Below are 57280 nucleotides of genomic sequence, written 5' to 3'. Positions count from 1 at the left end.
AGGCCGCCCATCTGGACCCTGTTCATGCCCTGGCCTCGGAGTAATGTTATGAGCCTTCGCCATATTGCACTGGTGTCGGTGTTGCTGACCGGGTGCGCGAGCTTTCAGCCACAACCCGTTGATCTGCCGTTGAATCCGCCAGCCCAGTGGCACATCGGGGCAGACGCCGGCGAAGCGGCTGGTGCTCGCTGGTGGCATGCCTTCGGTGACGAAGAGCTCAACCGTTTAATAGACCGGGCACTTTCGAATAATCCGGATCTGGCTGCCACCGCTCAGGCAGTGATTCAGGCAGACTTGCAGTTGCGCAACGCCGGAGCTGCCTTGCTGCCGACCCTTGGTGCGTCGGGAAGCACGGGTAAGCAGGCAAGCGAGGCCTCCGGTCAGGATCGTGTCACCAGTGGTTCGAGTAGCCTCGGGCTGTCGGTTGACTACGAGCTGGATCTCTGGGGTCGCCTGTCCGCCGCGGAAGCCGGGGCTCTCGCTGGTTTCCAGGGCTCGGAGTATGACTATGACGCCGCCCGAATGACGCTGGTGGCCTCGGTAGCCAGTACCTGGTTCGAATGGCAGGAGTTGCAGCAGCGCGTGGATATTGCGCGTCGGAATCTGGAACTGGGTGAAAAAACACTGGCCCTCGTCGAGGCCCGGTATCGTAACGGTGTGGCCGATCGCTCGGAATTGTCCCGCCAGCAAACCTCCGTACTGAACCTGAAGAATGAGGTGCCGCCACTGGAGTATCAGGCCCGGCAACGGTTAGCGGCTTTGCGGCTACTGACCGGGGATTATCCGTTTACGGAAGAGATTCCGGAGGCTGGGCTACTTGCGGTTCAAGTGCCGGAGATCAACCCGGAAACGCCGGCCAGCCTGGTTACCCGAAGACCGGACCTGGCGGCTGAGGAGGCTCGGCTGATGGCCGCCAGTGCGGACGTCGAGCAGGCCAGGGCGGCCTTGATGCCATCGGTGTCGCTCAGCGGCGCGGTTCGCTTCTCTACCAACAGCTTTTTAAGCCTGGCAGACCCACTGCAAACCGCCAATGGCCTGCTTGCCCTCAGCCAGACTCTGTTTGATGGAGGCCAGCGTCGCAACAATGTGGCCATTTCGGAATCCCGGCGGGTGGCTTTGTTGGAGAATTACCGTGCCAGCCTGCTCTCGGCATTCCAGGAAGTAGGGGATGCACTCGACAGAGAAGCGCTGTACCTGGATCAGGAGCAGCGGTTACAGAGTATTCTCGCCCAGGCGGAAGAGACCTTACGGTTGACCGAAGTGCGCTATCGGGAAGGGGCAGATGACCTGCTCACCTTGCTGGAAAGCCAGCGAACGGTGTTTGATGCCCGGCAGCAGCTCAGTCAGGTACGACTGAACCGACTGATTGCAGCGGTGGATCTTTACAAGGCGCTGGGAGGCGGCTGGCAGACAGAGCCTCAAGGGCGTGCTACGGCGCCGGCTGAGGTAGTTCGCCTTCGATCAGAAACTGGTCCAGGCTGAATTCGTAAACCTGTTTACTGCCATCCGGTTCCGACAGGCTCATGGACACCTGGCTGGGCGACGTCACGGCAATCAGTTTTTGATAACTTCTGGGTGCGGCGTCCCGGAACACGCTGGCATTAAACAAGGCCACATTGACGCCCTCAACGCCGTTGTCTGGATGGTACGGAAGAGCGTAAAGGCCGGCTTGCAGGGCGCGGGCTGAGAGAAACTGGAAGGCGCCCACTTGCAGGCTACGCATGTCGGTACCCACAGCCTGGCTTTCCCGGTAGCTGACTGGATCTGTCAGCGTATGATGAAGATCCTGCCAGTGTTCAGACTGCAGCCGAACACCTCGTTCCGTTCGGAATCGGGCGCTGAACACCGTGTGCAAGGTGGTTAACGGGCGCTTGAACGGGGTTTTCAGGTGGCTCATGAACACAAACCGGTAAAACGCGGTTTCCGCCAGGGCAGCGGGAATGGCCATGGCTCCGTAGAACAGGCTTGGCTCGAAATTGCGGCCAAAACGTGAGCCGTATTTCAGGGGTGGGTAGCGGAACGGGGTGGTCAGCAGGTAATGGTGTTTTCGTGCCGTGCCGGGTACCGGAGGCTTGTTGCTTTCCAGCAGTTCCTCCAGTCGATTCTGTTCCTGCATACTGTCGACAATGCGCGCCGTCGCGATGTCTTCCTGGCTTTCCACTACCCGGAACAGGCTGCCTTGCAGCGGTGCGATGGACTGGGCAATCCGTTCCCGATAATTCAAATCCGCCCCCGCATGGCGTCCAGGTAGTGAACCACCCGAACCAGGCCTTCCGTGCTCTGGATCATCTCTCTGGGTGTATCCTCAAAATAGTGGTTGGGCGTGTTCAGCCAATGGGTCATGGCCTCCCTTTCACCGCCGGTCAATGCATAGACGCTGCGGTAAAGCCGGATAAACAACAATGCCAGTTCACCGGACTTGCTGGCCGGATCGATGCCGTCGCGGGTCAGACCTGTGCGGTTTCGGCCAACCACGGATGCGATTTCCGCTTGTGGCAGACCAAAGGCTTTCGCCGCGTTCAGCAGAGCCTTGGACAGCAGAGCTTTATCGCTGGATTCCGGTGCTACGCGAACCGCTTCTGACATGCCCTGACCTCCCGTGATGAATTTTCATCAGTATAGGCTCTATTGAATAAAATGTCACCATCGGGGTTAGCGCGGGTAGCCAGTAATCTCCCGGATCTTTTTGTACAGTGGTTGCAGGCGGGGATACATATCCTGATAAACCTCCCGGTAGAGACGTTGATAAAGCGCAGATGCTTCCGGGTTGGGCTCGAATACCCGGCCGGTTCTGGTCATAGCCCGTACCGCCGTGTCGAAATCCGGGTGTAATCCCAGCCCCACGGCGGCATCAATAGCCGCTCCCAGTCCGGAGGTTTCATAGGTGTGCGGGCGTTCCGCCGGCAGGCCAAATATATCCGCCGTCAACTGCATGGCAGCATCACTCTGGGAGCCGCCGCCTGCTACTCGCAGCCGCTTGATAGCCTGGCCGCTGCGTTTCTCGATGCGTTCCTTGCCTTCCTTCAAGGCGTAGGCCAGCCCTTCCAGTATGGCCCGATAGACGTGAGCTCGTGTGTGCACGTCGCCAAAGCCGATAATGGAACCCTTGGCCTCCGGGCCTGGCTGTCGCACGCCGGGGCTCCAGTAGGGCTGCAGCATCAAACCCATGGAACCTGGCGGTACGGCGTTCACCAGTTCGTCAAACAGGGCTTCGGGTTCAATACCTTTCTGTTCTGCCAGCTTTTGCTCCCGCAGCCCGAATTCCCGCTTGAACCAGCTCACCATCCAGAAACCCCGATAGATCATGACTTCGGTGGAATAGTGGCCGGGCAGTGCAGACGGATACGGCGGCATGAACCGGGTGGGTTCCACATAGCGGGCGTTGGTGGTGTTGATGGTGGCCGTGGTGCCATAGCTCATGCAGCCGGTCTCCGGAGACAGACCGCCGGAGCCGAGAATTTCGCAGGCTTTGTCCGATGCCGCGGCGATGACGGGCAGTCCACCCGGCAGGCCAAGGTGCGCCGCCGCCTCAGGCAGCAGCGTTCCGATCTGCTCACCAGGTGGTATCAGTTCAGGCAGCATTCCCGGGGTCACCGGCATTACCTGCCATTTGAAATCCCGGTGGCCGGCCCAGCACTGGCGTTTATAGTCAAAGGGCAGGTAGCCCACCTGACTGCCAGTGGAATCCCGATATTCGCCGGTCAGTCGGTAATTCAGGTAGCCTGATAGCAGCAGGTACTTGTGGGTTTTCGCCCAGATGTCCGGCTGATTCTGCGCAATCCAGTTCGCCTGGGTTTTTTCCCGGAATCGGCTGATGGTGTCTTCCAGGCGGGCAAGCTTGAACAGCCAGCCCCAGGGGCCTTTCACTGGCCCATCCACCTGCGCATGGCGCTGATCCAGCCAAATGATGGCGGGCCGCAGGGGCTTGCCCTCACGATCGAGGTTGACCACCGTGCCGCGTTGCGTGGTAACGGTCACGCCCACCACCTGCTGCGGGCGGGCGCTGGTGGTTTGCCAGAGTTGCTGGCAAGCAATGCCAAGGTTGTCCCAGAAGTACTCCGGGTGCTGTTCTGCCCAGCCGGGTTGCTCGGAAAAGTAAGGCTCGATTTCCTGCTTGCCCTTGCCCAACAAGTTACCCTGGGTGTCAAACAGCAGGGCGCGGATGCTCTGGGTGCCGTTGTCGATCGCCAGTATCAGTGGGGTCTCACGCATCCAGGGCATCCTCGCCCATCGGCAATTGATAGGCCTTACGGTAGGTTGCCAGATATCGCTCTTGCTCCTGATGCCAGCGGGCATCATCCCAGCCAAGCAGGCTCTGGCATCGGTTACGGATTTCAGGAAGCAAACTGGCCGCCCCGTCAGGCAGGATCAGCCCCAGGCGGGTACGCCGCAGCATCAGATCATCCAGATGCTGAATCTGTTCATGGCGACAGGCCCATTCCAGTTCGGCCCAGAGTACACCGGTGTCCGGGATTTCGGTGGCGTCACCGTTGTTCAGGATAGACTGGCGGTGCGGGCCGTAATAGCCGCCCAGTCGATGCCAGGCCAGCGCCGGAATATCATCGGGTTTACGGTCGTTTGGCGTGGCCGTGAATACTCGTTGCTCGTCGCTACGAAGCCGATCTTCATGCTGATCACCCAGGGCCATGGCCAACGCCTGTCGTGCCATCTGGCGGAAGGTGGTGAGCTTCCCGCCGGCGATGCTGATCAGGCCCTTGTCGTGCCGGATGGCGTGTTCCCGATTCTCCCGGGACGGAGCTTTACCTCCGCCGTCGGTGACCACAGGTCGAACGCCCGCCCAGGTGGACAGCACGTCGGCCCGTTCAATGGTCGCACCGGGGAATAAACGGGTGGCAATTTGCAGCAGATAATTTACTTCCCCACCGGTGATGGCCGGCTCCTCGTTCAGATCTTTGGCGTGTTCGAGATCGGTAGTTCCCAGAACCGTGGCACCTGCCCAGGGGAAGGCAAATACAGGCCTTCGGTCATCCGGGTGCATCAGAGAAACCGCGCAGGTCACCGGCAGCTTGTGCCACGGAATGACCAGGTGACTGCCTCTGAGTGGTCGGATGGTGAGAGGGTGATCCGTTGCCGATTGTTTCTGTAACCGATCGGCCCAGGCGCCGGTAGCGTTAATAACGCATCGGGTATTGACCGTGATGGCGCTCTGCTCTGCATTCTCTTCGGCAGTCAGTCTTAATCCGCAGACAGCTCCGTTATCATCCCGGTCGACGGCGGTCGCGGCGACGTAGTTCAGGCACATGGCGCCGTCGTGGGAGGCTTCGGCAATCAGCCTTTGGACCAGGCGGGCATCATCTGTCACCGCATCGGTAAAACGACTGGTGGCGCGCAGGTTGGTAGTATCGAGCCCCGGGGCCCAGTTCAGGGTTTCCGCCGGCGTATATTTCTGATGGCTGCGGGTGCCGGCCAGGCGGTCGTACATGGCCAGCAGCATCTGGAACAGCCCGGGGCCCGGGAAACTGCCTTTGTAGTGGGGCATCAGGAAAGGCAGTGGATCGACCAGTCCGGGCGCTTCCTGCAACATGCGTTCGCGTTCCCGGACGGCATCGCGGGTTAACCCGATGTGTCCGCTGGCCAGATAGCGAAGTCCACCATGGACCATCTTGGAAGAGCGGCTGGAGGTGCCCCAGGCGAAATCTTTCTGCTCCACCAGCAACGTCTTCAAGCCGCTGCCCGCGGCTTCCCGGGCAACGCCGGCGCCGGTAATGCCGCCGCCGACCACTACCACATCGAAGGTCTGCGTTTCGCCCTTCAGGTTTTCCAGTATCTGTTGTCGATCCATGATCACTTCAATCCAGCAGAGTTTTGGGGTTCAGGCGCTGGTCCGGATCAAAGCTCTGGGTCAGCGAACGAATTGCACGCATACCCAGCTCTCCCTTTTCGACAGGGAGGAAGGGGGCATGGTCCTTGCCTACGCCATGCTGATGGCTGATGGTGCCCCGGTTCCGCACGATCAGGTCTGAGGTGGTGTTCTTCAGATGTTGCCAGCGGCTCAGGGTCTCGTCATAGCTATCCGCAACCCGGAAAACATAGGTTGTATAGATGGAACAACCCTGGCCGTAAAAGTGGGACAGGTGGGTAAATACGTGGGTTCGCTCGTTCCTGTCTGCCAGACCTTCCCTGAGATTGGTTTCAATCCGGTTCATCAGGGTATCAACGTTGTCCCAGTCGGTGGCGGTTTCCAGGGTGTCCACGGCGTAGCCCATTTGCCACAGGGCTTCGCGCAGGTAGGGCATGGTGAAGCGTTTCTCCGCCCACTTGGCGCCAAGTTTTGTGCCGGTATAGACCCCTTTGTAGTCACTGCAGAGTTTGCGGGCCTCCGCAAGTGCTCCCCGGCACTGGGCTTTGCTGCCGGTTACGCCAAAGGTCATCATGCATTTGCCGTCTTCCGCACCGCGGAAAGCCAGAAAACGTTCCAGTAGCCCGATCAGTTTCGGATGCCCGGCCAGTGCCAGCTGGGTTTCGGTTTCAATGGCGTTGCTCAGTCGTAGCATGGAAAGCTGAACCCGGTTCTGAACCAGCTTGCGAGCGGCGGTTCGGGCCTTGTCCCAGTCCGGGAAGAACACCACATGAAAGCTTTCCTGTTCAGGCAGACGGCTGATCCGGGCTTTGACCTCGGTAATCAGGCCCAGCCGGCCCTCGGAACCGAGGATCATTTCCCTGACATCCGGGCCGGCGCTGGAGGCCGGAATGGTGGGGATTGTCAGGGTGCCTTGCAGGGTTTCAATCCGGCCGCCGGCAAACAGCTGTTCTATGCGGCCGTACCGCAGTGACTGCTGGCCACTGGAGCGGGATGCCACCCAGCCGCCAATCGTGGAGAGCTCGAACGACTGAGGGAAGTGTCCCAGGGTATAGCCATGGGCTCTTAACTGGGATTCCACCAGCGGGCCGGGGGTGCCTGCTCCGAAGGTGGCGATCTGGCTCTCCCGATCCAGATCCATCAGGCGGTTAAGGTTTGCAAGGCTGACGGTCAGAACCGGTTTGCCCTGGTCTACCGGGTTGATGTGGCCAGCCACGCTGGTGCCACCCCCATAGGGGATCAGTTGGATATCCTTGTCGTTGGCGTAATGGAGCAGGGCGCGTACATCGGTACTGGTGTTCGGGAAGGCCACGCCGTCCGGGAACTCGCCAATATCACCGCTGCGCATGGCCAGCCAGTCTGGCAGGCTTTGGCCCCGGGCGTGTCGGACCCGGGTTTCCGGGCTTCGGTCGATCAGGTCGTCAACCTGTGGGTCTGAGGGCAACCGGGATTCCGGAACCTGCTCACAGGCTGCATGCAGGGTGATATCCGCCAGCGGGGAGCCGCCTCCCACACGATCTGTGAGAAAGGCCTGACCTTGCTCCGGTAATTCCAGTGAGAACTGTTCGTCACCCCATCCATTCCAGCGTCGCATTCTGTACTGCTCCATCGTTTATCGAATTGCGGGCATTCTAACGGCTGGCCCGCCGTTACCAGTGTCAGAGAGCGACAAGCTCGCTGTCATTTACCGACAATCGGTATTCACAGCACGCTCTTTTTAAGGGCGGAGGGCTTCGGTCAGCCTGTCGTTAAGATCCCGCCAATGCTCCAGCTTCCGGGCATCGCCAATTCTGGCATTGTCGCCGGATGTGCGGTTCAGCCACAGGCCTTCACCGTTGAAGCTGTAAACCGGTTCCAGATCGTTTCTCTGGGATGCCGGTTTGATGTCATTGATCAGGTTGTCGAGAATCAACGGGTCGGAGTCCGGCGTTTTATACCAGGCCAGGACCATATGGGCCTGGTTCAACTCCAGTGCCTTGACGTAGATAATCCGGAGTTGGTCATCCGGGACGCCCATGGCCCTCAAGGTGAGGTACTTGGCGATGGAGAAGTCTTCACAGTCACCGCCGTTGGTGGTGAGCAACTCCACCGGCGTGGCCCAGTAGTCTTCCTGGCCCCAGTGGCGGATGTCGCTGACAAACGTCACCCGGTTGAAGAAGGAATTAACCAGCCGAAGCTGGCGATCTGTCGGAGCGTTGGCAGCCAGCGCGTGCAGGCGTTGCCAGTTCTCAAGTCGCTGGTGCGCGGCCTCGCCGAACTCTTCCAGCACATAAGTCATCAGTCGGCTGCTTAGTTCAAGAGCGCTGACAACAGACACGGTAAGGATGAGGGGAAGCAACAGGGACTGGCAACGTGTGAGTCTGCTTGCCGCTTCCATGGCGGGCCTCAGTTGTTGTTCTGAAGCCGCTGGCGTAACTGTTCCAGCCGTTGACGAATTTCCTCTCGTCGCTGTTGCTGGTCGGCCGACGAGGCGCTGGTTTGGGGGCGTGCTCTTTGCACCTGAACCTCTTGCTGTGGGGGAGCTTCGTAGGCAGGCTCGTCATTGCTTGCGAAATCGACCCCGGAGCGATCTTCGGTCTCCGGGAAGTAGAGGTTTTCCAGTTTGCCGGATCGTTCAATGATGACCCGATTGGCAAACACAGTACGAAGCCTGGCATTTCCGGGCAGTTCATCACCCACCAGAAAGGCCTCGGTTTTGCCTTTGTCGTCTTCGATCAGGGCGCTGCCGGGGAAGTCGCCGTCTGCTGCCAGCACACCGCGCAAGGACAGGCGAAGGTTGGTTTCCGGCAGGTTCTCTGTGTTGGTGTCTTCATTTTGCGGGGTGGCAGTCGCCGAGCCGAACACTTCCAGATCCGACAACTGAACATCAGGCACGGTTCTGGCCTGATCTGCACCTGTTGAAGCTTCCCGGGTCGGTTGCGGCAGGGTACGTTGGGTTTCATTCTGCCAGAACTGATAGCCTTGCCAGCCGGTCAGCGCCAGCATGGCCGTTGCTGCTGCTATGGCCAGAAGCAGCGGAGTCCTTCGATCAATTGCAAGCATTGTCGTTCCTGAATGCATTGGGAAATCGTAAAAAGCTCACAGGTTATCAGACTGCAATGAATTAGTGGCAGTATAGTGTATAGAGTTGTTCAGTGGTTCCCATTCCTGTGGTAGCCTTTTTGCTTACGCTGACAACGTGGAGGGCCGTCGCAACGGGTGGCCCCATAAGAACAATCAGTGACCAGACGGATTTAACGAGGACGAGCTTGACCACCCAAACCGACATTCAGCCGCAGGATGCGCCGCTGGGCAGACTTCCCTTTACCTTCGCCAAGCGTAACGGAGTCATCCTTACCCGCAACGAAGAGGGCGAGCCGGTCATTCTCGTGCGCCCGGGGGCTTCCCACACCGCACTGGCCGAGGCAAACCGCGTGAGCGGTGGCCGGGCGAAGTTCTCTACCGTCGAGCCGGACCGCTTCGACCAGGCCCTGAATGCCGCCTATCAGAACGATTCGGCGGAAGCCATGCAAATGGTGGAGGGGATCGGTGACGACATGGATCTGGCCTCTCTGGCCGATTCGGTTCCGGAAACGGAGGATCTGCTGGAGCAGGAGGACGACGCTCCCATTATCCGCCTCATTAACGCCATTCTTACCGAGGCGGTCAAAACCAACGCCTCGGACGTTCACATCGAAACCTATGAGAAACAGCTGATTGTCCGGTTCCGGATTGACGGCGTGTTGCGGGAAGTGGTCCAGCCCAAACGGGCGCTGGCACCATTATTGGTCTCGCGGATCAAGGTTATGGCAAAACTCGATATTGCAGAAAAGCGGGTACCCCAGGACGGCCGCATTGCTTTGAGGGTGGCCGGCCGGGAAGTCGACATCCGGGTGTCGACCATGCCTTCGTCCAGTGGTGAACGGGTAGTGTTGCGCCTGCTCGACAAACAGGCGGGCACCATTCGGCTGGAATCCCTTGGCATGGCCGGGCAGGATCTGAAAACCCTGCGCAAGCTGATCTATCGTCCGTACGGTATTCTGCTGGTGACAGGCCCCACAGGTTCCGGTAAATCCACCACGCTTTACGCCTCGCTGCAGGAAATCAATGATCGCAGCCGCAACATACTGACGGTCGAGGATCCGATCGAGTACAACCTGCCGGGCATTGGTCAGACCCAGGTGAACCCGAAAGTGGATATGACCTTTGCTCGGGGCCTGCGAGCCATTCTGCGCCAGGATCCGGATGTGGTGATGATCGGGGAAATCCGGGATCTGGAAACTGCGGAGATTGCCGTTCAGGCAAGTCTGACCGGGCACCTGGTGCTGTCCACCCTGCACACCAATACCGCCGTGGGTGCCATTACCCGTTTGATGGACATGGGCATCGAGCCATTCCTGATCTCCTCCAGTCTTGTCGGTATCGTTGCGCAACGGCTGGTGCGGGTGCTCTGTACCCACTGTCGCGAGCCCTATATGCCTACCGAAGAGCATTGTGAGTTCCTGCAGCAGGACCCGGCCAATCCGCCCACCATCTTCCGCGCCAAAGGCTGTGAGCATTGTAACCAGTTGGGCTATCGAGGCCGGATTGGTATCTACGAGGTGGTCGAGATCACGGAAGAAATCAGCACCCTTATTCATAAACGCGCAGGGGAGCTGGATCTGGAACGGGAGGCCCGTCTGCACAGCCCGAGTATTCATGCCGATGGCGTTCAGAAGATTCTGGATGGCGTAACCACGGTGGAAGAAGTACTGCGTGTGACCCACCGGAGCCAGTAATCCATGCCGGCCTACGAATACAAAGCACTGGATGCCAGAGGCAAGCAGAAACAGGGCGTGCTGGAAGCCGACGCGCCCAGGGCGGTGCGCCAGCAACTCCGGGAAAAGGGGCTGACCCCGCTGGCAGTGGAAGCGGCCGTAGAAAAACAGGCCCGTAGCAACCCACTGAGCAGCCGCGGTTCTCTGAGCGCAGCCGATCTCGCGCTGGTCACCCGACAGCTGGCCACGCTCATCCAGTCCGGGATTCCGGTCGAGCAGGCACTGAGTGCGGCCGCCCAGCAATCCACCAAGCCGCGGATTCGCAGCATGCTGATTGCTATCCGCGCCAAGGTGATGGAAGGCTACACACTGGCGGACAGCTTCGGTGAATTCCCCAAGGCCTTTCCCCGGCTCTACCGCTCCACGGTCGCGGCCGGTGAACATGCCGGGCATCTGGACCTGGTGCTGAACCGGCTGGCGGACTACACGGAAAGCCGCCAGGAAGCCCGCCAGAAGATTCAGCTGGCTGCGATTTACCCGATTATCCTGAGTGTCGTAGCTATTGCCATTGTGGTGTTCCTGCTCACCTATGTGGTGCCCGACATTATCGAGGTCTTTCTCAAGCAGGGACAGGAGCTGCCTGGGCTGACGGTGGCTATGCTCTCGGTGTCGGAATTTCTCGGCAGTTTCGGAGTCTACCTTCTAGTCTTGCTGGTGGTGGCGATCATCGGCTTCCGTTTCGCGTTGACCAAACCGGCGGTGCGCCTGAAGTTTCACAAGCGGCTACTTCACCTGCCGCTGTTTGCAGGCATGGTACGAGGCGTGAATACGGCCCGCTACGCCAGTACCCTGAGCATTCTGACCACCAGTGGTGTACCACTGGTTGAAGCGATGCGCATTGCCGGAGAGGTGCTTTCCAACGATTATCTCCGGCAGGAACTGCGGGAGGCTGCCCGGAAGGTCAGTGAAGGGGGATCGTTGCACCGTTCACTGGACCAGACCGGTTACTTCCCGCCAATGATGCTGCATATGATTGCCAGTGGCGAGGCCAGTGGCGAGCTGGACAGTATGCTTGAACGCACGGCCCGCATGCAGGAAAACACCCTGCAATCCAAGATCGCCGCTATTGTGGGGCTGTTTGAACCCATGATGCTGCTGTTCATGGGGGCGGTGGTGCTGATTATTGTTCTGGCGATCATGCTGCCGATTCTGAACATGAGCAACCTGGTGGGATAATGGCCCACCGTCGGGCCAGCAAGGAAGCCAGACAATCTTTCTGAAAGTGACGAGAAACAACGGACCCAAGATGAGTGAAACTATGAGCATGAACCAACCGAAAGCGCTGGCCCGGACCAAGGGCTTCACCCTGATCGAAATCATGGTAGTGATGGTCATTCTCGGCCTGTTGGTGGCAATTGTAGCGCCCAACATCATGGGGCGCAGTGATCAGGCCAAAGTGACGGTGGCCGAAACCCAGATCAGTAACATCGCCAACGCACTGGACCTGTATCGCCTGGACAACAGCCATTATCCCTCTACCCAGCAGGGCCTTGAAGCACTGGTCAACAAGCCCAGCGGCAGCCCTGAGCCGAAAAACTGGAACCCGGACGGCTACCTGAAAAATGTTCCCGAAGACCCCTGGGGTAACAATTACCAGTATGTCAGCCCCGGTGTGGACGGGCCGTACGATCTGTATTCCTACGGTTCTGACGGCCAGGAAGGCGGGGATGGCGATGCCGCTGATATCAGCGTCTGGGACAGCGGGAACTGATTGATTGTGGGCCGCAGGGCTGACCAAAACGGCTTTACGCTGATCGAGATTCTGGTTGTCCTGATCATCGTCGGACTGCTGGCGGCACTGGCGGTGTTCAATATGGCCGGCAGCTCCCAGCAGCGCGAGCTGGAAAGCCAGGTTCGGGAGCTCTACCTCCTGATGCAAACGGCACAGGAACAGGCGGTTCTCAATAACCTGGAAATGGGTTTGCTGCTGGAAGAAGACGGCTATCGGTTCGTGGCGTTTCAGGATAAGACAGGCGAGTGGAAATCCTCAGGTGAGCGCATATTCCACAAGCGAACCCTCCCGGAATGGTTGACCGTTACCCAGTATATCGAAAGTGACGCTCCGCGACTGGCCTCGGCCGAGGATCGGCTCAGGCCAGACGTGGTGTTCTTCTCCAGTGGTGAAACCACACCGTTTGAAATCGAATTCACCCTGGGCCGGGACACTGACCTGATGCACGTGGTTGCTTCAGATGGCGTCTCGCCGTTGGAATGGCGCAAACCTGGTTCCGGGGATGAGTCATGAGTCGGCCTCAGCGTGGTTTCACCCTGATTGAAGTCCTCGTCGCATTGCTTGTGTTCGGTCTGATTGCAACGGCCGCCGCCGAAGTGGGCGGGAATTACATCACCAGTTTCGAGCGCATACGTGACAAGACGCTGGCAGGCTGGGTGGCGGAAAACCGGATTAACGAACTACGGCTTCAGGATGAGCTGCCGGGGATTTCGGAAAATTCGGAAGATACCGACTTCGGAAATTTCCGCTGGCGGGTCACCACCGTTGTTGAGGCTACGGCAGAGCCCACGATGCGGCGGATTGAGGTAACCGTAGCCAAATACTCCGGGGCGCAATCGGAACCGTTTGCCGTCCATACCCTGGCTGCCTTCCTGGGAGAAACCTGATGAGCATGCCCGCGCGCCAGGTCAGGTTAGCCGGGGAGTCCGGTTTTACGCTGATGGAGGTACTGATTGCCGTCACTATCACGGCCGTGATCGGGCTGGGTGTTTGGCAGGTGGTGAGCAGTGTAATGAACTCCCGGGACCGGGTGGATGAGGTTGCCCAGGCGTTCGACGGCTTGCAGAAAACCATGTTGCTGCTGGAACGTGACATCACCCAGATCATCAACCGGCCCGCCCGGGATGTTTATGGTGATTATTCACCGTCCTTAACCTCAAGGGATGATTCGTTTGCGTTGATGCTGACCCGCCAGGGCTGGCGCAATCCGCTTGGTCTCCGGCGTAGCGGTCTGCAGCGCGTCGGCTGGGAATATACCGGAACTGAACTGCGCCGTCGGTATTGGCCTGTGGTGGATCAGGGGCAGGAAGACGAAAGCCTGGACATTCTGATGCTGGACGAGGTTCTGGAGTTTGAAATCCGGTTTCTGGATGAGAACGGTAACTGGCAGGAGCAATGGCCGGAAGATAATGCTCTGGCGCAGATGACGCCGGGAACCCGACCCGACATCTCTTTGCCTCGCGGGATTGAGATTACACTGGAACATGAACGCTTTGGTGAGTTGGTCCGCATGTTCAGTTTGCCGGATTTTGAACCGTCGCAGGCTCAGGCGGTGATCAATCAGCAACAGGAGACTCAGGCCGAGTCGGAAGATGACGCGGCTGAAGACGGATCTGGCCAGGCCGCGGGCGGGGTGACCGGCAATGATTAAGTTTGCCGGGAGCAGGCAGCAGGGCGTCGCCCTGATCATGGTGCTGTTGGCGATGGCTCTGGTGGTATTGATGGCATCGGGCATGACCCGCCAGCAAAGCCTGCGGGTGTTCAAGGCTGGCCATTACCTGGCCCAGCAACAAGGCCAGAGTATTGCTCTGGGTGCCGAGGAATTTGCCAAGCGTATTCTGGTTCGGGACTACGAAGAGGATAAGGAAAACAGTGTGATGGTCGACAGTCAGGATGAGTTCTGGGCCAAGCACGCTGCCATTCTGCCTCTGGACGACAGTGGTGTTGCCGAGGTCCAGATCGATGATCTTGGAGGAAGAATCAACCTGAATAATCTGGTTACCGCGAGCGGAGAAGTGGACCCCATCACCAAAGACCGGCTCACCCGGTTATTTCGTGCTCTGGGTATCACCGGCCTCACCGTAGACCCGCTCATTGACTGGATGGACGCCGACGACCAGGCCATCAGTGCTTATGGTGCCGAAGACGGCCAGTATCTGATGGCAGACCCTCCGTATCGCACTGGCAACCAGCCCTTTGTTTCCATTACCGAGTTGCGTCTGATTGAGGGCATGACCGAGGAAATCTACGCTGCGCTGCGGCCTCATCTGGTGGCACTGCCAGTCTCTGGCGTCGGCATTAACGTGAATACTGCGACGGCGCAGGTTCTGATGAGTCTGCACGAGGATATGAATGAGGCTCAGGCGGAATCGATTATTGCCAAGCGCGAAGAAGAACGATTCGAAAACCTTCAGGATTTCCTGGCACTGCCGGAGTTCTCGGGGATGGGCCTGAAAGCCAACGGGTTAACGCTTCAGACCCGTTTTTTTGAAGTTGTTTCACGGATTACCTACGATAATCGTGTCGTCAATATGGTCAGCACCGTGTATAGAAACCCGGAGGGCGAAGTCCGGACGGTTCACAGGGATACCGGGCAGAAGAATCGCATTACCAAGGAACCTTACACTTTCTCAGAAGGATAACCATGTCTTACCGCCTTTTTGTCCGGCCGGTGCCTCCGTATGCGGACCCGGACCAGAGCCCCGATGCCCAGCTGTTCAGCTGGGTGCTCCAGGATGCCAGTGGCGATGCTCAGGCCAGAGGCACGGCTGATACACGGGAGCATATCGAGCAAACGCTGGCACAGAATGCGCTGGAGAAAGTGCTGCTGATCGGGCTGATTCCCGGTGACGAGGCGGTTTTCTGTCTGGCGGATATACCGGCGAAACAGACCCGTTTTATTCAGCAGGCCCTGCCGTATGCCGTTGAGGAGCAGATAGCCCAGGACATTGACTCGGTGCATCTCGCGCTGGGGCCGCACACGCCTGAGGGCTACCGGGTTGCTGCCATCGATCGCGAGCAGATGGCTCGCTGGCGCCAACTGTTTTCTGGCTGGTACCACGCCCGTCTGGAGGCCGTCTATCCAGACGCTTCACTGTTGCCAGCGGCGGAATCCGGATGGGTCATCTGCCTGGATGCAGAGTCGGCACTTCTGCAGAGCCAGCGGGGAGAGTGGCTGCGCATGCAGGCAGATAATCTTCCGCTGCTTGCAGTGACACTTGCTGCGCCTTCGTCTGACGAAGTGGTGGCCGAAATTCCGGTGCAGCTATATGGCACCGAGGCAGATCTGGACGCGAGCCAGGCCCTGGTGAGTGAGCTTTCGGGAACCACCGGGCTTCTTCGTATCGAAAAGAAGCCGTTGGAATTTTCGGTAACTGAGTTCCTGGCCTGGTCGTACCACCATCACCTGAGCCAGCCCATTAATCTGTGCCAGGGGGCGTTCGCGTTCAAGGCGGAGGGCAGCAGCCCCCTGAAACCCTGGAAGCCGCTTATCGCCGTGGCATCACTCTGGTTCGTGATCCAGATGGGGCTGGAGATCGGTATGGGAATCTACCAGCAGCAGCAAGCGGAGCAGCTTGAAAGCCAGGCCATGGCGGTTTACCGGAATGCCTTTCCCTCGGACCGCCGAACCCATGCCGGAAACGTACGACGTGTTATCGAAGGCCAGTTACGGGTTGCTGGCTCCCAGGGCCCTGACGTCGATTTTATCACCCTGATGAAATACACCGGCGATCAGTACGGCCGGCTGCAGAATCCCGGAGCTGTTACCTTTAACTCGATCAACTACAGCCGGAGCCGGGGCGAACTCGTGGTGGATATCCGGGCCGACAGTTATGATCGGTTAAGCCGTCTGCGTAACGGACTGGCCAGCGAAGGGCTGCAGGCCCAGATCGGTTCCGTGGTCAACGAATCCAGCGGCGCCCGAGGCCGCCTCACGGTCTCAGGAGGATAAGCCCATGTGGTCACGCATCAAGGATCAACCGGCCGTGGGCAAACTGATTGCTCGCTATGATCAGTTACCCACCCGCGACCGTCAGGCATTGACTGCTCTGGGTATAGCCCTGTTGCTGGCATTGATTTATCTGCTGATCTGGCAGCCGGTGACTCAGTTTCATGACCGGGCTGCCTCGAGTCGTGAGAATGCCGCAGAACTCCTGGCCTGGATGCGGGCCAACGAGACGACCATTCAGCGCCTGGGCTCGGCTGGTGGCGCAGCGACAACTGCGGCAGGGGCTGACAAGCCGGAAGACGGGCGGGCATTGATGGCCCTGGTGACTCGTTCAGCCGGAGAGGCGGGGCTTTCTTTGCAACGCTTCGAGCCCAGCGGAGAGGGTGCCATCCGGGTCTGGCTTGAAAACGCCGCCTACGCTGATGTGGCAGCCTGGCTTGAGCGTTTGCACAGCAATCATGGCGTGGTGATTGACCAGGCCGCACTTGATCGGGGCAATGGGCCCGGGCAGGTATCCGTGAGGCTTACGCTGGCGATCTGACCGGCAAGCGTGACCCCACACTAGCGAGGGAGCAACACGATGGCAGACAACAACAATAATGCTGAAGCTGTTCTGGTTCGCCTGGACGAGACGGCACGAAACGAGGCCCAGTCGGTGCTTTTTCATGCCTATCGGGAGGAGCCGACATTCCAGTACCTGTTCGATCACCGGAAACCCGGTTACAGCCAGAGGGTGAGGGCGACCATCCGGGAATTGATCGACCTTTATCTGGAGCTGAATCAGGATGCCATCGGTGTGATGGTGGACGAAACACTGGTCGCGGTTGCGTTTGTAGGTGAGCCGGAACTCAGGCTGAATCTGGCAGACCAGCTTGGCTGGCGGGTGCGTATGGTTCTGACGGCGGGCTTTTCATCTACGCGCCGGTATCTGGAGTATCATCGCAGGATTCGCGACCTTTTGCCGCAGAGGCAGGCGCATCAGTTGCCGTTGATGGGAGTCAACCCAAAATACCAGCACAAGGGGTATGGTCGGATGTTGCTGCAGGCAGTGGAGCGCCTGTGTGAGGAAAACCCCCGGGGCAGTGGATTGGTGCTCGATACCGGGAACAGCCGTTACCTGCCGTTTTATGAATCCGAGGGGTTCCGAAGCCTGGGCAAGATCCGGCTTGGTGATTTTGAAGACCACGTGTTGTTCCGGGAAGTGCTCGCAGACGAAGATCAGTCGAGTGAGCCCCGGCAGCAGCAATCTTGAAGTAAACAGGAGAAACAGTGTCTGAGAGCCATGATTTTGATCTGATCGTTATCGGGGCCGGTTCCGGCGGTGTCCGGCTCGCCCGCATGTCGGCCCAGCGCGGTGCGCGGGTGGCGGTGGTTGAATCCCGTTATCTGGGAGGAACCTGCGTTAACGTGGGTTGTGTTCCGAAAAAACTCTTTGTCTATGGAGCGCACGTCAGGGAAGAGCTCGAAGATGCACATGGATATGGCTGGTCTGTGCCAACAGACGATGTCTCGTTTGACTGGCCAACGCTGGTCGCCAACAAGAATGCCGAGATAGAGCGCTTGAATGGCATTTATGGCCGATTGCTCGAGAATGCCGGCGTCACCATCATTGAGGGTACGGCCAGTCTCCGCGACCCTCTCACGGTGATCGTTGGTGATAAAGCTTATTCGGCAGCGCACATCACGGTTGCCACTGGCAGCTGGCCAGTGGTTCCGGATATTCCCGGCAAGGAATTTCTGCTCACCTCCAATGAGATGTTTTACCTGCCACAGTTACCGCGCCACGCCGTGGTCTGGGGCGGTGGTTACATTGCCGTCGAGTTCGCCGGCATTCTGGCGGGGCTTGGTGTGGAGACCACGCTGCTGTACCGGGGCGAGCTGTTCCTGCGAGGGTTTGACGAGGATATCCGCAAGTTCACGGAACAGGAGATGCGCAAGAAAGGCGTGGATCTCCGGTTCAATGTCACGATTGAATCTGTCGAGCAGTTGAATGCTCACTACCAGGTGAATCTGAGCGATGGCAGCAGCATGGAGACCGGGCTGGTTATGGCTGCAACAGGTCGCCGCGCGCTCGTAGACGGACTCGGGCTCACCGATCTGGGAGTGGAACTCAATGCTTCGGGTCATGTTGAGGTGAACGATCATTTCCAGACGGCGGTACCGTCCATCTCCGCCCTCGGTGATGTCATCGGAACGCCGCAACTAACGCCGGTTGCGCTGGCGCAGGCCATGGTGTTGTCCCGGCGGCTGTTTGGTGATGGCCAGGGTGATATGGACTACAGCGCCATACCGACCGCTGTCTTCTGTCAGCCTAATATCGGAACGGTCGGGTTAACCGAGAAAGAAGCGCGGGACGCGGGGCATTCGCTGCGGATTTACCGTTCCGAGTTTCGCCCCATGAAGTACACCCTGAGTGGCCGTGATGAGCGCTGTCTGATGAAGCTGATTGTGGATGATAGTTCAGACAAGGTACTGGGCGCCCATATGGTTGGGCCGGATGCCGGTGAAATCATCCAGGGACTGGCGGTGGCTATTAAAGCCGGTGCCACCAAGGCCCAGTTTGACGCTACGATGGGCATTCACCCGACATCCGCTGAAGAGTTTGTCACCATGCGAGAGCCGGTGGCCTGACAGGGTGGGTAGCGCCGGAGTGCAAAGCCTGCCAACTCCGGCGCTCGTTGTTACACGCGAATCCAGCGAGAGAGTACCTCCCGCAACGTATCCCTGCGCACGGGCTTGGTCAGATAGTCGTTCATACCTGCTTCTTTGCAGGCTTTCTCAGTATCCTCAGACACATCTGCGGTCAGTGCGATAATCGGTACGCCGCTCTGACCATTTCCCTGTTCCCAGTCGCGGATCATGCGGGTGGCATCATAGCCATCCATCACTGGCATCTGGCAGTCCATCAGAATGACATCATAACCTTCGTGGTCATTTTTGATCCTTCTAACAGCATCGGTGCCATTGGTCACGCATTCGGTCTGGAACCCGAACTTCCGCAACAGCGCTTCCGTTACTTTCTGATTCACCAGATTATCCTCGACCACCAGGGCCCGGGCGGTACCGGTGACCTGTTCCCGTGGCTCATCGGTTGGAGGATTCTGATAGGCTAGCTCGAAAGGAAGCTCGAACCGGAATGAGGAACCCTGGCCGATATCGGACTCCACCTGCACATGCCCGCCCATCAATTCGACCAGGCGCTGGACCAGCGACAGCCCAAGCCCTGTGCCACCGTGAGCCCGGTTATCGCCGGTGTCCAGCTGCTCAAAGCTGTTAAAGACACTTTGCAGGCGCTCCGCCGGAATGCCGGAGCCGGAATCCTTGACCGAACATTGAACGAGCACGCAATGATTCTCCAGCTCAAGCCAGTTCACCCGGATGCCGATAAAACCCTCGCTGGTGAATTTCAGTGAGTTGTCGATTAGCCCTGCCAGGATCTGTCTCACTCGCGGTGCATCGCCAATCACGGTAGGGTATCTTGGCCATTCACCGAGGAACTGGAGATCCAGACTCAGGCCCTGCTTTTCTGCGGCGTGACGGTACGAGGCAACGCAATTGGTAAACAGGCTCTGAAGATCAAAGGCCTGCTGGTCCAGTACCAGGTTGCCATTGTCCATTCTGGCGTAATCCAGGATATCGGAGATCACGGTCAACAGGTCTTCGGTGGATTGTCGGGCCGTGGTGAGGTAGTCGCTCTGGCGCTTGGTCAGCGGCTCTTCATGAATCAGGTCCACCATACCGAGCACGCCATTCAGGGGCGTGCGAAGTTCGTGGCTCATGGTAGCCAGGAACTCGGACTTGGCCTGGCTTGCGTGTTCTGCTTTTTCCCGGGCACTTTCAGAGATCGCCAGGGTCTGGTCCCGGGCCGACCGTAGCTGTTCAAGGTGCACTGCGAGCTCGTTCAACTGTTGTTGTATCTCTGCAATTTCCCGCGCACTGCCCTTGCTGGAAACCGGTTGCGTGGTGTAATCACCCACAATCAGCTTGTCAACGCGACTGGATAGCTGTCGCATGGGTTGAAGAATGTTGTTGAGGAAATGGTTTGCCAGCAGCAGGCTGAACAACAGCAGGGCAAAGCCGACGGTCAGGGAACTCCACAGAATATCCTGTTTGCGGCTTTCCAGAACGTCGGGGTTCACCCCGACCTCCACCATACCAACCCGAAGCGATCCGGAATTGAAGCTCCAGCTTCCGGTAAACCAGTCATCGGCGCCACCAGTACCGATCTCAAGCGGCTCCTGCAGGATCTCGGCCTTATAGATGTCGAAGGCCCCGGATATCGTGTCTGAAGATTCAATACCGCGACTGACAAACCCCAGTTCCTCACCAACCACGTCAGTCACGCGAATCCAGTCTGCTTTGCTGCGCCTCAGGGACTGTCCGAGCACCTGCTCCAGAGCGGTCGAGTTACCCGAGACCACGGCATACTCCAGCGCCGGGGCGAGGCTGTCTGCGAGCATTTGACTGCTTTGGGCCAGGTCGCGGCGGGCATCATCAAGTCGGGCGGAGGTAAAGAAGGCCATCAGCGCCACGAAAATCACAACCGCGGGCAGGGCGCCGAGTAACAACAGGCGGCGTGACAAGGACATACCGGGAGTGCTGACTGTCGCGCTCATTGGTCTGCCTCCTGGCTATTCTCGTTAATCATGTTCTGTACCGCCTGGGCGATCCACTCCCGTTTGGGAAGTGGGATATTCAGGGACCGCGCAACCTGCTGGTTCACTTCCACCCGATATTCCTCAGGATAGGTTGGCGCCGGGAAGGAGCCGGAGTCGAAATATGCCATCAGGTGGCCGGCTGCAAGCTCAGCCATCTCAATGAATGGCGCATAGCTGGAGGCAAGGGCGCCGGCCTTGACATAGGCCTGACTCGGGCCGATCAGGATCTTGTTTCTGCGGTAGGCGGTCAGCAGAATGTGCTTGATATTTCGAGGGTTGTAAATGGCATCATCCGGCCCTGCAAGCAGAAAATCGCCGAAGCTGAGGGCTCGAATCAGGCTCGGAATGAGCTGATCTTCGGTATCGGCAATAAACACCTTGGCTTCCAGACCATAGGGCGCCAGTTGATCAATCAGGGGTTCATAGAACTCCACGCTTTCGGTCGTGGCAAGTAAGGCCACACGGGTTGCCTGTGGAAGGATGACCTTGCCAATGAGCGCCTGTCGTAACAAAGGTGCGTCGTAATACACGGCAGATACCTGGCCGGCAGAACGCGTGGCATAACCCTCGATGAAATCCCTCTCAACCAGCAAGGCCAGTACTGGCAAATCCCTGTTGGCCTGACGCACCCGTGAAAATGCGGCAGGGCCGATCGCGATAACCGGTTCATCTTTCAGGATGGCGATCTGACTTTCAATCAATGGCTCCAGTGCTACCTGGTCGCCCAGCTGTTCTGTCAAAAGGCTGGTAACATGATCATCCAGCGCAGCATTTCCGGAACCCGCAATATAGGCGAACTTTGTGTCCGTTTCCTGGGCCAGAGAGAAGGCCGGATTAACGAGCAACAAAGCCACAGAATAGACCAGCGTAAAGGTCAATCTGGCAAAAATGGATGCACGGCCTGTTGCACCGCTACGGTTAGAGTTGAGCATCGTCAGACAGCTGGTCCATTCCATTGACTGTTTAGTTTCCCGCCCTGCACACTGTCAGAAGCGAATACCGGCTTCGACAAAAAACTGGTTGTGATCTTTGATGTTGTTGTCTGAGCTTAGCTCAGGTTCCCGGTTCAGGTAATGTTGCATGGATAGCGCGATTTCAGCCGTATAACGGGGCTGGAATATCTGTTTCACCAACCGGGTATCAAAGCGCTCAAACCGGGTGTTGAATTCGTCGGCCCAGTAAAATGCACCAGACCACTTAAAGCCTGCGGGAAGATCCTGAATAACCGCCAGGCTGCCCGAGTGCCGGACAGACATCCGCTCCAGCAGTTCGGTCATGTAGCGCTGCTCGTTTTCGTTTACCGTGCCGTCAGATTCCAGAATCGGCGCGCCGGTATACCAGGTCTCCTGATCAAGATAGCCGTAGCTTGCTCGAAGCAGGGTGCCGGGGAAATCGAGGCTGGCCTCTATCTCAAAACCCTTCTGGTCAACGGCCACGTTGTTCTCCAGCGTCCATTCCTTGAGCTGGATAACGCCACTGATCATGTCTCTGAGCTCATCGCGAAAGCCTCTGACTTCCAGCGAGAACAGCGCTTGATCCAGAGGAAACTGCCCGAAGTAGCTGATTTCGTGCGAGGTAATGGTCTCCTCCTCAAGATCGTTACCCAGTGTGAGGATACCTGTTTCCTGGGCGGCGTCCTCAATGGTGACGCGGCGACCTTCAAGGTCAGAATAGATTGCCGGTCTGACATTACGTAGGGTGTATCCCCAGTCAGGGCTTTGTTCAAATCCATCAGGCGTTCTGACAGCCTGGGAGAACACAAACCTCAGGGCATGGTTATTGTTTACCACGAAGTTTGCGGCTGCCCGGGGAGAGAAATAGCTGTCGCCTGTGGTGCTGGTTCGTTCCCAGTTTCCTCCGGCATTAAAAGTAACCCACTGCCAGGGGCTGTATTCCACATTGCCGAACAGGCGGGACTGGTAATTGTTTCCTCGCCCGTTGAAGTAGGTTTCTGAGCGGAAGATATCCTTGCGGAAACCCGCGCCGGAAACCAGTTTCAGGCTGTCGCTGACAATAAACGTATCCTGGGCTTCCAGTTCGATCCGGGTGTCTTCGGAATCTGCATCTACTTCGGCAAAAGCGCCTGGACCGCCCTGGGATATGAAACAGCGCCGTTCTCGCCCGTCGGCCGTGTAAGTGTACTCGTACAGTGGGGTATTGGTGCGCAGGCACTCGACTGTGCTGTCCGGAAAGCTGATGGCATATTCCTGTTGCCGGTTAAAGTTCTCAACACTGGCTTGCAGGTGGACGAAGTGCTGGCTGGAAAAGCTGTGGTTGAGCTTGCTTTGCAGGTAGTAGTCCCGTACGTCGATGTCCGGATGTTCCAGGGGGTTCAGTTCGCCGCTCTTGTCCTTGTCCTGGTATTTGGTGCCATCGACCACACCGGCGTGGAGCTCCAGATTGGTCTGTGGTGAAAATGTCAGACGCGAATCGTAGATAAATGAATTGATATCGTGGCCATCATTAAATGGAAAGCGTTCATCGTCGTCGACCTGATAATCAAATCCGTCGAACTTGCGTTTCTCGAAACTCAGGCGCCAGTCGTAACTCGAATCCGCATTGCCGGTGGAAGCAAACGTGCGAAGGTAGCCCCGGGACCCACTGGTCACTGTGGTCTCAAGGTTGGCGCTGTCCGCAGGGTCCCGGGTAATGATATTGATGGTGCCAAGAAAGGCGTTGATGCCATAGGCCGCTGAGTTTGGCCCGCGGGCCACCTCTATGCGCTCAATCAACTCCAGAGGCACGGGCATGATTTCCCAGTCCATGTCGGACAGGGTTGCCCGGTGGGCCGTCCGGCCGTCCACCAGAACCTGCATTCTGCGCTGTTCGTAGTGGACTGTGCCGTGGTAGGTAGTCACCGGCTGATGACTGCCGACAAAATTCACCACCATGCCGGGCACCAGACGGAATACTTCGTAAAGGTTCCGTATGCCCAGATCCCGAATAAGATCGCCGTCAATCACCGTGGTGCTGCCGGGTACACGGGTTTTAGGCTGACGTAGCCGGGTGGTGGTCAATACCTCGGGAATGGTGCCATTGAGCCCGGGTATGTCATCATCAAAACTGAATTCCAGGGTCTGGGCGGTGCCGGGTATTGCCACCCCAATCAGGGCCGCAGAGAGGGAAACCGACAACCACAAGCGTCCGTGCAAGCGATGAAGAGAGCGTTGCTTTGCAAACAGGTAATTCGTAATGGCCATGTGTGTCGTTCTATAATTTGCCGAGATGAAAATATTGTTATGGTTCTTAACTAATCCTAAGTGAGAGAGCCCGATTTGTCTCCATAAAGAATACAGATTTTCCATCATCGGAGTTGCTGTTGTATGAACTGTTGGGATCTTCTCGGAATCGAGCCGACCGGCGATCAGGATCAGATACGCCAGGCCTACGAGCGTCAGTTGAAGTTTGCCTCCGGCGACGAGGCCCGGGCACTGGAGCAGGCCTACCGCGAAGCAACCGGTGGCGCCGAGCCCCAATTTACTGCCAATGCGCCGGACGGAGCCCCGTCATCTGGCCTGGCCGACAAGGATTCCGGACAACTCCGCTATGACGACGCTGATTCCCGGGCGCTGACGTCCGAAGAAGCCCAGGTTACTCGGGAAGTGATTATCCAGATCAAGGCGTTGATGAACGATAATTACCGCCAGCAGGACGTTGCTATCTGGAAAGCAATCCTGTGTGAACCCCCGGCAGATCGGATGCCTGTTCGCCGGGAGATTGGTCATCAGCTGGAGTCCCAGGTTCGCCCGCTGGCAGAAAATGGCGCGCTTCCTGCGCCGGTCGCGCGCTTTCTGGGGGACTGGTTCGAGTGGTTCAGCCTGAAAGATGTTGTTGAGGAACCGGATCCACGCACTTACCCGGAATCGGATATGGTCTCCGGCCGCGGCATGGGGCAGGGCGAAAGCGATTCCGCCGACCAGCCTCCACAAATGGTGAATTTCTGGCCGGCGGTTATTGGCTGGATTGTTGGTTTAGCGATTCTGGCGACTATTTTCGGAGGCATGGGCGGTGGCTGAATTCGCCTGCTCAATTTTCTCCCGATACTTCTGGGCGAGAATGGCCCCGACAATCACCTGGATCTGGTTGTAGCACATAATCGGCAATACGATCATGCCAAACCCGGGGTGGCCAGAGAACAGCACTTTGGCCATCGGCAAGCCGGACGCCAGGCTCTTCTTGGAGCCGCAGAACACCACCGCGGCTTCATCCTCCAGACTGAACCCCAGCTTTCGCACCATCAATCGAGCGATCAGCATAAACAGCCCCAACAAGCCGAAGCAGATCAGGATCGCCAGGACGATGGCCTGTACCGGAAGGTTCTGCCACAACCCGCTAACCACGGAGTGAGAGAAGGCGGAGTATACGATGATCCAGATCACACACTGGTCATAGCGGGCCATCAGTGACTCATTGCGTGACAGGTAGCCGCCGAGCCAGGGGCGCAGGGCATGGCCAACCGCAAATGGCAGCAGTAGCTGAAGCACGATGTCTTTCAGTGCCTCGGCAACCGAGAACTCTCCGGCGCCCGAGGTGGATACCAGGAGCAGCAACAGAAACGGTGTCAGCATCATGCCGAATACATTGGATGCGGCCGCACTGCAGATAGCAGCCGGTACGTTGCCCCGGGCCATGGCGGTGTAGGCAATCGAAGAAGATACAGCGGATGGAAGTACGCCCAGATACAGAAAACCCAGCCCCAGGTCTTTGGGCATCCACTCGGGCGCAATAGTGTTCAGCTCATTGACCGGCAGTACGGCAAGGGGGAAAAACACGAAGGTGAGGGCGGTAATCAGGATGTGCAGCCGCCAATGGGTGGCACCGTCGATGATCTGCTGTCTGGACAGAGCTGCGCCATGAAAGAAAAACAGTAAGGCCACCGCGATGGTGCCTGCGGTGCCGAGCGCTTCTGCCGCCTGTCCCGTTACCGGCAGGAACGAGGCGAGAACTATGGCGCCAAGTAACAGCAGGGTAAAGGTGTCTATCCGGAATTTCACAGCTTACTCCTTACCACTGAGGGCATTGAGGCTTGGTGTCAGGAGCGCCCTCGACAGTGCCTCCGCTTTATCGGCATCTTTCCGGCGAATGGCTGCCAACAGCAGTTCGTGGGCTTCCTGGCTGGGTTCCGGGAGGTCTGAATCCATTTCGGTTCGCTCGATGGTCTGGCTAACCGCGTGAGAGAAATAGTCGTAGAGCTCAATCAGGGCAGAATTGTGAGATGCTCGCACCAACGAGTGATGAAACCGCTCGTCGTGCCGTATACGTTCCGCAATGACCTCTCCGGCCGCCGCTCGCGCATCCAGGGCCTCGGTCATGGCTTTAAGGTCCGCTTCGTTGCGGCGCCTCGCTGCCAGGCGTGCCGCTTCCGTCTCCAGCGTAATCCGGACCTCAATCTGTTCTGCCAGTCGGCTTCGGGCAATTCTTCGAAGTGTTTCTCCGGCGTCCCTGTTTGCGCGCACGTAGGTCCCGTCTCCCTGTCGGGTTTCCAGCATGCCAACGTGCACCAGAACCCTTACGGCTTCGCGGATCGTGTTGCGACTGATCCCTAAAGCCTCGGAGAGCTCTGCCTCGACGGGTAAGCGAGTACCTACCGGCCATTCCCCGCTCTCAATCGTTTTCCGGAGACTGTCAATGGCGGTTTCGACCAGCGAACCTTTGCGGATTGGTGTCAGCATAATGGATCATCCCTCTATATGGTGACCCAATCATCCTATGTTTGAGCGCCCGATTCAACCCTTGCTTAAAACTCATGAGATACCTCGGCGGGGCGGTTCCGCGCTGCCGGGCTCAGGCGTTCACCGGGTCAAGAAACTGGTAGTCCGCGGTATCCACTGACCGGGTCGCAAACCGGTAACTGAAGGTGAAGCCGGGCCAGTTCACGGTGTTTCGCCCATGCTCGTCCAGGTACCAGGAGCTGCAGCCAGCGTCCCATACACTGCCTTCCAGACCGCGCTGGACCACCTGGCAGTATCGGCTCTGGCGATCCTCCCGCACATCCATGGCCGCGCCGGGATAGCGGGAGAGGGCGTCCAGGGCACTTAACACGTACCGGTACTGAGATTCGAGCATGAACAGAATCGAATTGTGCGCCAGGTTGGTATTCGGGCCATAGAGCATGAAGAGATTGGGGAATCCACTGACCGAGATGCCTTTGAAGGCTTTGCTGCCGTTGGTCCATGCGTCATTCAGCGTCAGACCCTCACGGCCGGCAAGGTGGATGGGCGAGAGAAACTCGCTGGCCCGGAAGCCAGTACCGAAGATGATGATGTCGGCAGGCCGGTGCTCGCCTGTTTCAGACACAATCCCGGTCTCATCTATTCGGGCGATGCCGTCTGTGAGCAGGTTGACGTGGGGCTGATTGACCGCTCGGTACCAGTCGTTGGAGATCAGGATTCGCTTGCAGCCAATGCGGTAATCGGGAATCAAATGGTGGAGTTTATCCGGGTCTGTTACCCAGCGGCGGGCTTCTTTTCGGGCCTGATGGGCGAACAGATCCAGAATCCACGAGAAACGGGTAAATGCCAGAGCCCGGGATTCGTTCTTCCAGTAAATGAGGCCCCGGTAGAGGCGGTCCCACAGTGGCAGCTTTTTAAACAGTGTTTGCTCAAACTGGTGAAACGGCCGGTCCGGCTTGGGCAATACCCAGGCGGCTGAACGCTGGTAAAGGTCCAGTTGCCCGACCAGTGGCGTAATTTCCGGCACAAACTGAATCGCGCTGGCGCCGGTTCCTATTACCGCAACGCGCTTGTTGCGAAGCTCGGTGTGGTGCTGCCATCGGGCGGAATGAAAGCAGGCGCCCCGGAAGGTCTCGAGCCCCGGAATGTTCGGCATGGCTGGCCGGTTCAACTGGCCAGTGGCGGTGATTAACACGTCGGCGCTGAATGTGTCGCCGGTTTCGGTCACCACGCGCCACTGGTTGCTGTGATCGTCAAATGTTGCGGACGTTACCGCCTGATTGAACTGGATGTGAGGCTCCAGTTGGTATTTACGAACACAGGCTTCCATGTATTCGAGGATTTCAGGCTGAGCTCCGAATTTCCGGCTCCAGTCGTGTTTGGGCTCGAACGAGTAGGAGTAGAGGTGGGACTGAACATCGCAGGCTGCGCCGGGGTAGGTGTTGTCACGCCAGGTTCCGCCCACACCGCCGGCCTTTTCCAGCAGAGTCAGGTCCGTAAATCCTGCCTGTCTGAGTTTGATGGCCATACCGATTCCGCCGAATCCGGTACCGATAATGAGAACAGAGGGTTTTCGGGTGCGAGCGTGGGCCATGGATAATCCTTGTTATTGTTGTACACCAACGACTATAACGGCCTGTTTGTGTAATACATAGGCCGAATCAACCAGATTGATTGTCCGAAAAGGTCAGTAACTCCTCGGCTTTCTGAGCCATCAACTCCCGCAATACCGGCGACTCAAACTGGCGCCGGATACGAATGGCGTAAAACTCCTCGAATACGCCGGGCAGGGCGCCGTAGTCTTTCAACTCGCCGTTTCTCAACTCATCCCGGACCACCACCGGCGGCAGTATGGCGTAGTGGCCGCTGTCCCGGGTCAGCAAACGCATCATGGCCATGTCGTCAACTTCAGCGATGATTACAGGGTGAATGTGGTGGTGATCACAGAGCTGATCGAAGGCCTGCCGGATGTTGTTGTCAGGCCCGGGCAGAATCAGGGGGCGGTCGCGCAGAATATCGGGAAACCCGGGGGCATCCTGGCTGCCCGGTGGGCCGATTACGCTGACCGACTGGCGTGCTATACGGCGTGAGCGCCAGGGCGTTTCTTCGTCACCTTGTACTGGCTGATTCGACAGAATGAGATCGAGTCGGTGCGCTGATAAACGGCGAAGAAGGTCGTCAAGGCTCCCGCTTTGCAGCTTGAGCTCCAGATCTTTTCGTCCCAGCAGGGGCCGCAGGAAGCCTTCCTGAAAGTTTCTGGAGAGGGTTGCGACCGCACCGACTTTCAGAGTTTCCCGGTTGGCCTGACGCCCGGTACGAAACAGCGCCTCCAGTTCCTCCCCCTGGCGGAAAATCTCTTCAGCGTAGGTAAAGGCGACCCGACCGGCCTCCGATAGTCGAAGTCGACGTCCCTCCCGGACAAAAAGATCGTAGCCAAGGCTTTCCTCCAGCTTTCGTATCTGGCCGGACAATGCGGACTGAGAGATATACAGTGATTCGGCTGCCCGGGTGAGGTGTCCGGTTCGAGCCACAGTCCAGAAATAGTAAAGGTGATGGTAGTTCAGACGCATGGTGGTCTCTTGTCTGTTCTTTAAAAGTGAACGATTTAATCTTTATAAACCATTTTATGTATGAGTGCATTAACGGCAAAGTAGGCGTGAAACTGAAGGAGCCCAACATGACAACACTTACCACGACTGCTTCGCTCGTGCTGTTGATGGCCTGGCTGGCCCTGCCTGTTGCCCTGCTGGCGCTGGCTGGATTCGCCAACTGGACGAAAAACCCTCTCAAACTGGCTCATTGCTGGCGCCTGGCGGAAAGCGGTTTCAGGCTGTTGCTGCTGGCAACTGCCACGATTGGTGCAGTCCTTTTGTTTGACCGGCTGGTGTTTGATACCGGTCTGCCGGAGCTCGGCATTCGACTGGGACTGTTCCCGGACGGATTGGCGGTATGGATGGCGCTGATGGTCTGCTTCATTGCCTGGGTCATTCTTCGCTATACCCGGGACTACCTGCGTGGCGACCCGGCTTATAATTCGTTTTTGCCCTGGTTCCTCACTACAGTAGTCAGTGTACTGGTGCTGGTGTTTACCGATCACTTGCTGGTGCTGGCTGGTGCCTGGGTGGGGGTAAGCCTCTCATTGCACCAGCTGCTGACGCTGTACGCGGAACGGCCACAGGCTCGCCTCGCGGCAGCTCAGAAATTTATTGCCAGCCGGCTTGGCGATGCCGCCATTCTGGCAGCCGTACTGTTAATCTGGAATCACTACGGCAGCTTCCGCATCCCTGAAATCTATGCTTTGGGCGAACACCTGGGCCGTGAATCCCAGTCGCTGACCATCGCTTCTGTTTTGCTGGCGGTGGCTGCTGCGCTTAAATGTGCCCAGCTCCCGTTCCACGGTTGGCTGATCCGGGTGATGGAAGCTCCCACCCCTGTGTCAGCACTTTTGCATGCGGGCGTAGTCAACCTGGGCGGTTTCCTTTGGCTGCGTCTGTTCCCGGTGTTTGAAGGCTTCACGGCAGGGCACATGATCCTGCTGGTTGTTGGCGGGGCAACCGCCATCGTCGCCGTGTTCACCATGATGACCCAGAATTCAGCGAAACATGGCCTGGTCTGGTCCACCAATGCCCAGATGGGCTTCATGCTGTTCGAGATTGCGCTGGGCGCCTACACGCTGGCACTACTGCACCTGCTGGCTCACTCCCTGTACAAGGCGCACTCGTTCCTGGCCGTTGGCCGTACCGTCAAAGTCTCCAGGATTGCGTTTTCAGAGCAAATCAGCAAGTCGCAAGCCGGTCTCGCACTGCTGGCCTCTGGTCTGGCCGCCGCCCTGCTGTGGCAGGCCCCACAACTGGTGGCCCACAAGCCGGTACTGGCGGCCTTGCTGGTGTTCGCGGTTGGCGCTGCCGTTCTGGGTACACCGGGAGCAAGCCAAAAAGGCGCCCGTGTCGTCGTGTTGCTGCTGGCCGTTACCCTGGTCCCCCTGTACGGGGTGCTTAACTGGCTGCTGAGCACCGCTTTGCCTCAGACCGCGCACACAGCCTTGCCGGTTGGTGCTGAGTGGTTCGCCTGGGTAATTCTGGCCGTGCTGTTTATGTTGTCGCTGGTGCTATTCGCCCGCCCGCAGGGCGTGGTGGCGCAGAAGCTCCACTGGCACTTCAGCCAAGGACTCTATCTCGACAAGCCTTTCGAAAAGCTTACCCGCCGCTGGGCACAAACCTGGCTTAATGCCCACGGTAAACCGGCCGACATCCGATTGCGGCACGGGGCTCTGACTGGAGAAAGATCATGAACGCACCTGTTACGTATTCTGCTTCCTGTGAACAGGTCATTCCGGAGCTTGTTAATGAAGCCTGCGAACGAATTGCGCCCATCTGGCCGTTAAATCGCTGGATCGCAGTTAACCCCTGGTGGGGCAGCAGGACTGGACCTGTCGAGAAGGTTTCCCGAGAACTGGACAGTCTGTTCGGAGCAGGGTTGTTGATGCCTCCGGCTTTCTACCGGAAAGCCTGGGATGGCGGCCGTATTCAGCTTCCGCATCTTGAGGAAGCTGCCCGCGAAGCGGGCTTGAAAGATGATAGCCAGGCGCTCCTGGCCCAGCTTTCCGGGGCGGCATCAAATCAGCCCGGGTTTGTGTCGGCTCTTGGTTACACCCGCCGTGGTCAACAGGAACCGTCCCTCGAGGAGGTCCGGGAAGAGATCGGACGCGCCTGTGCGCGCTACTTCGACCTGCGCCAGAATCGCTGGCGGGTTTCTGGTACAAAACAGGATCTGTATCAGTTCTGGCTTAGTCAGTCCGGACGCTCACTGGCCCGGAAAGCCAGCATGGAAATGTTGCTGAAGCCTGACTGGCAGGAAGCCGCTACAACGGTAGCTCGTGAGCTGCCTTACAGCAGCCGCCAACTGCCCCTGGTGATCCACCATTTGCTCGGACAGTTGCTGGGCTGGGCATCCTGGTGCAGAGGTGTGGACTGGCGAGCAGCACTGGGCGATCCTCATGAAAGCGGTACCGAACACTTCTGCGCGCAATTGGCGACCATCTGGCTCATTCATGAGGCCCATGCGCTGATCAATATGACTGAGGCAGAGCGTGAGAGCTGGCAGAATCGTTACGTCAATGCGTTCGATCTGGCGCCGGCCTCCGCTAATGAACAGGCACTCTGGATATGGCATCGGGCCTATGAGCTGGCCTGGCAGTCCCGTTTCCTTGACGATATCCGCTCCAGTGAGCGGAGCTCGCTGGCGGAACCGGATCCTGTGGCGGAAGTGCAGGCCGCCTTCTGCATAGACGTAAGGTCCGAAGTCATTCGTCGACAGCTGGAGAAGGTATACCCTGAAATCAGAACGCTTGGCGTGGCGGGCTTTTTCGGCATGCCCATTGTTCACCACAGGCATGGCCCAACCGATGATGAAGCCCGGTTGCCAGGACTGCTGGCGCCGGCGTATCGGTACTCGGAGACCCTCGGTAGCCCGTCAGAAGACCGGGAGCTGGACCGGAAGCTGGACAGTCGTGAACAGGTCCGGGAGTCCATACGCCGGGCCAAGTACTCCAGTCTTTCCACATTCACTTTAGTGGAAACCACTGGCCTTGCCTGGGCCTGGAAACTGGTTCGCGACAGTCTGAACAGGAACTCTGCCAAAACAGAAGCAGTGGAACCTGGCAGGCTCCATCATTGCGTGGACGGTTATCCGTTGTCAGACCCGGAGCGGGTGAATCTGGCAGAGGGTCTTCTAAGGGCGATGTCTCTGACCAAGGGTTTCGCGAGCGTATTGTTGCTGGTAGGCCATGGCGCTCATACGGACAACAACCCCAATGAAGCCGGCCTGGCCTGCGGGGCCTGTGGCGGCAAAAACGGAGGGGTGAATGCCAGAGTGGCTGCCGAATTGCTGAATGACCGGCAGGTTAGGGCGGGCCTGGCAGAACGCGGCATCATTATGCCTGAGAGCACCATTGCTCTGGCGGCTGAGCATTGCACGATCACAGACCGGGTAACCATTTACGGGCGGGACCAGGTGCCCGACAGCCATCAGCGGGTATTTAATACGCTGGTTGAGAAGCTTGAGGCTGCTGGTCGCGCCTGTCGCAGAGAGAGAGCCACCAGTCTCGGGCTTAATGGCAAGAACGATGACGACCTGCTTGCCGAACTCAAACGCCGGACTCGCAACTGGGCGGAAGTGCGGCCGGAGTGGGGGCTGGCGAATAATGCCGGGATGGTGATCGGCCCGCGCTCGCTTACTCGCTCACTGGATCTCGGAGGACGGTGCTTCCTGCACGACTATGATCCGGCGCAGGACCCATCCGGAGAGGTTCTGACTCTGCTGATGTCTGCGCCTATGGTGGTGGCAAACTGGATCAACCTGCAGTATTTCGGTTCCGTTGCAAGGCCGGATATCTTCGGTGCCGGCAACAAATTGCTGCACTCGGTCGTTGGCGGTAACCTGGGCGTGATCGAAGGGAATGGAGTCGATCTCAAGATCGGGCTCCCGCTGCAGTCGGTGTTCGACGGTGAGCACTGGCGCCACGAACCGATGCGCCTTGCGGTGGTGATCGATGCTCCGGCGGAACGCATTGAAGCGGTGATCCGGGGTAATGCGGATGTCCGGGCTCTGGTGGAGAATCGATGGCTCTGGCTGCACCGAGTGGATGGCGACCAGACGCTGCGCTACGACGACGGCAGGTGGGTAACCACCTGACCGCCAGTCACATATTGCTGGCGTTGGCGGCCTCGGTGTATTGCCAGTCGATCGTTCTCGGTTGAACGCTGTCGGCGACAAAGAGGTGACCAACGTCTGGTACCGCGTACCAAAGCTCACCACGGGTGGGGTTCTGGCGAGCGAACTCTGCATGGCTCATGCCGATTTCCCAGATTTCGTCGCTCTGCCAGCCTTCCGGGGTCAGTTCAATACGCACTTCCGAGCCGATCAGGCTGATAGCCTCAATGCGCAGGGGCAGGCGGGCCTTTGCGGCGGGGGATCGGGACAGCTGCACTTCGTGGGGCCGCAGGTAGAGCTGGGCTTCCTGATCGTGACGGACACCCGGCAAGGATACCCAGGCATCGCCCTGAACCAGTTTCTGACCTTTCACCAAACCCGACAACACGTTGACGTGGCCCAGGAAGTCGAAGACGAACCGGCTTTCTGGCCGGGCATACAGTCCGGTCGGTGAATTCACCTGTTCAACCTGGCCCTGGCTCATAACCACCACCTGGTCTGACAGCTCCAGCGCTTCTTCCTGATCGTGGGTCACGAAAATGCTGGTGAAGTGGTACTCGTCGTGTAACGCGCGAAGCCAGCGGCGCAAATCCTTTCGGACTTTGGCATCCAGGGCGCCGAAGGGCTCATCCAGCAGCAGAATACGAGGCTGAGTTGCCAGCGCGCGAGCCAGAGCAACACGCTGTTTCTGCCCACCAGACAGCTGTGCCGGATAGCGTTTGGCCAGTTCGGGCAACTGAATCATCTCCAGCAGCTTGGCCACCCGTTGGCGGATTTCCGGCTTTGAGGGGCGCTGCTTTTTGGGGAGCGACTCCAGGCCGAACGCGATGTTCTCGGCAACGGTCAGGTGCCGGAACAGGGCGTAATGCTGAAACACAAACCCGATGTTGCGGTCGCGAACGTGTAACTGGCTGACATCGTCACCACCGAACAGGATGCGGCCGGAATCCGAAGATTCCAGTCCGGCAATAATCCGGAGTAAGGTGGTTTTGCCGGAGCCAGAGGGGCCGAGAAGGGCGGTGAGCTGGCCTTCGGGAATAACCAGAGAGACATTCTTCAGCGCCTGAAAGCCGCCGAAGTGCTTGTTGATCTGGTCAATGGTGATACTCATGTCACGCACCTCCTTCTTCGGGCGTCGCGTGTTCAGCTCGGGACTGACGCCATTCGACAAATGCTTTTGCAATTAGTGTCAGGATGGCGATACCGGCCAGCAGTGAAGCACTGGCAAAGGCCCCGACAATGTTGTAATCCTGATAAAGCAGTTCAACATGCAGCGGTAAGGTATTGGTTTCTCCGCGAACATTGCCGGATACCACCGAGACCGCACCGAATTCACCTACGGCCCGGGCGTTGGTCAGCACCACACCGTAGATCAATGCCCACTTGATATTAGGCAGTGTGATCTTGCGAAAAATCGGCCAGCCGGAAGCGCCCAGCACCACGCCGGCTTCTTCCTCCTCGCTGCCTTGTTGCTGCATCAAGGGGATCAGCTCCCTGGCCACAAACGGACAGGTTACGAATACGGTGACCATCACGATGCCAGGCCAGGAGAACATCAACTGAACGTCGTAGTTGCTCAGCCAACTGCCCAGCCAGCCGTTCCGGCCATAGAGCAGCAGGTACAGCAGACCGGCAACAACCGGTGATACCGCAAATGGAATATCGATCAGGGTGATCAACAGCTTGCGCCCGGGAAAGCGGAACCGAGTAACCGACCAGGCGAGGGCTGTCCCGAAAACCAGGTTAAGCGGCACCGTGAGTGCGGCCACAAACAAAGTCAGGCCGATGGCATCCAGGGTGTATTCATCCAGGACATTGCCGGCAAAAGCGCTCCAGCCTGTGCTCAGTGCTTGCGTAAAGATCACCACTACGGGAATCACCAGAATGATCAGAGTAATTGCGAGGGCCAGCCCGATCAGGCTGCGGCGCACCCAGGGTTGGTCACCAATACGGCGGTTTTGTGCAGCCATCTATCGACCCTCCAGCCTGCGCAGGTAGCGACCCTGCCAGAGGTTGATGGAGAACAGCAGAATCAGCGACGCCAGCAATACCAGCGAGGCAATGGCACTGGCGGCCGCGTAGTCATACTCCTGCAGACGGATGAAGATCATCAGGCTGGTGACTTCGCTGACGTAAGGCGTGTTGCCGGCGATAAAGATAATCGCACCAAATTCGCCCAGGCTGCGGGTGAAAGACAGGGCGATTCCGGTCACCAGGGCTGGCCACAGCGAAGGAAAGATAACTTTGCGGAACACACGCCCGTCAGATGCCCCCAGGCTAACAGCGGCTTCTTCATCGGCTGGCGACAGCTCCTCAAGCACTGGCTGCACCGTACGCACCACAAACGGGATGCTGGTAAATGCCATGGCTACAACGATGCCCAGGGGTGTAAACGCAACCTCCACACCGATTTTGGCCAGCCATTGGCCGTACCAGCCATTCTGGGAAAACAGCGTTGCCAGGGTGATGCCGGCGACAGCAGTTGGCAAGGCAAAGGGCAGGTCGACCACGGCGTCGACAATGCGCTTGCCCGGAAACTCATAGCGAACCAGCACCCAGGCCAACAGCAACCCGAACAGGCCATTGAACAGTGACGCTGCAAGGGCCGTCCATAAGGTAACCTTGTAGGACTCCACCACGCGCGGATCGGTGATGGTGAACCAGAACTGGTCCCAGGTCATGCCGGAGGTTTCAACGACCAGCCCGGTCATCGGCAGCAGCAAAACCAGGCTGACAAAAAACAGCGAAATGCCGAGGCTCAGACCGAACCCCGGCAATACCCGTTTGTTTCGACGACCAAGACGCCGCACGGGGGCGACGCCTGCTTGAGCGGAGGTGGGCATGGCTTGCTCTTACCGGCGCCGCTGCAACTGGTCCAGCTTGCCGCCACTGCTGAAATGGGTACTCATTGCGTTTTCCCAGCCACCGGCAATCTCTTCGATGGACAACAGTTTCAGTTCCGGGAAGCGATCGGCATTCTCGGCTTTCACGGCGTCGTTGTGAACACGGTAGTTGAAGCCTGCCAGCAGGCGCTGGGAGTCTTCGGTATAGAGGTGCTCCAGGTACTCCTTGGCCAGCTCGGCGGTGCCATTCTGTTCAACGTAGTCGTCAATCCAGGTCACCGGGAATTCGGCCAGGAAGCTTACCTTCGGCGTAACAGCCACGTATTCACCGTTCTCGAAACGGTCTGCAATGTTCAGAACCTCCGACTCGAAGGTCAGCAGGACATCGCCGATGCCGCGCTCAACGAATGTGGTGGTGGCACCACGACCGCCGCTGTCAAAAACGCGTACCTGACCGAGCAGGTCCGCCATGAACTGATCAATCTTTTCCTGATCGTCGCCAAACTGATCCTGGGCGTAGCCCATAGCGGCCAGGTAGGTGTAACGGCCGTTTCCGGAGGTTTTCGGGTTCGGCATCACCAGTTGAACGTCTTCGCGGATCAGGTCGTCCCAGTTCTGGATATTCTTGGGATTACCCTCACGCACCAGAAACGCCATGGTTGAGTAGTAGGGCGAGCTGTTGTTCGGCAGGCGATCGGCCCAGTCTTCAGGAATCAGGCGACCGCGCTGGTGCAGGATGTCGATGTCGGTCACCTGGTTGAACGTTGCAACATCGGCTTTCAGGCCCTGAATAATGGCCTGTGCCTGCTTGGATGAACCTGCATGGGACTGTTTGATTTCGACCGTTTCGCCGGTCTTTTCCTGCCAGTGCTTTTTGAACTCTTCGTTGTAGGCAGCGAACAGTTCGCGGGCGATGTCGTAAGAAGTGTTGAGCAGCTCCCGGTCTGCAGCCAGTACCGGTTGGGCGGAGAGCAGGGCGGCGCCGAGCGCGATTCCCTTGAAAAGTTGCTTCATAACGAGCTCCTCAGAATGACGGTTCTAATCTGAGGAGCAATCTAACAAAAGGTTTTAAGAACGAAAAATATTAAAAATAAATATTAAAAGGCTTGTTTGGCATATAGGGGTCGGTCATTAATATCGAAGCAGTGCCGACCCCCAGGTGAAGCCGCCGCCAAAGGCTTCCAGCAGAACTACCTGCCCGCGCTGGATTCGACCATCGCGGACGGCTTCATCAAGCGCCAACGGGATGGATGCCGCCGACGTGTTGCCGTGGCGGTTGACGGTTACTACCACCTGATCCATCGGCATGTCCAGCTTGCGGGCCGTGGCTGCGATAATCCGTAGGTTGGCCTGATGAGGAACCAGCCAGTCGATCTCGGATTTCTGCATCTGGTTGGCTTCAAGGGTTTCATCGACAATCCGGCCGAGGGTATTCACCGCCACCTTGAAGACTTCGTTGCCTTTCATTTCCACAAACGCCTGGCCGGCTTTTACCGCATCAAAATCGTTGGCGATGCCACAGGGGACGTGCAGCAACTCTTCATACCGGCCATCGGCGTGCAGGTGTGTAGACAGAATGCCGGTCTCCTCACTGGCCTCCAGCACAACGGCGCCGGCGCCGTCGCCAAAAAGCACGCAGGTGGTACGGTCTTCCCAGTTAAGGATGCGGGAGAACACCTCCGCGCCGATCACCAGCGCCTTTTTGCTTGAACCGGTACGGATGAACTTTTCGGCGGTGGCCAGGGCATAGACGAAACCGCTGCACACGGCCTGGATATCAAAGGCAGGACAACCTTGAATGCCGAGCCGGGCCTGCAGGATACAGGCGCAACTGGGGAAGACCTTGTCCGGCGTAGTGGTGGCAAACACGATCAGATCAATATCGGTGGTATCGATACCGGCGGCCTCAATGGCGTTCAGGGCCGCTTGCTCAGCAAGATCCACCGTGCTTTGTCCGGGCAGGGCAATATGCCGCTGTTCGATACCGGTGCGTTCGCGAATCCACTGATCAGAGGTCTCCACCTTCTGTTCCAGGTCGCGATTGGTAACGATGTTGTCCGGCAGATAGGAACCGGTTCCGGCAATGCGTGCAAAGGTCATGGACAATTTCCAGGGGTTTATAGGGTAACGATAGACCCATGCTAAACCTTTGCAACCGGATTGGTTATTAGCGGATTGTCAAAGACTGCCCGGGCGACACATTGGACACCCGGGCATCAGGAGGGAGATCAGCCTTCTTTCAACGTTTTCATATCAATGACGAAGCGGTACTTAACATCGCCTTTTTTCATGCGAACGTAGGCTTCGTTGATGTTCCGGATATCCAGCATCTCGATATCGCAGGTGATGTCGTGCTCCGCACAGAAATCCAGAACCTCCTGGGTTTCCGGCATGCCGCCAATAAGAGAACCGGCTACCACACGGCGTTTGGTCACGAGCAGGCCGGCCTGAAGGGCGGGCTCAATTGGTGTTAGCAAACCCACGAGAATATGTGTGCCGTCGTACTTCAGGCACTTCAGGTATGGGTTGAGATCGTGGGCCACCGGAATGGTGTCGAGCAGAAAATCGAAGGAATCTGCGGCGGCTTTCATCTGCTCCTTGTCGGTGGAGATGATGACGTGGTCCGCGCCCTGCTTCTTCGCTTCTGCCACCTTGGCTTCGGAACGTGTGAATATAGTGACTTCGGCGCCCAGCGCTTTGGCAAATTTTACGCCCATGTGGCCGAGACCGCCCATCCCCAGTACGCCTACCTTGTGGCCTTTGCCGACCTTGAAGTGCTTGAGGGGGGAATAGGTGGTGATGCCTGCGCACAGAATGGGAGCCGCACTGGCGGGGTCGAGTTTTTCCGGCACCCGGACCACAAAACGTTCGCTGACAACAATCCGCTCGGAATAGCCGCCGTGGGTGACCGAGCCATCGTGACGATCCAGGCTGCCGTAGGTCATGGTGGAGCCTTCAATGCAGTACTGCTCCAGTCCGGAGTCGCAGGCGGAGCAACTGCGACAGCTGTCTACCATGCAGCCCACGCCCACCAGGTCGCCGGCTTTGAAGTGACTGACCTCCGGCCCAACGGCGGTGACCCGGCCAACAATTTCGTGGCCCGGAATGACCGGATATTTTGAACCACCCCAATCATTTTCAACGGTGTGGAGGTCACTGTGGCAGACGCCGCAGTAGTCGATCTCGATCGCTACATCGTCTGCACGGAGCTCCCGGCGATCAATGGCGTAGGGGGCCAGGCCGGAATCCGGGGCAGTGGCGGCGTATGCTTTGGTATTGGCCATTCGTTCACTCCTTTTCAGTTTTAGAACAAGGATCACGGTTCTGCCGCGGCAGGACGGTTACCTTGTGTTACTCAGTACATTTCAATTGTAACCTACGTATTCCACTCCATCAGGGATGACCAGATGACAAACACGCAATCTCTTAAAGCTGTGTGGCTGGCGAGCGCAATCGCGCTGGGCGCGGGCCTGGTCAGCGGTTGTATGCCGGGTACCATTGCCACCGGCGTTGGCACTGGTTTTGTGTATGAGCAGAAACAGGACCACAAGCACCGCCATGACGTGGAGCGGGCGGTGGATCAGTACGTCGAAGACCACGCCAACTCTCCGTGCAGGCACGGGGAAGACCGAGTAATGGAGTCTGCGGCGGAGATTCTCAAGGAATACCGGTTAACCGGTTTGAACGAGGTGCTGGGCCGACTGGATGAGATCTATCAGGATGAAAGTCAGCCGGATCATATCCGGGCCGGTGCCCTGTACAACATGGCGGTGTTGCAGTCGCGCCGCAAGGAACCCAACAAGGTGCTCGCGCGGGAGTACTTCAAGCGCCTGTATGTAGAATTTCCTAACGAGTATCGCTGCATCTTTGAAGAATCAGACTGGCGGGATTCAATGATTGAACAGCAGTTGCTGCTGCCCGGCGAGACGGTTGAATCCTTCCTGAGAGATGCGAAAGCCGATGTGGAGCGCATGAAGCGGCAGGACTGAGCCTGCCGCCTTCAATATCAGGCTATCCAGCCGAAGAAGAAATCAAACAGCCAGGAGAAGAAGCCGCCGCTGCTCTGTGGGCGCGGTTCGGCCTTTGTATCCTGATTAGCAACCGGCTCGTTGGCGTTTGCCACTGGCGCATCAACAATCACGGGTTCCGGCTCTTCTTCAGCGACGAGCGGCTCGTCCGGGCCCGCTGCGGTAGGCTCGGTGGGCAGTTGGGCGATCAGTTCCTCGTTATCGCCAGTGACCACCTCGACAACTTCTGCCGGCTCCTGATCTGCGGTGACTGGCGTTTGATAACTTTCGGAAACGGATGAAGAAAGCTCTGTAACACGCTGGTCTTTATGGCTTTCATTCGGACCGAGTTCAGAATCTTCTTCTGGGACGGATTGCACTGCCGGCTCTAGGGCCGCTACCTGATTTTCTCGCGGTTCCGTAGTATCCACGACCTCCGGCTCGACGGTTTCCGGTTCAGGCTCCTTAATTTCGGGGGCCGGTTCCGGCTTGGACTCAGGTGCGACAGCGGCCACGGAGCGGGCGGTAGGCCGAGAGTTTGCGGCAAGCCCGAGCTGATTGCGAGCGGCAGACCGGGAAGCCACAGAATTGCTCTGGATCGTCAGGGTCGGAGCCGCCTCCACACCAAGGGATTTGAGCGTGGCTGAATCCAGATTTCCACTTACTGAAAGCTCTGCGCGATCGGACTGGTACTGACGAATGGCCGTGCGCAGTTTGTCGTCTATCCAGCCATCGGCCGTACCAATACCGTAACCGGACCCATAAAGCGCATTTTCTGCAGCAAAGACGGTATGGGTAGGAGAGGCTGCCTGGGCCCAGCTGCAGATGGCAAGGCTTGAGACAACGGCCAGGCTTTGCGCGGCGGTTTTTCGGCGTCCCTGCAACGGTGAGCGTTTCATGGCGAATCCCTCCAGAGGCTCATTGGTATTGTTGTTTACATATTGTTACTGAGTATCTTCACGGTATCAGGGATTAATAGTTGCGCCTATGAAGTGGTTAACAAGTTGGCGCAAGGTGCCCGTAGGATGTTGCGGAGGTTGCTGGTATTGTCACAACCCATCAGGCACAGAACGGGCAGAGCATCCCCGGCAGTTTTGGCAGACCAAGCATGCAAAATCTCGATTATCGCGTTATACAGCAGGCCATTGACTGGCTGGAGCAGGGGCACACGATCTGGCTGTGCACCGTGCTGTCCACGTTCGGCTCTTCCCCCCGGGAACCCGGAGCGATGATGGTAGCGAAAGGCGACGGAGCGCATGTGGGCTCATTGTCCGGCGGCTGTGTTGAAGAGGATTTCCTGGATCGACTGATGCAGGGGGAATATACCTTGTCATCCGTTGTCATTAGATATGGTGGCGCCAGCGAGGAAAACAGGAATCCAAGCGTAAAGCTGCCCTGTGGGGGTGCATTGGAAGTACTGGTGGAAAAGCGATCTCCGGAGTCACATTTTGTCGATCAGCTGCGGACACTGTTGAATGGGCTTTCAAATGGTGAAGCCCTGGAGCGGGAAGTAGACCTGGCTCGTGGTAGCGCCAGCCTCAACCCTGTCGATGATCACGGGAGCCGAGTCGTTTGGGAGCAGGGAAGCGAGACCATAAAGATTGTCGTCGCACCCGTCGCACAATTGATCCTGGCCGGATATTCAACAGTAGCGGACGCCTGCGCCCGGTTTGCTCTGGGTCTGGGTTATGAGGTGGTGCTTTGCGACCCACGGGAAGACATTGCAGGCACACTCGATTTGCCCGAAGGTGTCGAGTTTATTGCTCAGCTGCCCTCCGTATACCTCGGCAAAGACGGTGTCTGTACGCCCTCGACGGCCGTAGTGGCCACCACGCACGATCCAAGGATTGATGACCTGGCGATGATGGCCGCGGTCAAAACGCCAGCGGGCTATATCGGTGTCATGGGCTCAATGCGCACTTCAAAAGCCCGGGCGGAACGGTTGAAACGCAGTGGCGGGCTCACAGAGGCCGAGATTCAGCGTATTCATATGCCGGTGGGGGTGGATATCGGCAGCAAGACACCGGCCGAGATTGCCCTGTCGATTATGGCAGATGTGGTTCGTGCCCGGCGCCAGCTTTTCCGGGCGGTCAGTTAACGCTCTCGGCTCGCGGGTTTCGAGGGTAGTACCGGTCGGGCAGCCGCTCGATGTGCGGAAAGAACCGGGTGTCTTTGTAGGGCATTTTCATATACCCGGACACGCCAAGCCCGGTGATCTGCTCCACCGCAGACAGGATCTCGTCCAGCAGCTCCCGGAATTCCGGTTCCCGCTCGGGGTCCAGCAGCCGATAATGGCTGTGGATCTTCAGGTGCCGGGGCAGGGCTTCGAAGATGATCATGCCGGTGTGGTGGATGTCGTTCAGACGTTCCAGTGCCCGGATAATCGTCTCGGGCAATACCAGGAATTCTTCCGGGTCTGGTCCATCCTCAAAATAGGAATGCACGCGGCTTTCATCTTCCACTTCCGGTGCTGCGCTCACTTCGTAGTGCAGATTCATGCCGGGGGAGACCAGAAACGGCTTGCCCGGATCTTCACGATCAATGTGCAGGGTGTTACGGGCGTTGAACAGGCAGCTTTTGAATATCCCTTTGCGGTAGATGGCCTGGGCCAGGTACACCATGTTATTGACGGCCTGGACAAAGGCCGATTTCAACGTCGGATCATGCAGGTTCAGAGAGGTATCGATATAGATACCGTCGGTTTCCCAGCGTACCGCCAGGCCTCCTTCCACAGGGTAGCGCCCGAGCCGACTGACCGCCGCCAGAAACGCTTTCTCGGTTTCCCCCATGCCCTGCATGAAGTTCTTGTAGTAACGGTCGAGTTGGACGTCGTTGACATCACTCAGGGTCTCCGGGGCACCTTCCTCCCGCAAAAACGACTTCCGGGAACTGTATACCACGGTATCAATTTCCTGCCCGGACGCCCGCACCCATACCGGCACCTGCGGAGTGGTCGGCCGTGCCGGCAGGTCAATCATCACCGTGCGGGCCATTCGGGGCATTTCCCGCAAGTAGTAATCACCAGCCTTGCGGCGAGTCTCCGGGTCGGGCGACAGCATACCATCAAGCATTCGGGCAAATTCCATGGGAAGCCCCAGAGACGCAGCTGGAATCGCCCGGTGCCCAAACCGACAGGATTGGGCAGAGGCGAGGGCATACAGGGTTCCGGCGGCGCCCTGTTCATCAAAACGGGGCGAGGATAGCCCGCCGTTCAGCTGCTCCTCGCCGATAAAATAGACATCACCCAGTCTGGCATTGGTCTGCTGAAGGTTATCCGACATCAGTTCCATCACATTCGCCGTGACGAACTGTTGATTGGCATCCAGCTGGGCGAACACCGAAGACCCCCAGTCAATCAGCGCAATATTTTCAGTGCGGGCGTCAAACACCAGGTTGGACGGTTTGATGTCGCCGTGAACAATGGGGCGGCCGGCGGGCCCGTTTTCCCGGCGCAGGCAGCGCAGAATATCCGCCAGTTGGTCCGCAATTCGAATAACAAGTCGGGGCTTCAGGCGGCCTTCCTGCAGGGAGACTTCTTCCAGATTGAGCCCCGCAGCTCGCTCCATGACCAGGATAGGTTGGTTGTTGGCGCGCTGGAAGGCGATCAGTCGCGGCACTCTGGGGTGATGCACCTGCTCCAGAATGAAGGCTTCGTCTTCCAGGCGATCCTGTAGGTGCTGGGGCAGGTTGATGCGAGTGAATTTGAACACATGCTCCGGGCCTGGTGTGTCCAGGCCGGGAAAACGGCCGGCAAACACAAACCCATAGGCGCCCTTGCCAATCAGTTCAACATCCCGGTAACCCAGTTGGCGGAGCTGGGCAACGCAAAGCGCCACCCAGTCCTTGAGCTTCTTGGCATCATCGTGGCTGAGCAGGTAGATCGACTGCTCTTCCGGTATATAGAATTGCTGAAGATGCTTTTCCTGCTCCATCACAGCCCGTCAGCCCATATGCAACAGCATGGTCTGGGGCGACTCCAGATAGCTCTTCCATAGATTGCAGAACCGCGCGATGGTGCCGCCATCAATAATGCGGTGATCGCCGGCCCAGCTGATCGTCATGATCGCCCGCTCAACCACCTGACCATTGGCGTCGAAACGCGGTAGTTTCTGGGTGCGGCCCAGTGCCACAATCGCCACTTCCGGTGCGTTGATGATGGGCGCTGCGTAGGTGCCGCCCAATGCGCCGATATTGGAAATGGTGATGGTGCCGCCTTTGAGATCATCCTGGCTGACACGTCCGGAACGGGCGGCCTCAGTCAACCGGGCGATTTCCTCGGCGATACCCAGCAGGGTGAGCTGTTCAACATGCTTGACGTTGGGCACCACCAGGCCAGCTTTGCCATCTACCGCCATGCCAATGTTGCAGTGGGGCAGGTAGTGGATTTCGGTCACGTCCTCGTTTAACTGACTGTTCAATACCGGGTATTCCTGAACAGCCAGGGCCATGGCCTTCATGAAGAATGGCATGAGCGTTAGCCGGGTGCCTTTGGCTTCAGCCTCCGGCTTCAGCTGTTCCCGAAGCCTGAGCAAGTCGGTTACATCAATATCCTCACTGTAGATAAAGTGAGGGATGGTGGTTGCCGATTGAACCATCGCCTTGGCCATGGCCGCTTTCATGCCTTTGATCGGTTCCACGCGGACTTGCTGATCACCTTCGGCGTGGCGGCGAGGCGCCGTGCTGGGTTCAGCCTGACGTTCGGTGGCGCTGGGCTCCGATTTGGGCTGTTCCAAATGCGCCAGAACATCTGCCTTAAGCACCCGGCCATCCTTGCCGGAACCGGCAATGTCGCCCAGGTTCAGCTCGTGCTCGCGCACCAAACGACGGACCGCCGGGCTTGCTGGAATCCGGGCCCGGGTGCCGGTTGCCACCGGTGTCGCTTTTGTGGGCGCGGCGTCCGCCGACGGCCTGGATTCACTCTTTGGCTGAGGAGTCTCTTCACGATCCCGTGGGATGAAGGCAAACAGCGGTGAATGCACCCGCGCCATGGATTGCTGCTCGTGGTAGAGCTTGGTGATTCGTCCGGCCTTGGGGGCGGTGATCTCAACCATGGCCTTATCGGTCATCACGTCCACGACCGGCTGATCTTCTTCGATCTCGTCGCCCTCGGCGACGCGCCATTCAACCACCTCGCACTCGACAATCCCTTCACCGACGTCGGGTAAAATAAAGTCTTCAGTCGCATTATCGTCCCCGCCTTGTGCGGGTTCCGCTTTGGCTACAGCTTCCGGGGCAGCATCTACCTGCGACGACTCTTCAGCGCTTGCTGGTGCCGGCGCCCCGGCCTCGCCACTCTCATCCACCAACTCGAACAGTGGCGCATGCACCTTCGCGATATCGCCTTCCCTGTAATAGAGACGGGTAACCCGGCCCTTGTAGGGGGCAGGAATTTCCACCAGCGCCTTGTCAGTCATCACTTCGGCCACCGGCTGGTCTTCCTCGATGACGTCGCCTTCAGCTACCAGCCATTTGACCAGTTCACATTCCACGATACCTTCGCCGATATCGGGCAGAATAAAATCACTCATGCTTGTTCTCCTGTCCTGATATCCGCCTAGAATTCCACGCTTTCCCTGATGGCCTCGTAGACCTTCAGGTGATTCGGCAGGTGCTCCTTCTCAAGCACCAGCGGGAAGGGGGTGTCCATCCCGGTTACCCGCGCAATGGGAGATTCCAGGTACAGGAAGCAGCGCTCCTGAATGGTCGCTGCAATTTCGCCGGCAAAGCCTCCAGTGAGAGGAGCTTCGTGGGTAATCACAAGGCGCCCGGTTTTGAGCACGGAATTGGCCACGGTTTCCACATCCCAGGGCAGGATCGACCGAAGGTCAATCACCTCGCAGGAAATGCCTTCCTTTTCAGCGCGCTCAACCGCCTGATCAATCACGTCCATCTGGGCGCCCCAGCCAAGAATGGTCACGTCAGTGCCTTCCTTGGTGATCTCGGCTTCACCCAGAGGCAGGCGGTAATCTTCATCAGGCACTTCGCCCACAGACGCCCGGTACAGGCGCTTGGGCTCAAAGAACAGTACCGGGTTCGGATCGTGGATGGCTGCCAGCAGCAGGCCCTTGGCCTGGTGCGGGTTGCGGGGTACTACAATCTTGAGCCCCGGGGTGTGTGCGAAATAGGCTTCCGGGGATTGTGAGTGGTAAAGGCCGCCGGCAATGCCACCACCGTAGGGTGCACGAATGGTCAGGCCACCGACGTTAAAGAGGTTGCCGGAGCGATAGCGGTATTTTGCCGATTCGTTCACGATCTGATCGAAGGCCGGGAAGATGTAGTCGGCAAACTGGATTTCCGCCACCGGCACAGAGCCCTGGGCGGCCAGACCGTTGGCAAAACCGATGATGCCCTGTTCCACCAGCGGTGTGTTGAAACAGCGGGACTTGCCGTATTTCTGTTGAAGATTACTGGTAGCGCGGAACACGCCGCCAAAAACGCCCACGTCCTCGCCGAAACACAACACTTTGTCATCGGCCGCCATGGCGGTATCCAGGGCATTGTTGATGGCCTGGAGCATATTCATCTTGGTCATCTCACGCTCCTCCCTTAACGTGTTCGGCGCTCTTTGGGTACTCATCCGGATATCGACGTATGTGAGCCTTCAGTTTCTCAAACTGCTCGGCCAGCATGGGAGGTACTTCGTCATAGACATCGGTAACCAGAGTTTCGAGGGCTGGTGGCGGACGCTTCTGCGCCCGCTTCATGGTTTCCAGCACTTCCCGGCGCATGTTTTCCTGGAACTGTTTTTCGTCGTCCTCACTCCACCATTTCTTGCTTTCCAGCCACAGGCGCATGCGCAGGATCGGGTCTTTCTCGCGCCATACCGCTTCCTCGTCTTTGCTGCGATAACCGGACGGGTCGTCGGAGGAGGAGTGGGCCGCAAGGCGGTAGCTCATTGCCTCAATCAATACCGGGCGATTGTGTTTCACGGCCAGCTCCCGGGCGGCTCTGGTGGCTTCATACATGGCCAGTACGTCGTTACCGTCTACCCGGATAACGTCCATCTTGTAGCCATAGGCTCTGGGTGCTACGCCGTCGGCTGCGAACTGTTCGGCTGCGGGGGTGGAAATGGCATAACCGTTGTTCCGGCACAGGAAGATGACGGGGACGCGGTGTACTGCAGCCATGTTCAGGGCCGCGTGAAAGTCACCCTCGGACGCGGCGCCTTCGCCAAAATAGGTGATGGTGCAGTGGCCGTCTCCCGCCAGCTTCTGGCCATAGGCATAGCCGGTAGCCTGGGGAATCTGGGTGGCCAGGGGCGAAGAGATGGTCATGTAATTCAGCTTTTTCGAGCCGTAGTGCACGGGCATTTGACGGCCCTTACCATAATCAAGCTCATTGCCGAAAAGCTGGTTCATGAATTCGTCGATGGAAAAACCGCGGTAGGCGAGGGCGCCTTGCTCCCGGTACTGCGCCATGATCATGTCGCTATCATCCAGCGCGGCGGCGCTGCCGATCACAGCGGCTTCTTCACCGGTACACTGCATGTAGAAGCTCAGACGCCCCTGGCGCTGGGCAGCAAGCATACGCTCATCGAGAATCCGGGTGGTGAGCATGGCCCGATAGATGCGAAGGGCTTTGTCTTTTTCAAGATCCGGCGCTTTGGCGCTCTTATAGAGCTTGCCGTCCTGCTTCAGGAGCTTGAACGTGGGAATGCGGAATTCCGCACCATCTGTAAACGAGGGGGAATACACAACTTTCGATTTTGTTGTTGTCATAGTCCTCTTCCTGGGGTATTGGCCTGAGGAAACAAAACACGCCTTGTGGGCGTGTCGTTAATGTCATTGTAGACAACCTGGGGAAATCTGGTGTGGATCATTCCAGGCTTGGATTTACCTTAACGTAAACTGCATGCCTCGGGTAGACCCAAAACGTGGATTTTTATTTAACTGTGCCACACCGACGAATTTTCCGTGTTTGCCGCAAGCATGCTAACGTCAATACAGGTACTCTATTGAATAGCTTCATTAAACGGACTCTGGTGGGCAGGCATATGAATGTGATCGTGATCGGCGCAGGAATAATGGGAACCACTTTTGCCACCCTGGCGAAGGAACTGGCGCCCGAGCTAGATATCACCATTCTGGAGCGACTGGACAGTCCGGGCGCGGGCAACTCCTGGTCTTTCAACAATGCCGGCACGGGCCACGAGGCCAACTGCGAGCTTAACTATACGCCGGTGGATGGCGAGGTAATCTCGGTGGAGAAAGCCTTGAAAATCCATGCCCAGTTCAACGTCGCCAAGCAGTTCTGGGCCTACCTGATACAAAAAGATGCGATAAAAGAGCCCACAAGCTTCATCAACCAGACCCGTCATTGCACCCTGGTCTCCGAGCCGTCCATCGAGGAACTCAAGCTACGCTTCAAGGAAATGTCCGCCCACCACTTCTTTGAGCGTATGCGCTTTTCCGAGGAGTTTGACGAGATCAAACGCTGGATCCCCTACACCATGGACGGCCGGCCCCGTCATGAAAAAATGGCAGCAACGGTGGTGGAAACGGGAACGGACGTGAATTTTGGTGCCCTGACGGAACAGATGGCGGAATACGCAATGAACGAGCTGGGCGTGAAAATCGAGTATGGCGTCCATGTAAAGCGGGTTCACCGGAGCCCCGCGGGGAGCTGGTTAGTAGAAACTCAAACCCGTGGCACTGCTGTTCAACACCGGGCCGATGTACTGTTTGTTGGCGCGGGTGGGGGCGCCTTCCCCATTCTCAAGAAAAGCCATCTGCCGTTTGCCCGGCGGTTTACCGGTTTTCCGGTGGGCGGGCGCTTTCTGCAGGCGGAGATCACCGAAGAGCAGGCCCGTCAATATCGCGCAAAAACCTATGGCAAGGCGGAAGTTGGTGCACCCCCTATGTCTGTACCTCATCTGGACCTGCGGGTGGCTGACGGCCGGCATTATTTGCTGTTTGGCCCCTTTGCGTCATTCAAGCCCGTTCTGGAAAAAGGGCGCGGGGTCATTGATTACCTGAAGGCCATGCGCCTGCACGATATCCCCGGCTTGCTGAACGTGGCGATGGAGCATTTCCCGCTGGTGAAATACCTGGTATCTGAAACCTTCAAAGGCGAAAAAAGCATGCTGGAGTCGCTTGAAAAGTTCGCCCCTGGCCTGAGCTCCAGGTTTGACTGGAAGCCCATCGAGGCTGGCCAGCGGGTTCAGATCATCAAGGATGGGGATCTACAGATGGGCACAGAGATTATTGTGTCCAAGGACAAAACCTACGGCACTTTGCTCGGGGCGTCGCCGGGCGCCTCGGTGTCACCTGAGGTGATGTTGCGGGCCCTGGAGCAATTGTTCCCGACGGTATTTGCCGGAGAATCCGCCAGATCCAAACTGAAAGAGATGTTCCCTGAAGACAATCTGGATACACTGATCAGCAATCCGGAGCGGTATCGTGAGATTCGGGACGCCGTGAACTCAACCTTGGGCATCCAATCAGAGATACCAGCGTAGCCGAGCGTTCTCAGGGACGAATACAAACAGTGAAAGCACTCGAACTCAAAGTTCCACCCGTCGTTCTGGCCATCCTTTTCGGGGCGGCCATGTGGGCTATTTCGAGGCTGTTGCCGTCTGGCTACTTTACCGTTCCTGGCAGACTGATTCTGTGTACCCTCATGGTCCTGACTGGTGCAGGTATTGCCCTGGCCGGCGTTCTGGCATTTCGTGCAGCAGGCACCACCGTGGATCCTCGTACGCCCCATCAGTCTGCCAGCCTGGTGGTTGACGGGATTTACCGTTACACCCGCAATCCCATGTATCTCGGATTCCTGCTGATGCTTATTGCCTGGAGCCTGTATCTGGGCAGTGTATTTGCTGCGCTGTTACTGCCTCTGTTCATGCTGTACATGAATCGCTTCCAGATTAAACCCGAGGAACGTCATATGCGGGCATTATTCGGGGACGATTACACCCATTACACCTCACGTGTTGGGCGATGGTTCTAACCAGGGAGCGGCATATCGCCGGGCTGCACATGTAATGGCATCAGGCAAACCAAGATACCAAGTTCTCGAGGCATCTCTGCGCGAAGGCATACTGTCGGGGCGGTGGCGGCCTGGCGAACGCATACCTTCAATAAGAAAGCTATGCCAGAACCATAGTCTTGCCAAAATTACCGTTCAGCACGCACTGCAACGTCTGGAAGCACAGGGGTTGGTCGAGGCTCGTGAACGCAGTGGCTTTTTTGTGTCTATGGCGCAAAACCGATTTGAGAGCCCAAGTCATCCTGTAACGCTGGAAGCGCCTCAGCCCGTATCCGTCAGTCAGGTTTTTCAGGACATTATGAGCCGAAGTGCGGCTTTCGATCTGCTACCGGGCTCCGATAGGACGACGTACCTGCGGGCATCGTGCAGCTGAATCGTTCTATTTCCCGGGCATTGAGGCGCCAGCGCGGAGACTTTCAATACTATGACGAGCCGGCAGGAGACCCTTCGTTACGGCAACAGATAGCACTGCGGGCGGCAAAACGTGGCTGGCAGGCAGAAATAGATGAGCTTTGCATCACATCTGGTTGCCAGCAGTCACTGTTCCTCGCGCTGATGGCGGTATGCCAACAGGGGGATGTCGTTGCGGTTGAAGCACCTGGTTTCTATGGCGTTCTTCAGTTGCTGGAACAACTGGGGCTTCAAGTAGTAGAAATTCCGGCATCGGCAGAAACGGGACTGGATGTCGGTGCTTTTGAGCAAACATTGCAGCGTTGGGATATCAAAGCCTGCGTGGTCTCTCCGTCGTTTGCTACCCCCACTGGCGCTTCAATGCCACTGCATGCCCGAGCACATCTGATAGAGCTCGCAGAACGCCATGATCTGGCCATCATAGAAGACGACATATACGGCGAGTCTGGGTGGCTGGTCGTGCCGGATACACTGAAAGCCGTCGACCACTCGAACAGGGTCATCCACTGTAGCTCACTTTCCAAAGTGCTTTCCCGGGACCTGCGTTTGGGCTGGATATCCGGAGGGCGATGGCACGACGACATCGTTCGGCTGAAGCTTACATCACAGCTTGCCAGTAGCCGGTTCATTCAGCGCGGTGTTGCAGATTTTTTCGCGGATGGCGGGTATGCGGCCTACCTGCGGCGATACCGCCAGCAACTGCAGCGCCAGCGAGACCAGTTGCTCGATTTGCTGGGTACATGGTCTGTCCCGATTCGGGCGACTTCTCCGGCAGGAGGGTTGGCGCTGTGGCTGGAATTGCCAGAGCATGTTGACACCATAAAGCTATACAACCGCGCCTTGGACGAGGGTGTCGTGATCACTCCCGGTGAGCTCTTTTCGATGTCCGGGAAATTCTCAAACTGTTTGCGGCTCAGTTTTGCGCACCCCTGGACGAGAGCCAGAGCTGAGGCATTAATGCGGCTCCCCAGTCTGATGGCCTGACACAAACCCCCATCTGTCCCTGTCAATTTCTAAAAATGTGGTCCTGCCCCTAATACACCGATACCTCTATCCTGCCGCCACTCGATCACATCCGATGACAGGTAAGGGGTGCAGCCGTGACCCAGTTCATTTCCGTAAAACAGCTCGACCAGGCGCCTGGCGCCAGAGGACACCAGAAAATACAGCCACGATCCTTTACAGGCCTTTATCGACGCTTGAGGCTCTGCGGAGGAGCCGTACTGTTCGCCCTGTACTTTGGGGTCGTCTGGCTGAACTGGAATGACCGTCAGGCCGTGCTTTGGGATCTGGCGGAGAAAGAGTTCCATATCTTTTCAGCCACGTTCTGGCCAGAAGATCTCATTCTGTTATCGGCAATTCTTCTGATATGCGCATTCGGACTCTTCTTTATCACGATGTGGGCCGGCCGTGTGTGGTGTGGCTATGCCTGCCCACAAAGTGTCTGGACCTGGGTATTCCTGTGGGCAGAGCGCTTAGCCGAGGGCGATCGCTCCCGAAGAATCAAGTTGGACAGAGCCGGGCCAAGTGTAAATAAAGCAGCCCGAAGAGCCTGCAAACATGGCCTCTGGCTCATAATCAGCCTGATTGCCGCGATTACGTTTGTTGGATATTTCACCCCGATCCGGGCCCTGGTTGGAGATTTGGTGAGCCTGGAGGCGTCTGGCTGGGCTGCGTTCTGGGTCTTCTTTTTTACCGCAGCCACCTATTTGAATGCGGGCTGGCTCAGGGAGAAGGTCTGCTTTCACATGTGCCCTTATGGCCGCTTTCAATCTTCCATGGTCGATGCCGATTCGATGGTAGTGAGCTATGACGCGGCGAGGGGAGAGCCCCGGGGTTCTCGTCGAAAGGGTGAGCAGCGCGCGCCGGACGACGGCCTGGGAGACTGCATTGATTGCCAGTTGTGCGTTCAGGTCTGCCCGACAGGTATCGACATTCGTGACGGACTGCAAATGGAATGCATTGGTTGCGCGGCCTGCATTGATGCCTGCGATTCCATCATGGACAAGATGGGGTACGACCGGGGACTGGTTCGCTATGCGAGCGAGCGGGAACTGGCCGGTGGCCTTACCCGTGTGCTGCGACCTCGCCTGATCGGCTATTTCCTCCTGCTGGTTTCGACGATCGCCTTGTTCTCCTGGGGTGTCGCGTCCCGGCCGCTGGTGACCCTTGATGTAGAGCGGGATCGAGGGATGTACCGGTTTACTGCAGACGGTCAGATTGAAAACAGCTATCTGTTGAAAGTAAGAAACAAGGACAGCGAGGCGAGGTTTTTTATACTTGACGCAGTAGGACTTGAGCATGGCGAATATCAGGGGCCAGGCAGTCTGGCGCTGGAACCTGGGGAAAAAGCCGAGATTCCCGTATCCGTTACCTATCCGCCCGACTATCTCTCCAGTGCCAATGTGAATATTCAGTTTGAAGTCAGCTCAATGGACGGCAAGGGAGCGCCTGTCACCTCCCGATCAACCTTCCTCCGGCCCAGGTAATGCCTGGCCGCGGCGAGCATCATCTCTCTTGTTGTCACTGCATGCCAAATGCTGGCATGCCTGAGAGGGTGTGCCAGTTACCGGCATGGCGTGTCACTTGTGCCAACAGCTGGCATCGCTATAATTGGCGCCCGCTTTGGTGTGCCCAGGCTGCGATTTTACCGCTCGCCCGCGGCTACGCCAGAAACTGGCACCGGCAGAAGCTCGTGCCACTTGTTGGCATGATGCCTCCAGAGAGTCTATGTACCGCGATTTCAAGACCACCCTTGAGCTCATTACCACTGTGCTGGATAACGCTGATCTGACTTCAGATGAGATCCGAAGGCGTTATGCCAACATGCCTGACCGGACATTTAAGCGACACATGGCGATTGCCCGCAAACACGGCGCACAGATGGAATGTGTCTCTGATCCTGCCGGCCGCTACACCTGGATTTGTCGCAACAGAAATCAGATAGAGAGCCGAGTCCGAACCTGGCTGATCTTTGAGCGCGAACGAACACTGGTGGGCGATTCCCAGCTCGACCTTTTGCATCAGTCTCTGTAGTGGCTTTCATTTGCCCGAATGTGGCGCATGCCGAAATCGCCACCATTGCCTCGATTTTGCTAAGCTTTCAGGGAGCAGGGAGAAGATGCAATGGCCTTCCATAACCCGGATCCGAAAATCCGTGAAATCGAACGTGACAACGCCCGACTACGTGCCAAATTTTTCGCCGAACTGTTTGGCGGTGCCTGGCGTGTGTTTCGCCGGGTTTTGTTGCGCTGTCGGGTCCGCCAGCCGCGCGTTTGTTGCGTGAAAACTGAGTGCGCACCCCACGAAAATTCTGATCAGCGAAGTGCAAGCTGCTCACAGGTACCGCGCTGACATTTGCCCCGCATACCTGACGAACAACGACGAGATGAGCATTTTATGGCTGCGGCAACCGAAAGTGAGCTTCGGAGTAACAGGTATATGCACCCGGTGGTGGCGACGATTGCGGTGCTTTTCAGGAACGATGAAGTGTTGCTGGTGCGCCGTGCTAACCCGCCGGACGCGGGTCGCTGGGGGTTTCCGGGTGGAAAAATGGAACTGGGAGAGACGATCGAAGCCGCCGCTGTCAGGGAACTGTTCGAGGAGACCGGCATTCGGGCGACCGCCGGCAGGGTATTCAATGCCGTGGATGCCTACGACGTCGGGGATGAAGGGCATCTTCGTTCCCACTTCGTCCTGATCGCCGTTCTCTGTCATTGGGAGGAGGGTGAGCCGATAGCCGCCGACGATGCACTGGATGCGGCGTTCGTTCCGATGGCGACCCTGGGCTCAAGCGACCTCGCTCTGAGTCTTGATGTTGAGGAGATCGCTCGGGAGGCTTATACGTTGCTTCGAAACCAAAAACGCACCGTCCCTGGTGCCAAGACGCAAATGAAGCAGCTAAAGCTCAACCGTGGCTTTCGGGCTGAACCTGGCCGCGGATAACAATCTGACCACTGTATGGGGCCGGTTTGGCTGCATGGCTCTCCGCGTCGCGATCCTGAATTTCACCGCGAATCACGATCTGTCCGCTATAGGGGGCGGGCTGAGCCTGCTCCGAGCGGCCCTCATCGGATTTGCGGTCTGCCAGGGTTGCGTTGGCGGGCAGGGCTGCGGCTGCAAAGAGTGAAACCAGAGTGATGAGTACAAATTTACGCATAACACGTTCTCCAAAGTTCGATGGGTTAGTGCTCATACCGGTGTCGCCAATGGACTCGATATCAGATGGAGCGAAGTATGGAGCTGTAAAGTCGAAACGAATAATTCCCAAACGGTATGCAATACATCATGCTTGGTGATGGGTGTTGAGTATTTCAGGTCATGGGGTGAACGTATAACTACTTATCCATAAGCACGGATAATGTTTTGAGCACCTGCGATTGATCAGCCCTGAGCGCCAACCGGAAAATTGGCCAGGTTTATCGACACACATTTCGGAGTTGGTTGTGAATTCCCAGTGTCTGGTGCCGGTTGGGCCGGTATGTAATAAGCGGCTGTGAAGGGTAGGCCGGAAATCATCATTGCAGGAAATGGAACTTATACAATCCCGCAATTAGTTTTCATGGGCAGAAAGCTTCAATGTTTGAATCAGGTTCAAATGGAGGAGATTTGCCGATGAGCAGCATAATTGAAGTAACAGATGTTAATTTTGAGCAGCAGGTTGTGAAGAGCGATCGGCCTGTGCTCGTGGACTTTTGGGCGCCCTGGTGTGGACCCTGCAAGACGGTTGCACCAATGCTTGAGGAAATCGCAGACGAGTTTGGTGAACAACTGACGATTGCCAAAGTAAACGTGGATGACAGCCCGGACATTACTGCCAAAATGCGTATCCGGGGCATTCCGACTCTGTCCCTGTTCCAGGGCGGCGGTGTTGTTGCCCAGAAGACAGGGGCTGGCAGTCTCAGTGAGTTACGGGCATTTGTAAAAGGCCACCTTTGATGCACATAAAAGCCTCCTGAACGGGGGCTTCTTCGTTTAAGCGGTGAACATCGCCTTTGACGGAATGCCGCAATTGCGGTCGAGTCATTTGCCAGCCAGAATTGACCGGTGCTCAGGATCAGGAACGTTAAATGAAAACACAAGAACTCCAGCTGTTGTACATATTTGACGCCATTATGACTGAGCGCTCGGTGACCCGCGCTGCAGACCGGCTTGCCATGACCCAGCCTGCCGTATCCAATGCGATCTCAAGGATGCGCCAGATCTGGAACGACCCGCTGTTCGTGCGAAAAGGCCGAAACATCGAACCGACATCCTATGCGCTCAGTCTGTGGCACCAGGTTGGCGATCACATGTATGCGCTAACCAATGCGGTGAGTGCGACTCAATTCGATCCGGCCACATCAAAGCGAAAGTTTCGCATCGCCGTAACGGATGTGACTGTTGAAATGATCTGGCGCCAGTTGATTGAGTTGCTGGAACGTGACGCGCCGGGAGTGGACGTCCACGCTGTGCCGTACACGCCGGAAGGTACGTACGACGATCTGCGCGAAGCCCATGTGGATCTGGCGGTAGGTATGCTTACCCAGCACGATCACAGCTTGCGAAGCACCTGGTTGTTTGAAGGTGGATACGTTTTGGCAATGCGTGCCGACCATCCGCTTGCCGGCCGGCAGATCACCATGGAGGAATTCCTCGAGGCCCGACACCTGCTTGTGACAATGTCAGGGGATGCCCATGGTTTCGTGGACAGTTACCTTGACCAGAAGGGGTATAGCAGGCGCATTGCTGCCACAGTTAACCACTTTTCGATTGTTCCCCAGATTCTCAGGGAGTCGAACCTCATTACTGCAGTTCCGGAGTTGATCAGCCAGGACTGCGGCTTCGTGGACGGCCTGTGGATGGGGCAATTACCTTTCGAAGTAGATCCGACCAGTCTTTACCTCATTTGGCACACCCGCCACGACCGCGATCCCGGAATTGTCTGGCTGCGGAACCACGTTGAACGGCTCCTTCGCGAACGCTGGCATGACATTATGACCAGCTCGCCATGTGGCCATTCGACCGTAAAAGCGATTGCCTGAAACGTGTAGAAGCTGAGTCATCACTTTTCGTGATGATAAAGATACCGCAACAGAATTATTCAGCCTCCCGAAAACCTCCAATAATCCTGTGCAGGTGTCGCAAGCCGCGGCATTGGCAAAGGGTTGGTTAAACCGCAGTTTATGCGGTCGGCTTGCCCAACAACCTGCATATCCTGCAATTTGGAGGGGGAATGAGCGGCCAGACAAACTGCCCATCTGTGGATTCACGCTGGAATTCGGCAGCACTCGAAGATTCCGGTAACCAGAAATGGTACAAGCCAATCGTCTCTGTAAACGTCGATAACAGCGGCAAGAGGCACATTTACAAGGCGTTCAGATTCTCCCGGGGCCTTCTCGGGAATTACTTCAGATTTCTCGCATCCCACGAATTCAGGATGTTGAGAAGAGTAGAGCACCTCGATTTCACGCCTGATCAAGTCTCTCGGCCATCAGACGTCTCGCCGACCGTCCATTATCGCCTGATAGAGGGGCGGGCTATCAAGAATGTTGCGGAAGGCGGTGGTGTCCCTAGTGGCTTTTTCTCGCGGCTTTTCAATGATGTGAAAACCCTTCATCAACATGGGGTGGCGCACTTGGACCTCGGCAATTCCGGAAACATTCTGGTTTCGGAGCACGGCGACCCTGCGATTGTTAATGGCCAATTAAAGTG

The 57280-nt window shown here is 57.5% G+C and carries 53 protein-coding genes and 1 pseudogene (1 of these 54 cut by a window edge); 28 read left to right on the top strand and 26 right to left on the bottom strand.

Annotated elements, in window-relative coordinates; all coding sequences use genetic code 11:
- Positions 1–44: the final stretch of a MacB family efflux pump subunit gene (locus Q669_RS11820; protein WP_022992406.1), read on the top strand. 1891 nt of this gene lie to the left of the window's left edge; only the last 44 of its 1935 coding nucleotides appear in the window; its start codon lies beyond the left edge, outside the window; it ends in the stop codon at positions 42–44.
- A 4-nt stretch (positions 45–48) separates the two neighbouring features.
- On the top strand, positions 49–1482 hold the full coding sequence (locus Q669_RS11815) for an efflux transporter outer membrane subunit (RefSeq protein ID WP_022992405.1): 1434 nt from the start codon (positions 49–51) through the stop codon (positions 1480–1482).
- Here the strand turns inward: Q669_RS11815 and Q669_RS11810 are convergent.
- The 7 genes from Q669_RS11810 to Q669_RS11780 all read right to left on the bottom strand — a co-directional run bounded on the left by Q669_RS11810 (position 1430) and on the right by Q669_RS11780 (position 8863).
- Positions 1430–2224, bottom strand: a complete 795-nt coding sequence (locus Q669_RS11810; protein ID WP_022992404.1) for an RES family NAD+ phosphorylase — start codon at positions 2222–2224, stop codon at positions 1430–1432. The two genes, Q669_RS11815 and Q669_RS11810, sit on opposite strands and share 53 nt — an antisense overlap.
- Complete coding sequence (locus Q669_RS11805) at positions 2221–2586, bottom strand: MbcA/ParS/Xre antitoxin family protein (RefSeq protein ID WP_022992403.1); 366 nt, start codon at positions 2584–2586, stop codon at positions 2221–2223. Before Q669_RS11805 ends, Q669_RS11810 begins: the two co-directional genes overlap by 4 nt.
- Positions 2587–2652: 66 nt before the next feature.
- Positions 2653–4212, bottom strand: coding sequence for an FGGY-family carbohydrate kinase (locus Q669_RS11800; RefSeq protein WP_022992402.1), 1560 nt, complete (start codon positions 4210–4212; stop codon positions 2653–2655).
- Entirely contained in the window at positions 4205–5803 is a 1599-nt protein-coding gene (locus tag Q669_RS11795; RefSeq protein WP_022992401.1) for a glycerol-3-phosphate dehydrogenase/oxidase, read from the bottom strand. The genes Q669_RS11800 and Q669_RS11795 overlap by 8 nt, the downstream gene beginning before the upstream one ends.
- Positions 5804–5810: 7 nt before the next feature.
- Entirely contained in the window at positions 5811–7415 is a 1605-nt protein-coding gene (locus tag Q669_RS11790) for an FAD-binding oxidoreductase (RefSeq protein WP_022992400.1), read from the bottom strand.
- 123 nt (positions 7416–7538) lie between these two features.
- Positions 7539–8198, bottom strand: a complete 660-nt coding sequence (locus Q669_RS11785; RefSeq protein WP_022992399.1) for a transglutaminase-like cysteine peptidase — start codon at positions 8196–8198, stop codon at positions 7539–7541.
- A gap of 8 nt (positions 8199–8206) precedes the next feature.
- A complete protein-coding gene (locus Q669_RS11780) occupies positions 8207–8863 on the bottom strand; it encodes a type II secretion system protein N (RefSeq protein ID WP_014421650.1) in 657 nt (218 codons plus the stop codon).
- 206 nt (positions 8864–9069) lie between these two features.
- Between Q669_RS11780 and gspE the strand changes: the two genes are divergently transcribed.
- The 11 genes from gspE (at position 9070) to gorA (ending at position 18929) form a co-directional block, all read left to right on the top strand.
- Positions 9070–10578 (top strand): type II secretion system ATPase GspE, encoded by a 1509-nt coding sequence (gene gspE, locus Q669_RS11775; RefSeq protein ID WP_022992398.1) that lies wholly within the window; start codon positions 9070–9072, stop codon positions 10576–10578.
- Between the two features lie 3 nt (positions 10579–10581).
- Positions 10582–11793, top strand: coding sequence for a type II secretion system inner membrane protein GspF (gene gspF / locus Q669_RS11770; RefSeq protein WP_011784842.1), 1212 nt, complete (start codon positions 10582–10584; stop codon positions 11791–11793).
- A gap of 88 nt (positions 11794–11881) precedes the next feature.
- A complete protein-coding gene (gene gspG, locus Q669_RS11765; RefSeq protein WP_031210904.1) occupies positions 11882–12328 on the top strand; it encodes a type II secretion system major pseudopilin GspG in 447 nt (148 codons plus the stop codon).
- Positions 12329–12334: 6 nt separating this feature from the next.
- Positions 12335–12862, top strand: a complete 528-nt coding sequence (gspH, locus tag Q669_RS11760; RefSeq protein WP_014421646.1) for a type II secretion system minor pseudopilin GspH — start codon at positions 12335–12337, stop codon at positions 12860–12862.
- On the top strand, positions 12859–13236 hold the full coding sequence (gene gspI, locus Q669_RS11755) for a type II secretion system minor pseudopilin GspI (RefSeq protein WP_011784845.1): 378 nt from the start codon (positions 12859–12861) through the stop codon (positions 13234–13236). The genes gspH and gspI overlap by 4 nt, the downstream gene beginning before the upstream one ends.
- Positions 13236–14000: a type II secretion system minor pseudopilin GspJ gene (gene gspJ / locus Q669_RS11750; RefSeq protein WP_022992397.1), complete on the top strand. Its 765-nt coding sequence runs from the start codon at positions 13236–13238 to the stop codon at positions 13998–14000. The genes gspI and gspJ overlap by 1 nt, the downstream gene beginning before the upstream one ends.
- Positions 13993–14991: a type II secretion system minor pseudopilin GspK gene (gspK, locus tag Q669_RS11745; RefSeq protein ID WP_022992396.1), complete on the top strand. Its 999-nt coding sequence runs from the start codon at positions 13993–13995 to the stop codon at positions 14989–14991. The genes gspJ and gspK overlap by 8 nt, the downstream gene beginning before the upstream one ends.
- A 2-nt stretch (positions 14992–14993) precedes the next feature.
- Positions 14994–16301: a type II secretion system protein GspL gene (gene gspL / locus Q669_RS11740; RefSeq protein WP_014421643.1), complete on the top strand. Its 1308-nt coding sequence runs from the start codon at positions 14994–14996 to the stop codon at positions 16299–16301.
- 4 nt (positions 16302–16305) lie between these two features.
- Complete coding sequence (gene gspM / locus Q669_RS11735; RefSeq protein ID WP_011784849.1) at positions 16306–16839, top strand: type II secretion system protein GspM; 534 nt, start codon at positions 16306–16308, stop codon at positions 16837–16839.
- 39 nt (positions 16840–16878) lie between these two features.
- Positions 16879–17550 (top strand): GNAT family N-acetyltransferase, encoded by a 672-nt coding sequence (locus tag Q669_RS11730; protein WP_022992395.1) that lies wholly within the window; start codon positions 16879–16881, stop codon positions 17548–17550.
- A gap of 17 nt (positions 17551–17567) precedes the next feature.
- Complete coding sequence (gorA, locus tag Q669_RS11725) at positions 17568–18929, top strand: glutathione-disulfide reductase (protein WP_022992394.1); 1362 nt, start codon at positions 17568–17570, stop codon at positions 18927–18929.
- A 50-nt stretch (positions 18930–18979) separates the two neighbouring features.
- Here the strand turns inward: gorA and Q669_RS11720 are convergent, their stop codons facing one another.
- Genes Q669_RS11720 through Q669_RS11710 form a run of 3 tightly spaced genes read right to left on the bottom strand, consistent with a single transcriptional unit; the run spans position 18980 to position 24156 of the window.
- A complete protein-coding gene (locus Q669_RS11720) occupies positions 18980–20914 on the bottom strand; it encodes an ATP-binding protein (protein WP_022992393.1) in 1935 nt (644 codons plus the stop codon).
- The gene (locus Q669_RS11715) at positions 20911–21912 is read right to left on the bottom strand and encodes an ABC transporter substrate-binding protein (RefSeq protein ID WP_022992392.1); all 1002 of its coding nucleotides are present in this window, start codon (positions 21910–21912) and stop codon (positions 20911–20913) included. The genes Q669_RS11720 and Q669_RS11715 overlap by 4 nt, the downstream gene beginning before the upstream one ends.
- A gap of 30 nt (positions 21913–21942) precedes the next feature.
- Complete coding sequence (locus Q669_RS11710; protein WP_022992391.1) at positions 21943–24156, bottom strand: TonB-dependent receptor plug domain-containing protein; 2214 nt, start codon at positions 24154–24156, stop codon at positions 21943–21945.
- A gap of 123 nt (positions 24157–24279) precedes the next feature.
- On the opposite strand from Q669_RS11710, the gene Q669_RS11705 reads away from it, so the two are divergent.
- Positions 24280–24972, top strand: coding sequence for a J domain-containing protein (locus Q669_RS11705; RefSeq protein WP_022992390.1), 693 nt, complete (start codon positions 24280–24282; stop codon positions 24970–24972).
- Here Q669_RS11705 and Q669_RS11700 read toward each other — a convergent pair.
- From Q669_RS11700 to Q669_RS11685, 4 genes are all read right to left on the bottom strand, one after another.
- Entirely contained in the window at positions 24928–25950 is a 1023-nt protein-coding gene (locus Q669_RS11700; protein ID WP_022992389.1) for a bile acid:sodium symporter family protein, read from the bottom strand. The two genes, Q669_RS11705 and Q669_RS11700, sit on opposite strands and share 45 nt — an antisense overlap.
- A gap of 3 nt (positions 25951–25953) precedes the next feature.
- Entirely contained in the window at positions 25954–26628 is a 675-nt protein-coding gene (locus tag Q669_RS11695; RefSeq protein ID WP_022992388.1) for a FadR/GntR family transcriptional regulator, read from the bottom strand.
- Positions 26629–26740: 112 nt separating this feature from the next.
- Positions 26741–28222 carry a flavin-containing monooxygenase gene (locus Q669_RS11690; RefSeq protein WP_022992387.1) on the bottom strand — a complete coding sequence of 494 codons (1482 nt, stop codon included), beginning with the start codon at positions 28220–28222 and terminating at the stop codon, positions 26741–26743.
- A 67-nt stretch (positions 28223–28289) separates the two neighbouring features.
- Positions 28290–29198 carry a LysR family transcriptional regulator gene (locus Q669_RS11685; protein WP_022992386.1) on the bottom strand — a complete coding sequence of 303 codons (909 nt, stop codon included), beginning with the start codon at positions 29196–29198 and terminating at the stop codon, positions 28290–28292.
- A 107-nt stretch (positions 29199–29305) separates the two neighbouring features.
- Between Q669_RS11685 and Q669_RS11680 the strand changes: the two genes are divergently transcribed.
- Together Q669_RS11680 and Q669_RS11675 are read left to right on the top strand one after the other, a co-directional pair.
- Complete coding sequence (locus tag Q669_RS11680) at positions 29306–30919, top strand: NADH-quinone oxidoreductase subunit L (protein ID WP_022992385.1); 1614 nt, start codon at positions 29306–29308, stop codon at positions 30917–30919.
- Entirely contained in the window at positions 30916–33321 is a 2406-nt protein-coding gene (locus tag Q669_RS11675) for a YbcC family protein (RefSeq protein WP_022992384.1), read from the top strand. Before Q669_RS11680 ends, Q669_RS11675 begins: the two co-directional genes overlap by 4 nt.
- A 7-nt stretch (positions 33322–33328) precedes the next feature.
- On the opposite strand, the gene Q669_RS11670 is transcribed toward Q669_RS11675, so the two are convergent.
- The 6 genes from Q669_RS11670 to Q669_RS11645 form a co-directional block, all read right to left on the bottom strand.
- Complete coding sequence (locus Q669_RS11670) at positions 33329–34450, bottom strand: sulfate/molybdate ABC transporter ATP-binding protein (RefSeq protein WP_022992383.1); 1122 nt, start codon at positions 34448–34450, stop codon at positions 33329–33331.
- Between the two features lies 1 nt (position 34451).
- Positions 34452–35309: a sulfate ABC transporter permease subunit CysW gene (gene cysW, locus Q669_RS11665; protein ID WP_022992382.1), complete on the bottom strand. Its 858-nt coding sequence runs from the start codon at positions 35307–35309 to the stop codon at positions 34452–34454.
- Positions 35310–36182 (bottom strand): sulfate/thiosulfate ABC transporter permease CysT, encoded by an 873-nt coding sequence (gene cysT / locus Q669_RS11660; RefSeq protein WP_011784864.1) that lies wholly within the window; start codon positions 36180–36182, stop codon positions 35310–35312. It lies immediately after the preceding gene.
- A gap of 9 nt (positions 36183–36191) precedes the next feature.
- On the bottom strand, positions 36192–37196 hold the full coding sequence (cysP, locus tag Q669_RS11655) for a thiosulfate ABC transporter substrate-binding protein CysP (RefSeq protein ID WP_022992380.1): 1005 nt from the start codon (positions 37194–37196) through the stop codon (positions 36192–36194).
- Between the two features lie 117 nt (positions 37197–37313).
- A complete protein-coding gene (locus tag Q669_RS11650) occupies positions 37314–38282 on the bottom strand; it encodes a beta-ketoacyl-ACP synthase III (RefSeq protein ID WP_022992379.1) in 969 nt (322 codons plus the stop codon).
- 128 nt (positions 38283–38410) lie between these two features.
- Positions 38411–39466, bottom strand: a complete 1056-nt coding sequence (locus Q669_RS11645; RefSeq protein ID WP_011784867.1) for an NAD(P)-dependent alcohol dehydrogenase — start codon at positions 39464–39466, stop codon at positions 38411–38413.
- Between the two features lie 123 nt (positions 39467–39589).
- On the opposite strand from Q669_RS11645, the gene Q669_RS11640 reads away from it, so the two are divergent.
- Positions 39590–40171, top strand: a complete 582-nt coding sequence (locus Q669_RS11640) for a hypothetical protein (RefSeq protein WP_022992378.1) — start codon at positions 39590–39592, stop codon at positions 40169–40171.
- 17 nt (positions 40172–40188) lie between these two features.
- Here the strand turns inward: Q669_RS11640 and Q669_RS11635 are convergent, their stop codons facing one another.
- Positions 40189–41088 (bottom strand): peptidoglycan-binding domain-containing protein, encoded by a 900-nt coding sequence (locus Q669_RS11635; protein ID WP_022992377.1) that lies wholly within the window; start codon positions 41086–41088, stop codon positions 40189–40191.
- A 209-nt stretch (positions 41089–41297) separates the two neighbouring features.
- On the opposite strand from Q669_RS11635, the gene Q669_RS11630 reads away from it, so the two are divergent.
- Complete coding sequence (locus Q669_RS11630) at positions 41298–42287, top strand: XdhC family protein (RefSeq protein ID WP_022992376.1); 990 nt, start codon at positions 41298–41300, stop codon at positions 42285–42287.
- Here the strand turns inward: Q669_RS11630 and Q669_RS11625 are convergent.
- Genes Q669_RS11625 through Q669_RS11610 form a run of 4 tightly spaced genes read right to left on the bottom strand, consistent with a single transcriptional unit; the run spans position 42280 to position 47907 of the window.
- Positions 42280–44121, bottom strand: a complete 1842-nt coding sequence (locus Q669_RS11625; RefSeq protein ID WP_022992375.1) for a protein kinase domain-containing protein — start codon at positions 44119–44121, stop codon at positions 42280–42282. The genes Q669_RS11630 and Q669_RS11625 overlap by 8 nt on opposite strands.
- 9 nt (positions 44122–44130) lie before the next feature.
- Positions 44131–45717 carry a dihydrolipoyllysine-residue acetyltransferase gene (locus Q669_RS11620; RefSeq protein WP_022992374.1) on the bottom strand — a complete coding sequence of 529 codons (1587 nt, stop codon included), beginning with the start codon at positions 45715–45717 and terminating at the stop codon, positions 44131–44133.
- Between the two features lie 26 nt (positions 45718–45743).
- Positions 45744–46721, bottom strand: a complete 978-nt coding sequence (locus Q669_RS11615) for an alpha-ketoacid dehydrogenase subunit beta (RefSeq protein WP_022992373.1) — start codon at positions 46719–46721, stop codon at positions 45744–45746.
- Position 46722: 1 nt separating this feature from the next.
- On the bottom strand, positions 46723–47907 hold the full coding sequence (locus Q669_RS11610; protein WP_022992372.1) for a thiamine pyrophosphate-dependent dehydrogenase E1 component subunit alpha: 1185 nt from the start codon (positions 47905–47907) through the stop codon (positions 46723–46725).
- A 275-nt stretch (positions 47908–48182) separates the two neighbouring features.
- Here Q669_RS11610 and Q669_RS11605 point away from each other — a divergent pair, with 275 nt between their 5' ends.
- The 7 genes from Q669_RS11605 (at position 48183) to Q669_RS11575 (ending at position 54532) form a co-directional block, all read left to right on the top strand.
- Positions 48183–49646, top strand: a complete 1464-nt coding sequence (locus Q669_RS11605) for a malate:quinone oxidoreductase (RefSeq protein WP_036149640.1) — start codon at positions 48183–48185, stop codon at positions 49644–49646.
- A 29-nt stretch (positions 49647–49675) separates the two neighbouring features.
- Positions 49676–50137: a methyltransferase family protein gene (locus Q669_RS11600; RefSeq protein ID WP_022992370.1), complete on the top strand. Its 462-nt coding sequence runs from the start codon at positions 49676–49678 to the stop codon at positions 50135–50137.
- A gap of 34 nt (positions 50138–50171) precedes the next feature.
- Positions 50172–50549 carry a GntR family transcriptional regulator gene (locus tag Q669_RS19885; RefSeq protein WP_227501096.1) on the top strand — a complete coding sequence of 126 codons (378 nt, stop codon included), beginning with the start codon at positions 50172–50174 and terminating at the stop codon, positions 50547–50549.
- Positions 50540–51571 (top strand): PLP-dependent aminotransferase family protein, encoded by a 1032-nt coding sequence (locus Q669_RS11595; protein WP_022992369.1) that lies wholly within the window; start codon positions 50540–50542, stop codon positions 51569–51571. The genes Q669_RS19885 and Q669_RS11595 overlap by 10 nt, the downstream gene beginning before the upstream one ends.
- Before the next feature lie 116 nt (positions 51572–51687).
- Positions 51688–53076, top strand: a complete 1389-nt coding sequence (gene ccoG / locus Q669_RS11590; protein ID WP_022992368.1) for a cytochrome c oxidase accessory protein CcoG — start codon at positions 51688–51690, stop codon at positions 53074–53076.
- A gap of 241 nt (positions 53077–53317) precedes the next feature.
- Positions 53318–53623 carry a hypothetical protein gene (locus tag Q669_RS11585; RefSeq protein WP_014421613.1) on the top strand — a complete coding sequence of 102 codons (306 nt, stop codon included), beginning with the start codon at positions 53318–53320 and terminating at the stop codon, positions 53621–53623.
- 405 nt (positions 53624–54028) lie between these two features.
- On the top strand, positions 54029–54532 hold the full coding sequence (locus Q669_RS11575) for an NUDIX hydrolase (protein ID WP_200861802.1): 504 nt from the start codon (positions 54029–54031) through the stop codon (positions 54530–54532).
- Here Q669_RS11575 and Q669_RS11570 read toward each other — a convergent pair.
- Entirely contained in the window at positions 54495–54746 is a 252-nt protein-coding gene (locus Q669_RS11570) for a hypothetical protein (protein ID WP_014421610.1), read from the bottom strand. The two genes, Q669_RS11575 and Q669_RS11570, sit on opposite strands and share 38 nt — an antisense overlap.
- Positions 54747–55201: 455 nt before the next feature.
- Between Q669_RS11570 and trxA the strand changes: the two genes are divergently transcribed.
- The 3 genes and pseudogenes from trxA to Q669_RS11555 all read left to right on the top strand — a co-directional run.
- On the top strand, positions 55202–55525 hold the full coding sequence (trxA, locus tag Q669_RS11565; RefSeq protein WP_022992367.1) for a thioredoxin: 324 nt from the start codon (positions 55202–55204) through the stop codon (positions 55523–55525).
- Between the two features lie 131 nt (positions 55526–55656).
- Complete coding sequence (locus Q669_RS11560; protein ID WP_014421608.1) at positions 55657–56610, top strand: LysR family transcriptional regulator; 954 nt, start codon at positions 55657–55659, stop codon at positions 56608–56610.
- Positions 56611–56801: 191 nt separating this feature from the next.
- Positions 56802–57280, top strand: a pseudogene (locus Q669_RS11555) (hypothetical protein); the annotation flags it as partial.

This window comes from Marinobacter sp. C1S70 (assembly GCF_000475355.1).
GTDB lineage: Bacteria > Pseudomonadota > Gammaproteobacteria > Pseudomonadales > Oleiphilaceae > Marinobacter > Marinobacter nauticus.
The sequence above is the reverse complement of the archived record's forward strand: the minus strand, read 5'-3'. Positions and strand labels throughout refer to the sequence as shown.

Bases quoted from the DNA above. Each gene is read 5' to 3' on its own strand.
- gspL (WP_014421643.1), top strand. From the start codon at position 14,994: ATGTCTTACCGCCTTTTTGTCCGGCCGGTGCCTCCGTATGCGGACCCG.
- Q669_RS11795 (WP_022992401.1), bottom strand. From the start codon at position 5,803: ATGGATCGACAACAGATACTGGAAAACCTGAAGGGCGAAACGCAGACC.
- Q669_RS11615 (WP_022992373.1), bottom strand. From the start codon at position 46,721: ATGACCAAGATGAATATGCTCCAGGCCATCAACAATGCCCTGGATACC.
- Q669_RS11790 (WP_022992400.1), bottom strand. From the start codon at position 7,415: ATGCGACGCTGGAATGGATGGGGTGACGAACAGTTCTCACTGGAATTA.
- Q669_RS11575 (WP_200861802.1), top strand. From the start codon at position 54,029: ATGCACCCGGTGGTGGCGACGATTGCGGTGCTTTTCAGGAACGATGAA.
- Q669_RS11815 (WP_022992405.1), top strand. From the start codon at position 49: ATGAGCCTTCGCCATATTGCACTGGTGTCGGTGTTGCTGACCGGGTGC.
- trxA (WP_022992367.1), top strand. From the start codon at position 55,202: ATGAGCAGCATAATTGAAGTAACAGATGTTAATTTTGAGCAGCAGGTT.
- Q669_RS11680 (WP_022992385.1), top strand. From the start codon at position 29,306: ATGACAACACTTACCACGACTGCTTCGCTCGTGCTGTTGATGGCCTGG.
- Q669_RS11620 (WP_022992374.1), bottom strand. From the start codon at position 45,717: ATGAGTGATTTTATTCTGCCCGATATCGGCGAAGGTATCGTGGAATGT.
- Q669_RS11645 (WP_011784867.1), bottom strand. From the start codon at position 39,466: ATGGCCAATACCAAAGCATACGCCGCCACTGCCCCGGATTCCGGCCTG.
- Q669_RS11805 (WP_022992403.1), bottom strand. From the start codon at position 2,586: ATGTCAGAAGCGGTTCGCGTAGCACCGGAATCCAGCGATAAAGCTCTG.
- cysW (WP_022992382.1), bottom strand. From the start codon at position 35,309: ATGGCTGCACAAAACCGCCGTATTGGTGACCAACCCTGGGTGCGCCGC.
- Q669_RS11690 (WP_022992387.1), bottom strand. From the start codon at position 28,222: ATGGCCCACGCTCGCACCCGAAAACCCTCTGTTCTCATTATCGGTACC.
- Q669_RS11800 (WP_022992402.1), bottom strand. From the start codon at position 4,212: ATGCGTGAGACCCCACTGATACTGGCGATCGACAACGGCACCCAGAGC.
- Q669_RS11640 (WP_022992378.1), top strand. From the start codon at position 39,590: ATGACAAACACGCAATCTCTTAAAGCTGTGTGGCTGGCGAGCGCAATC.
- gspF (WP_011784842.1), top strand. From the start codon at position 10,582: ATGCCGGCCTACGAATACAAAGCACTGGATGCCAGAGGCAAGCAGAAA.
- Q669_RS11570 (WP_014421610.1), bottom strand. From the start codon at position 54,746: ATGCGTAAATTTGTACTCATCACTCTGGTTTCACTCTTTGCAGCCGCA.
- Q669_RS11720 (WP_022992393.1), bottom strand. From the start codon at position 20,914: ATGAGCGCGACAGTCAGCACTCCCGGTATGTCCTTGTCACGCCGCCTG.
- Q669_RS11625 (WP_022992375.1), bottom strand. From the start codon at position 44,121: ATGGAGCAGGAAAAGCATCTTCAGCAATTCTATATACCGGAAGAGCAG.
- Q669_RS11705 (WP_022992390.1), top strand. From the start codon at position 24,280: ATGAACTGTTGGGATCTTCTCGGAATCGAGCCGACCGGCGATCAGGAT.
- Q669_RS19885 (WP_227501096.1), top strand. From the start codon at position 50,172: ATGGCATCAGGCAAACCAAGATACCAAGTTCTCGAGGCATCTCTGCGC.
- Q669_RS11605 (WP_036149640.1), top strand. From the start codon at position 48,183: ATGAATGTGATCGTGATCGGCGCAGGAATAATGGGAACCACTTTTGCC.
- Q669_RS11695 (WP_022992388.1), bottom strand. From the start codon at position 26,628: ATGCTGACACCAATCCGCAAAGGTTCGCTGGTCGAAACCGCCATTGAC.
- Q669_RS11560 (WP_014421608.1), top strand. From the start codon at position 55,657: ATGAAAACACAAGAACTCCAGCTGTTGTACATATTTGACGCCATTATG.
- Q669_RS11635 (WP_022992377.1), bottom strand. From the start codon at position 41,088: ATGAAACGCTCACCGTTGCAGGGACGCCGAAAAACCGCCGCGCAAAGC.
- Q669_RS11710 (WP_022992391.1), bottom strand. From the start codon at position 24,156: ATGGCCATTACGAATTACCTGTTTGCAAAGCAACGCTCTCTTCATCGC.
- Q669_RS11585 (WP_014421613.1), top strand. From the start codon at position 53,318: ATGTACCGCGATTTCAAGACCACCCTTGAGCTCATTACCACTGTGCTG.
- Q669_RS11715 (WP_022992392.1), bottom strand. From the start codon at position 21,912: ATGGAATGGACCAGCTGTCTGACGATGCTCAACTCTAACCGTAGCGGT.
- gspK (WP_022992396.1), top strand. From the start codon at position 13,993: ATGATTAAGTTTGCCGGGAGCAGGCAGCAGGGCGTCGCCCTGATCATG.
- Q669_RS11785 (WP_022992399.1), bottom strand. From the start codon at position 8,198: ATGGAAGCGGCAAGCAGACTCACACGTTGCCAGTCCCTGTTGCTTCCC.
- Q669_RS11675 (WP_022992384.1), top strand. From the start codon at position 30,916: ATGAACGCACCTGTTACGTATTCTGCTTCCTGTGAACAGGTCATTCCG.
- Q669_RS11685 (WP_022992386.1), bottom strand. From the start codon at position 29,198: ATGCGTCTGAACTACCATCACCTTTACTATTTCTGGACTGTGGCTCGA.
- gspM (WP_011784849.1), top strand. From the start codon at position 16,306: ATGTGGTCACGCATCAAGGATCAACCGGCCGTGGGCAAACTGATTGCT.
- gspJ (WP_022992397.1), top strand. From the start codon at position 13,236: ATGAGCATGCCCGCGCGCCAGGTCAGGTTAGCCGGGGAGTCCGGTTTT.
- Q669_RS11630 (WP_022992376.1), top strand. From the start codon at position 41,298: ATGCAAAATCTCGATTATCGCGTTATACAGCAGGCCATTGACTGGCTG.
- Q669_RS11650 (WP_022992379.1), bottom strand. From the start codon at position 38,282: ATGACCTTTGCACGCATTGCCGGAACCGGTTCCTATCTGCCGGACAAC.
- Q669_RS11780 (WP_014421650.1), bottom strand. From the start codon at position 8,863: ATGCTTGCAATTGATCGAAGGACTCCGCTGCTTCTGGCCATAGCAGCA.
- cysT (WP_011784864.1), bottom strand. From the start codon at position 36,182: ATGCCCACCTCCGCTCAAGCAGGCGTCGCCCCCGTGCGGCGTCTTGGT.
- gspI (WP_011784845.1), top strand. From the start codon at position 12,859: ATGAGTCGGCCTCAGCGTGGTTTCACCCTGATTGAAGTCCTCGTCGCA.
- Q669_RS11730 (WP_022992395.1), top strand. From the start codon at position 16,879: ATGGCAGACAACAACAATAATGCTGAAGCTGTTCTGGTTCGCCTGGAC.
- Q669_RS11670 (WP_022992383.1), bottom strand. From the start codon at position 34,450: ATGAGTATCACCATTGACCAGATCAACAAGCACTTCGGCGGCTTTCAG.
- gspG (WP_031210904.1), top strand. From the start codon at position 11,882: ATGAACCAACCGAAAGCGCTGGCCCGGACCAAGGGCTTCACCCTGATC.
- Q669_RS11610 (WP_022992372.1), bottom strand. From the start codon at position 47,907: ATGACAACAACAAAATCGAAAGTTGTGTATTCCCCCTCGTTTACAGAT.
- cysP (WP_022992380.1), bottom strand. From the start codon at position 37,196: ATGAAGCAACTTTTCAAGGGAATCGCGCTCGGCGCCGCCCTGCTCTCC.